Origin of the sequence: Streptomyces sp. NPDC002889, assembly GCF_042888425.1 — a bacterium.
In the GTDB taxonomy this organism is placed as follows: Bacteria; Actinomycetota; Actinomycetes; order Streptomycetales; family Streptomycetaceae; genus Streptomyces.
This window is the reverse complement of sequence record NZ_JBIAPT010000009.1, coordinates 227,405-285,075: the sequence shown is the minus strand read 5'-3', so window position 1 is coordinate 285,075 and position 57,671 is coordinate 227,405. Positions and strand designations below refer to the sequence as shown.

The following is a 57,671-nucleotide window of genomic DNA, read 5'->3' as shown; positions in this document are numbered from 1 at the left end:
TGCAGGCCGGGCCGGGAGAAGCCCCCCGCGCCAGCGGGAGCGCGCTGCCGGGCATCGCCGTCAGCGACGCTCCGGATCCGCTGCTCGACGCCGTGGTCCGGCTGCTGCGCCTGCTCGATGAGCCCCGCGACCGGACGGTGCTCGCCCCGCTGGTCAAACGCGAGATCCTGTGGCGGCTGATCACCGGCGAGCAGGGCGGCATCGTGCGCCAGCTCGGCCTCGCCGACAGCAGCCTCAGCCACATCGCGCGGGCGGTGCGGTGGATCCGCGAGCACTACGCGCAGCCGTTCCGGGTCGAGGACGTGGCGCAGCTGTCCGGCATGAGCGTCTCCGCCTTCTACCGCAACTTCCAGGCGGTGACCGCGATGAGCCCCATCCAGTTCCAGAAGCAGATCCGGCTGCAGGAGGCCCGACTGCTGCTGGCCACCCATCTCAACGACATCACCGGTGTCGGTCAGCGTGTCGGCTACGACAGCCCCTCCCAGTTCAGCCGGGAATACCGCCGCCAGTTCGGCGCGCCACCCAGCCAGGACGCCGCCCGCCTGCACCGCTCGGTGCGCACCGCCGCGGCCGTCCTGCCCTAGCAGGTCGCAACAGCCCGCCGGCGAGGCAGTGCCCGGCACGGTACGCGTGCACGCGCTCGCCCAGGACGAGACGCTGGCCCTTCGCGCGATCAGCGCCATGACCCTTGCGGTCCTCGACGCCGACGGAACTCGTCCACGAGCTTGACTTGAACGAGGCACCCGGGGAGCGCGCAAGGCCAGCGCCGCCAATCCTCCATAGAGCAGGATTGTGCAAGACAGAGAGAGGATCATTCTTTTATCTGTGCAGTTCAGAGTGCTTCCATGAATGAGTCACATTCCCTCATGGAGCTTCAGATCTCCACTAATGCACAGGAGGCACATCATGAAGGTCGCCATCGTCACCGGCGCCAGCTCCGGTATCGGGCAGAGCGCAGCCGTACAGATCGCACAGCGGGGCGTGGGAGTCATCCTGACCTACAGTGCCAATCGGCAAGGCGCCCTGGACACGGTCGCGGCGATCGAGAAAGAGGGGGGCACGGCCGTCGCGCTGCCACTGGACGTCGGCCGGAGCGGCGACTTCCCGGCCTTTCGCGATTCCGTCGTCGACGCGCTTCGTGACACCTGGCAGCGCGACACCTTCGACTACCTGGTCAACAACGCCGGTTTCGGACAGATGTCGATGTTCGAGGACACGACCGAGGAACTGTTCGACAAGCTCATGCGGGTCCTGCTCAAGGGGCCGTACTTCCTGACGCAGAAGCTGCTGCCCCTGATGGCGGATGGTGGGGCCATCGTCAACACGACCAGCAACTCCGCGCTGGTTTCCGGTATGGAGGAGGGCTACTCGGCCTACGCGTCGATGAAGGGCGGTCTGATCGTGCTGACCCGCTACATGGCCAAGGAGTTCAGCAAGCGGGGCATCCGCGTCAACGCCGTCGCACCGGGTGCGACCCGCACCCGGATCTCCGACAACGCATTCGAGCGGTTCCCCGAGGTCATCCCGGCGATCGCGGCGAAGACCGCGCTCGGCCGGGTCGGGGAACCCGACGACATCGGCATGGTGATCGCCACGCTCCTGTCCGAAGAGAGCCGCTGGATCACCGCGCAGAACATCGAGGCAGCCGGCGGCTACGGCCTCTAGCACCGGAAGACCCGTCACCCCACCCCAGCGCCGGGGCGCCCCCGCCGCGCGGGTACACCGACGCGCGGGCGGGGCGCGTCAGCGCAGTCGTAACGACCGTTCCACACCCGCGCCCGCACCCACTCCCGCGCGGGCCGGGATGGGCTGGATCTCCAGCTCGGACGCGGACTCCAGCATCGCGCGCTGCAGATGCTGCAGCCGCGGCGAGGGGTCGAGACCCAGTTCCTGCGAGAGCACGCTGCGCAGCCGCTGGTACACCTCGAGGGCGTTGCCCCGGCGCCCGGACCGGTACAGCGCCAGCATCAGCTGGCCCTGAGTGTCCTCGTGCATCGGGTGCTGCGCGGCGAGTCCGGACAGTTCGCCCACCAGCTCGTGGTGGCGGCCGAGCCGCAGATCGGCCTCGATGCGCTGGTTGAGGATGCTGAGGCGGGACTCCTCGAGCCGGGTCGCCTCGATCTCCAGCAGGGGTCCGCACTGGACGTCGACGAGCGCGGGCCCCCGCCACAGTGCGAGGGCTCTGCGGAAGGAGTCCGATGCGAGGGTGCAGTTGCCGCTCTCCAGGGCGCGGTGTCCGGAGCCGGCGAGGCGTTCGTACTCGCAGACGTCGACCACCCCGCCCTGGGTGTCGAGGAGGTACCCGCCGGACTCGGTGACCAGGATGCTCTTGGCCCCGTTGGGCAACTCGGGCCTGCGGTCGGCGCCGAGAGCCGTGGCGATGAGGTTGCGCAGCTGAAGTATGTAGGTCTGCAGGGTGGTCTGGACGCTGCGCGGCGGTGCTTCGCCCCACAGCTCCTCCACCAGTGAGCCCACCGAGACCACTTGGTCCGGGTGCATGGCGAGCAGGGCGAGGACCTTGCGTGGTTTGACTGCAGTGGGGACGACAGAAACCCCCGACTGGACGACCCGGCAGGGCCCCAGCACGCTGATGTCCATATCCGCTACTCCCTTCGAGACGTTCAGGCTCTGGCGATGGGACGGGGTGTGGCGACGCGCCGCAGTTGTGCCGCGAGCAGGGTGGGCAGTTCCGCGTCACGGACGAAGAAGTGACCGCCGGGGACAGTGCGCAACTCGAAGCCGGCACTGGTGTACCGGCTCCAGCCGCCGACGGCCTGGACGGTTGCGACCTTGTCCTCGGTTCCGGCGAAGGCCTGCAGCGGGACGGGCATCGGATCGCCCGGCTGTGCGCGCAGGCTCCGCGCCAGCCGCAGGTCGTCACGCATGGTGGAGAGCAGGATTCCCAGCCACTTGGGCCGCTCGAAGAGATACGACGGCAGGGTGCCGTACTTGGCGAGCGCTGTGAGCAGTTGGTCGTCGGGCAGGTCGGCCTGCTCGACGAGCGGGGCGGGCAGATGGGGCGGTGCGCAGGCGCCGACGCCGACGAATCGGGGCGGCCGGTGCCCGGCGCGTGCGCGGTGCAGGGCGAACCGGTAGGCGACCAGCGCGCCGAGGCTGTGCCCGTAGAAGGCGTGCGGGATGTCGAGCAACGGGCCCAGATGAGCGTCGAGTTCGGCGATGAGCTCGACCGCGTCGGTGATCCGCGGCTCGCGCAGTCGCGTCTCCCGCCCCGGCAGCCGTACCGGAAGCACCTGTATCTCCGACGGGAAGCGGGGTCTCCAGCGCGCGAACGTGAGGGCGCCGGCGCCCGCGTGATGGAAGCACAACAGCCTGAGCGCGGGCTCGGGCAACCCCGGAACGCCGGGCGACACCGCGAGATACTGGTTCACGCCCCCTCCTCACACCGCACGGTTCTGGACTACGCGGGCCCCGATCCTCACGACCACCGCTGGAAGGCCGCTCGACCGGAGCTGGAGCGAGATGGAGCGGATGAGCTGGGACGACGTCAGCCCGTGAGTACGCCGTCCACGCCGTCCGGTCGCCCGCTGCCGCTCCACGCGTCAATGGCTTCCTCGCCCCGGAGGATGGCCCGGTGAAGCCGCTGGGTCCGGGGAGAGGGTTCAAGTCCCAGCTCCTCGACCAGGGTTTCGCGAAGTCGCTTGTAGGCGATCAGTGCGTCGGACGACCGCCCGTCGGCGCAGTAGGCGAGCATCTGCAGGGAGCGCAGCCCCTCGTGCAGCGGGTGGCGTTCGCACAGCGCGCACAGTTCCGCGATCACCTCGCGGTGCCGGCCGAGCCGCAGGTCCGCGCAGATGCGCCGCTCCAGTGCGCCGAGCCTGCTCTCCTCGAGGCGCGTCACCTCGATACCGAGGTGACGTCCGTGCGGTACGTCGGCGAGCGCGGGCCCGCGCCACAGCCCGAGGGCCGCGGTGAGGTTCCCCGATGCCTGGGCCATGTCGCCGAGTTCGAACGCGGTGTGTCCGGCAGCCGCGAGGCGGTCGAACTCGAGCGCGTCGACATCGGCCGGCTCCACGTCCAGCAGATAGCCGCCGTGCCGGGTCACCAGCACGTTCTTGTCCCACACTCCGGTGATGCCGGGGATCGCGGAGCGCAGTCTGCGGCGCAGCTGCAGGATGTACGTCTGCAGCGTGGTGGGTGCGCTGCGCGGCGGGCCGGCGCCCCAGAGCTCTTCCATCAGGACCGGGACGGGCACGATGTGCTGCGCGTTGAGCGCCAGCAGCGCCAGGATCTGCCGTGGTTTGGAGGCGCTGGGAAGTACGCCGACTCCCGCGGCCTCGCCGCGCAGAGTTCCCAGGACCTCCACGCGCACTCTGCGCCCCCTGTTCGGCATGTCCTTGATACCTCACCCCGTAGAACCGCTTCTCGTCGGTGAGAAGCCGGTCCAGGCAGGCTGCCATGCAGGACATCCGTGAGAACAGTGAGGAGTTCATGACCCTGATATGGAGATCACCTGGAACGGGCCTATGACATCTTCACATCCAGGGAGGTGATGCCCCCACTGTTCGATTCCAGTCACGCGACACAAACTGCTCTCGTATGCGCAGCCGAACATCCGCACAGGCCACCGCCTTTCCCGGCACCGTTCAGATGACGATGGGAGCACGAAGATGTCTGGTTACGCGTCCAGCGGAACCGCAGTTCAAGAGGTCTGCACGAGCTCTGTGGAGCATGACTGGCGATTCGCGGAACTCGTCGCGCGAAGCTATCTGCAGCCCGAACTCGCCCTGCGTTACGCGCTGGAGCCCCGCAATGTTCTCGCCGAATTCGGCATTCCGGTCGCGCCCGGGAGCGTGATCCCCGCACTGCCGGCGGACACCGACACAGAAGTGACGATCACCAATCTCAGCACGGCGGACGTGGGCGACGGTTTTACCGTTCACGGAGTGCAGCCCTGCTTCTGCACGACCCGCCAGGATCTCGTTCCCGCGCCCGCCGCGCAGGGCGCCGGCGCCGGGCGCGTGTGAGCGACCTGTGGAGTCCCTGGGGCAGCGGATCGGATTCAGACGGCACCTCACCACGGCCGTAGTGCCGGGTGAGGCGACCTATCTGGTGTCCGAGCAGGGTGTGACCGCGATCGAGGGCGAGGCCGTTGCGGTCCTTGCGCCCTTACTGGACGGCAGCAGGGACGTGGCCGCACTCGTGCGGGACACCCGAGGCGTGCTGTCGCCGCGAGAACTCGGCATTCTCCTGGGGAAGCTGAAGCAGGCGAATCTGATCACCGGCAGCTCGTCACCGCCCGAGGCCGACCCGATCGACCGGGACGCCACGGCGTTCTGGGAGGCGGGAGGTCTCGACGCGGCGCGTGCGAGATCGGCGCTGTCCGAGGGCGTGGTCCGTCTCGTGGACCTCAGCGCGCTCGGCGGGCCGGCCGCCCGGGACGCCCTTCACACCGCCGGGGTTGCGATCAGCGACCCCGGCGGTGGTGATCCGACGAGTCTGACGGTCGTCCTGTGCGACGACTATCTTCTGCCTCAGCTCCAGGACATCGACGCACAACAGCGCCGCAGCGGACGGCCCTGGATGCTGGCCAAGGCGCATGGTGTGGAAGCGTGGATCGGTCCGGTGTTCCAGCCGGGCACGGGGCCCTGCTGGCACTGCATGGCCCACCGGCTGAGCCTTCACCGTCAGCCGGAGCAGCATGTCGGTCAGGCACTGGGGTTGTCCGCGCCGCCCGCGCCGCCGCGCGCCTCGATCACCGCGAGCCGCTCGCTGGCGTTCCAGATGATCGCCATCGAGGCGGCAAAGTGGATCGCCGGATACCGCGGGGCGCACCAATCGGCCGTACGTGTGCTGGACACTCTGGAGCTCGGCATCCGTTCGCATCGGGTCGCCAGGCGACCGCAGTGCCCGCAGTGCGGAGACCCCTGGCTTGTCGGCACCCAGGTGGAGCAGCCGATCACACTCACCTCCCGACCCAAGAAGTCACTGAGCGGCAGCGGCCATCGTGCGCTGACGTCGGAGCAGGTGCTGGAACGCTACGAGCATCTGGTGGGCCGGGTCACCGGTGTGGTCACGGGGCTGCAGCGGGCGCCCGGCGGTCCCGAGTTCCTCAACTCGTTCCACTCGGGGCCGAATCCGGCGCTGGACAACGGTTCGCTGGCCGCGTTCCGTACGGGGCTGCGGTGCCAGAGCGGCGGCAAGGGTGTCACCGCGCTGGATGCCAAGGTCGGCGCGCTGTGTGAGGCGGTGGAGCGTTACTCCGCAACCCTGCACGGCGACGAACCGCGGATCCGGGCGAGCCTCGCCGAGCTGGGCGACCGGGCGATCCACCCCAACGCGTGCCAGCTCTACCACGAGCGCCAGTACACGGACCGCATGCGGTGGAACGCCGTTCAGCCCCCGTTCCAGTACGTCTGCGACCCGTTCGACGAACACCGCGCGATCGACTGGACGCCCGTCTGGTCGATCACCTGGGGCAGGCACCGGCTGCTGCCGACGCGGATGCTGTACTTCTCCGCCCCGCCGGCGAAGGGACCGTGCTTCGCCCTCGCCGACTCCAACGGCAACGCCGCGGGAAGCAGTCTCGAGGACGCCATCCTGCAGGGCTTCTTCGAGCTCGTCGAACGCGACGCGGTGGCGCTGTGGTGGTACAACCGGACCGCTCAGCCCGCGGTCGACGTCGACTCGTTCCCCGATCCGTGGATCGACGAGATGCGGGCCCAGTACGCCGCGCTCAAACGCGAGTTCTGGGTCGTGGACCTCACCTCCGACCTCGGCATTCCGGCGATGGTGGCGCTCTCCCGGCGGACCGACAAGCCGCAGGAGGACATCATGTTCGGCTTCGGCTGCCACTTCGATCCCGCGATCGCCCTGCGCAGGTCGCTCACCGAGATGAACCAGCTGCTGCCCGCGGTGTTGGAGAGCGCACCCGCGGGCGATCCCGTCCTCACCGACTGGTGCGAGCGCCGTACTGTCGCCAACCAGCCCTATCTGATGCCCGATCCGACCGTCCCCGCCAAACACCGCAACGACTACCGCTACACCCTGCGACCCGACCTGCTCGACGACATCCACGCCGCTGAACGGCTTTTGCGTGCGCGCGGTATGGAGCTGCTGGTCCTCGACCAGACCAGACCGGATCTCGGATTGCCCGCAGTGAAGGTGATCGTGCCCGGGATGCGGCACTTCTGGGCCAGGTTCGGCGAAGGACGGCTCTATGACGTACCGGTGAGTCTCGGCCGCCGCAGTGTCCCTGTCCCCTACGAGGAACTCAACCCGATACCACTGTTCGTCTAGTGTTTGTCCACTAATGACAGTGGCGTCCCCGAGGTGCTGCCCTAGGATCGAGCCACGCTTAGCAGCAGTGCATCGGGGGGTCACATGGCTGATGTGGAACGCTTCCAGGAAACACCGCACTTGCTCGGCCCGGACCACCGTGAACCACTGATCGCCCAGGGGGGCACGGGCGATGCCGGGCTCGCACCCCGGATCGCCCTCGCCATTCTGCTCGTGGCACTGGGCAGTGTGCTCGCCGCCGCGGCGCTCCATCTCATGGCAGTGCAGCAGAACTTGCTGCAGCTCGCCGTCGGCGCGGCGGCCCTCGTGGGTATGTTCACCTCACAGATCATGCTGTCCGCGCCCCGGCGGGTGCCGCTGGAGCGCGGACGGCAGTACGCGATCCTGGCCGTCCAGGTGGGGCTGACCTACCCGCCGATCCTGCTGCTGGGGACCGCGTGGGTGGGACTGACCGGCTTTCTGGCCGGATCGCTGCTCCTGACGCTGCGCACGCCCTGGTCGTGGATATCGGCGGCACTGGCGGCACTCAGCACCATGGCCCTGACCACGGCCTGGACCGGCAAGGCCCTGCTCGACGTCGCCTATGTCGGCGTCTCCACCGTGATGATCGCCAGTGTGGTCTACGGCCTGACGGCGCTCACCGACATGGTCCTGCGGCTGCGCAGCGCCCAGCAGGAGATCGCCCGGCTCGCCGTGGAGCAGGAACGGCTGCGCTTCGCCCGTGATCTGCACGATCTGCTCGGATACAGCCTCTCGGCGATCACCCTGCGCAGCGAGCTGACCCTGCGGCTGGTCGACCAGCACCCCGCCCGGGCGCGCGAGGAGCTCTCGACGGTGCTCGACATCTCGCGCCAGGCGCTCGCCGACACCCGGCAGGTGGCCCGCAGCTACCGGCACATGTCGTTCGCCACCGAAATGGCCTCGGCCTGCTCGGTGTTCGGCGCCGTGGGTATCGACGCCGAGGTCGACTGCGCGCTGAGCGAAGTGCCCGACGCGGTCGGCACCGTACTGGCGACCGTGCTGCGGGAGGGGATCACCAATGTGCTCCGGCACAGCAGCGTGCAGCGCTGCAGTATCTCCGCCCGGGAGAGCAACGAGGGCACGGTGGTTCTCACGGTCGTCAATGACGGGGTGGGCGACGGCGTCGATGCCGACGGGCCTTCCTCCCATGACGGCAGCGGCATCGGGAATCTGTCCACCCGGGTCTGTGCGATCGGCGGCAGACTCACCGCGGGTGTGCACGAGGACGGCTGCTTCCATCTGAGGGCGGAGGTCCCGCTGGACTGCCGCGACAGCCGGTGGATGCTCAGGCCGCCGCGCGTCACGGTGGATGCGCAGGGGGTGGATGCGCCGCGCAGCGTCGTGTGATCCGGCCGGGGAAACGTCACGGCAGCGCGGTCACAGCCAGCCCTGCTCCCGGGCGATCCGGATGGCGTCCACCCGGTTGCGTGCGCCGAGTTTGGTGACGACCGTCGTCAGATAGTTCCGTACGGTACCCACCGTCAGATACAGCCGTCCCGCGATGTCGGGGGCCTCGGCGCCGTCCGCGGCCATCCGCAGCACTTCCGTCTCCCTGGCGGTGAGCGGATTGTCCCGTGCCGCCCAGGCATCCAGGGCGAGTTGGGGGTCGATGACCCGCTCCCCCGCGGACACCCGTCTTATCGCGTCGGCGAGCTGGTTCGGCGGCGCGTCCTTGAGGATGAAACCCGAGACCTGTGCCTCCAGCGCCCGGCGCAGATTGCCGGGGCGGCCGAGACCGGTGAGAATCAGGGTGCGGCAGGACGGCTTCTTGGCATGTACCTCCGCCGCGGCGGCCAGTCCGTCGATACCCGGAAGGTCGATGTCGAGCACGGCCACATGCGGCTCGAACTGCAGCACTGCGGGCAGGATGTCCCGTCCGCGGCCGACCTCGGCGACTATCCGGATGTCCGGTTCGAGGTTGAGCAGGGCCACTAACGCACCCCGCACCATGTGCATGTCCTCGGCAAGAACGACCTTGATCACGTTCAAGGGCTCACACAGCACTCGGCCTCCCCCAACCCCGCCGTCAGCGATGCCCGACAATACATCTCCGAGTCGCTCTGAACACCCGCTCGAGCACATCCCGAGCAGCGGGTATGACCGTGTGGTCATGCCTCACCACTCCTCCGTGCGCAGTTATCCGCCCGTTCGCCGTTCGGCGACCGATCTGCCCGAGGAGTACGCGCGGTTGCGCGCCGATGCTCCGGTGGCGGAGGTCGTGATGCCCAGTGGCGACCGCGCGTACCTCATGAGCCGGTACGACGATGTGCGTACGGTGCTCTCCGACGCCCGGTGCAGCCGCGCGGCGACGGTGCTGCCCGAGTCCCCGAAGCTGACGGCCGTGCCGTTCGACGCGGGCGGCCTGTTCACGATGGACCCGCCGGAACACACCCGGCTGCGCTCGCTCGTCGCGGGCGCGTTCACCGCCCGCCGGGTGGAGCTGATGCGCCCGCGGATCCAGGAGCTGGCCGAGGAACTGCTCGGGCGGATGGCTGAGCGCGGCGGACCGGCCGACTTCAACGAGGCCTTCGCCTTTCCGTTTCCGGTCGCCGTGATCTGCGAGCTGCTGGGGGTGCCGTTCGCCGACCGGGAGATGTTCCGCGGCTGGTCGGACGTGATCCTCTCGCTCACCGCGCACACGCCGCAGGAGATGCTGGAGCACAAGCTGGCACTCGGCGGCTATCTGCAGGGGCTGGTGGCCGAGAAACGGCGGGCGCCGGGCGACGATCTGCTGAGCGAGCTCGTAGAGGTTCGTGACGAGAAGGGCCCACTGACCGAGCACGAGCTGATCACCATGGCGATGACGCTGCTGATCGCCGGCCATGAGACGACGGTGGGCGTGCTGGGCACCTCGGTGTTCACGCTGCTGCGGCACGACGGCGGGCTGGGCCTGGTGCCCTCCGACCAGGAGGCCCTGACCGCTGTCGTCGAGGAGCTGCTGCGGGTCAATCCGATCGGGGACGGCGGCCCTCTGCGGGTCACGACGGCCGACATCGAGCTGGCGGGCACGAAGGTCCCGGCGGGCAGCGCGGTGATCGGCGCGATCTGCTCGGCCAACCGGGACGCGTCCCGCTTCCCGGAGCCGGACCGCTTCACCCCGTCGCGGCGCGGCACGCCGCATCTGGCGTTCGGTCACGGGCCGCACTACTGCCTGGGCGCCCCGCTGGCCCGTGCGGAGCTGCAGATCGCCCTCGCGGCACTGGCCCGCCGCTTCCCGTCGCTGCGACTCGAGGTACCGGTGGAGGACGTGAAGATGCACACGGGGCTGCTGGTCAACAGGCTGGAGTCGCTGCCGGTGGGATGGGACTGAGATCCGGACCCTTGGAATCGGACCCTCTCCCGATCGGTACCGGCCGCCGTTACACCGCCACAATCCCCCTCATTCCCTGGCCAGTTCCCTGAACGGTGTCCTAGGGTGCTGGCGCGGGCTGTGCAGTCGCAACGGGGAGGGGTTCCGGCATGGACACTGGCACGGGGGCCGCGCTCGAGGAGCGAATTGCCCTGCAACGGGCGGGAGTCGGTGACCCACGGTCACTGGTAGGGGAGTTGAGACGCGCCCTGGTGCTTGTGCCTATCGATGCCGGTGGGTTGTGGACCGCTGAACTCGGCGGGGTGCGCTGGATCTGCGGGTTCACAAGCGAGGATGCGCTGGTCCGGTTCGCGCGGGCGCGGGACACCGGCGACGGGTCGTCCACCGGCCGGTCGTGGGAATACGCCGCGCTGCGCGGGGCACGGCTGCTCGACGAGATCGTCCCGGCGATGGACGAGCCCGCAGGGGTCGCCATCAATGTCGCCGATCCGGACGGGGCGATGCTGTTCCCGCCGGTGGTGGGCATCGTGCCCGAAGCGGTCGCCGTCGATGCCGGCGAACCGCGAGGGAGGCGGGACTGATGGGGGGCGGCGCGGAGGACCTGGGGGTCGACAGGGACAGCGTCCGGCGGATCACCGCAGGCTTGCGGGCCGCGGTGTCCGAGTTGCGGGATGTCGGCACCGGCACCGGTTCGGTGCTGGGCAAGGGGTTCTCGGACATGTCGATGACCGGCATGGAGGCCGGGCATCACGGTCTGTCGGTGGACTTCGAGGACTACTGCGAGCGCTGGGAGTGGGGGGTGCGGGCCCTGATAAAGGACGCCAACACCATCGCCGCGAAGCTGGGCCTGGCCGCCGGACTGATCTGGGAGGAGGACCAGTACGTCCAGGGCACGTTCAAGATCGCCGTGAACGCCGCCGTCGGCAATCCGCACGCTTCCGAGGACGAGATCGTCCAGCAGAACTGGGGAGATGTGTTCACCCCGGACTACCTGAACCCCGACTACAGCCCGGAGTCGTTCCAGCGGGCCGGGGACGAGGCAGCGCAGACCTGGAAGGACACCGGGCGGGCCCTGCTCACGGAAGGCAACGGCGGCCGCCAGACGAGCATGCTGAACGATCTCGTCGGCGTCGACCAGGACGACTTCGACCGGGCGGTGGACGACACATTCGGTCCGTCTCCCGAGGAGAGGGCCAGGCAACAGCACCAGGACGACGGGGGCAACTGATCCATGGGCATCGGGGATTTCGTCAGTGACATCACTCCGGATGTGGTCGAGGACGCGGTCGAGGACGCCACCGAATGGGCCGGCAACCGCGTCGAGGACGCCGGGAACTGGACCGCGGACCGGATGGAGGACGTCGGCTGGGACTCCGGCGCGGACTGGGTGCGCGAGCAGTCCCGTTCGCTGGCCACCCGGATGGGCGCCGAGGTCGACGAGATGGACCTCGGGCAGACCGAGGACAAGACCAAGCTGGTCTACGGCAGCCCCTCGAAGATCCGCTCGACGGCCTCCCATCTCAAGGACTTCCAGAAGGCGTTCAACAATGTCGGCCTGGGGCTCGAGGGCCTGGACTCCGACACGCTCAAGGGACAGGCGGCCGACGCGTTCCGGGCGACGGTGAAGATCGAGCCGCCGAAGTGGTTCAAGGGCGCCGACGCCTGCGAGAAGGCGGCGGGGGCGCTGGAGGCGTTCGCCGGGACCGTGGAGTGGGCTCAAGGCCAGGCGCAGACCGCGATCGAGAAGTGGAAGGCGGGCACCAAGGCGTCCGAGGAGGCGTGGGACGCGTACAAGTCGCGGGTCGACACCTACGACGAGGCTGCGAAGCGGTACAACGCGCAGCCACCCGACCAGCGCGACCCGTCCACCCTGCCGGCGAAGCCGGGCGAATTCTCCGACCCGGGCAAGGCCCGCATGGAGGAGGCCCAGCAGATCCTGGCCGAGGCCCGCAAGCAGCGCAACGCGGCTGCCGAGACGGCTCGCAGCGCGGTGACGGCGGCCCGGGACGCGGCCCCGCCCAAGCCGTCGTACGCGGAGCAGGCCCTGGACGGCCTGAACGAACTGCAGGTCATGAACACCCACTTCGGCGCGGGCATCGTCAAGGGCACCGCCGGACTGCTGACGTTCGTACGCAGCGTCAACCCCACCGACCTGTACAACATCACCCACCCCGCGGAGTACGGCCTCGCCCTGAACAACATGGCCGCCGGACTGGTCCAGGTCGCCAACGACCCGTGGGGCGCGGGCAAGCAGATGCTCGACGACTTCATGAAGGACCCGGCCGAGGGCTTCGGCCGGCTCGTCCCCGACGCGCTGCTGACCGCCGCCACCGGAGGCGCCGGAGCGGGCGTCAAGGGTGTCCGCCTTGCCGACGAACTCTCCGACGCGGCCAACGCGGCCCGGAGGGCGGACAACGTCGCGGACGCCAGCCGTAAGCTCCCGGACAAGTGCTGCGGCCGGGAGCCGGTGGACTTCGCGACGGGGCGCATGCTGCTTGCGGAGACCGATGTGTTCCTGCCGGGCTCGCTCCCGCTGGAGTTCCGACGGGACTACGAATCGTCGTACCGCGCGGGCCGCTGGTTCGGCCCCACGTGGTCCTCCACGATCGACCAGCGGCTGACGGTCGATCCGCTGGGCGTTGTCTTCCACGGCGAGGACAATCTCCTGCTGGCCTTCCCCCACCCCGCGCCCGGCTTGCCGGTGCTCGCGGAGGCAGGCCCACGCTGGCCGCTTGAGCGGCACGCGGACGGCACCTACACGCTCACCGACCCGGACACGGGGCACATCCGGCATTTCCTGGCCCCGCCCGGGGCCGAGCCGGGTGGCAACGGCATCGCCCCGCTGGCGGAGCTCGCGGACCGGGGCGGCCACACGATCACCGCCGACTACGACGAAGGGGGAGCACCGCTCGCGCTCACCCACTCCGGCGGATACCGGTTGACGTTCACCACCGAGGACGGCCGGATCACCTCCCTGCGGCTGAGCGACATCGAGTCCGGTCCCACCGGGAGCCCCCGCAGCGACCCGGGCGGCACCGAGCTGGTCCGCTACGGATACCAGGACGGCCATCTCACCGAGGTCACCCGGTCCTCCGGGATGCCCCTGCGGTTCGAGTACGACCCCGAGGGCCGGATCACGGCCTGGACCGACACCAACGCCTCCCGCTTCACCTTCGTCTACGACGAGCAGGACCGCTGTGTCACCCAGTCGGGCACGGAGGGCCATCTGCGGTCGGAGTTCCGCTACTCGGATCCGGACCCCGAGACGGGCCTGCGCACCACCTCCGTCACCGACTCCCTCGGTCGGGTCTGGCGCTACACAGTCAACGGCCGCCTCCAAGTGATCGCGGAGACGGATCCCACCGGAGCGACCGTCCGCACCACTCACGACCGCTGCAACCGAATCCTGACCCGCACGGATCCGCTGGGTGCTGTCACGGTGTTCGACTACGACGACGCCGGCCGGCTCACTGCCGTCACCCGCGCCGACGGCAGCGGGATGCGTGCCGCGTACAGCGACCTGGGGCTGCCCGTCGAGCTGACACGGGAGGGCGGGGCGCGCTGGCAGCAGGAGTTCGACGAGCGGGGCAACCGCCTCTCCGTCACCGATCCGGCCGGTCGCACCACCCGCTACACCCACGACTCCCTCGGCCACCTCGCCTCGGTCACCGACGCCCTGGGGGCGGTCACGCGACTGCGCCACAACGCGGCCGGTCTGCTCGTCGAGCGCGAGGATCCGGCCGGCGGGATCACCCGGTACCGCAGGGACGCCTTCGGCCGTATCACCGAACTCGTCCTGCCGGACGGTGCCGTGACCGGCTTCGGGTGGACCCTCGAAGGCAGGCTCGCGTGCCGTACGGGACCCGACGGCGCGAGGGAGACCTGGACGCACGACGGCGAGGGCAACTGCACCAGCCACACCGACCCCATGGGCCGCGTCACGCATTTCGAGTACACGCATTTCGATCTGCTCACGGCCCGCACCGACCCGGACGGCGCCCGCTACGAGTTCGTCCACGACACCGAGTTGCGGCTGGCGCGGGTGACCAATCCACAGGGCCTGAGCTGGTCGTACGCATACGACGGTGCCGGCAGGCTGATCGGCGAGACCGACTTCGACGAGCGCACCACCGGCTACGAGGTCGACCCCGTCGGGCGCGTGTCCGCCCGGATCACCCCGCTCGGCGAGACCGTCCGCTACGAGCGCGATGTCCTCGGGCGGGTGACCAGCAAGGACGCCGCCGGTCACCTCACGACGTACGCCTACGATCCGGCCGGACGGCTGGTCCAGGCCGCGGGTCCGGACAGCGAACTGATCTACCAGTACGACCGTGAGGGCCGGGTCAAGACCGAACTCGTCGACGGCCGGGCCATCACCTACGCGTACGACGGGGCCGGCCGCCGCGCCCGGCGGATGACGCCTGGCGGGCAGGTGACCTCATACGCGTACGACACCGCGGGCCGCCCCGCACGGCTGACAGCCGACGGCCGCGAAGTGGACTTCACGCGCGACGAGTCGGGCCGTGAACTGGCCCGACGGTTCGGCGGGACGCTCACCCTCACGTCTGTACGGGACGGGTCGGGACGCGTCACCGAGCAGGAGATCACGGCCGGCGGGCGCAGCCTCAACCGCCGGAGCTACACCTATCGCGAGGACGGCCACCTCATCGGCGTCGACGATGCGATGAGCGGGCGGCGCCGCTTCGATCTCGACCCCGTCGGCCGGGTCACCGCCGTCACGGCCGCCGGCTGGACCGAATCGTACGCCTACGACCGGAGCGGCAACCAGACCACGGCGGCCTGGCCCGATCGGCATGCCGGCTCCGAAGCCCGGGGCGATCGCGCGTACACGGGCACCCGCGTCGTGCGGGCCGGTGCCTACCGCTACGAACACGACGCCGCCGGGCGTCTGATCCGGCGTACCAAGGCCAGACTCTCCAAGAAGCCCGACACCTGGCGCTACTCCTACGACGCGGAGGACCGGCTCACCGAGGTCATCACGCCCGACGGCACCCTCTGGCGCTACCGCTACGACCCGCTGGGCCGCCGTACGCGCAAGGAGCGTATGGCTCCCGACGGCGAAAGCGTCCTGGAGCGGACCGACTTCACATGGGACGGGACGATCCTGGCGGAGCAGACCACCGCCCCCGCCGGGGCCCCGCATCTGGTCACACTGACCTGGGACCACCAGGGCCTCACCCCCATCGCCCAGACGGAACGGCTCACGGACTGTGCGACGCAGCGCGAGATCGACACGCGGTTCTTCGCCATCGCCACCGATCTCATCGGCACCCCCACCGAACTCGTCGACGACCGGGGCGACATAGCGTGGCGCAGCCGCACCACGCTGTGGGGCACCACCACGTGGAACGCCGACGCCTCCGCGTACACACCCCTGCGATTCCCGGGCCAGTACTACGACCCCGAGACGGGTCTCCACTACAACCACCACCGCTACTACGACCCTCAGACCGCCCGCTACACGACTCCCGACCCCTTGGGCCTGGCCCCGGCCCCCAATCCGTCCGCCTATGTCCACAACCCCCACACCTGGAGCGACCCCCTCGGCCTCGCGCCGTACGAGAACAACGGCGGGCTCGGACAACTGGTCAAGGTGAACAAGCCGGACCCCGCCGCCGACGCCCTGGCCGAGCGCCTCGGCGGCGAGTCCCGGGTCAAGTTCGAGAACGACCCGAAGGGGCGGGAGATCGACGCGATCAGCGATGAGTACGTCGCGCAGTCGAAGCCGGAGGGGATGCAGATGGGAAGTGCCCTTCGAAACCAGGCCAAGGCGACATTCGAGTACGCGATACAATCCGGTCGCACCCCGTACTTCCATTTCGACGGCGAACCCGGTCCCGGCGTCATCGACAAACTGAAGGAATACGGCCGGCGTTACGGGATCGAGCCTGTGATCGACACGACTCCGCTGGAATGAGGGCGATGTACGAATTCCATGGCTGGTTCGGAATCGCCGAATCGCCCGAAGAGGCGGACGCCGGGAGCCTGGACGCGGGCATCGCCGAGCTGCGGGCGCGGATCGCGGAGATCGACTGGGCGACCGGCGACGTCGTACTGAACGTCCACAACGGCGAGTTCTTCGTCCTGGCCAACGGCCTGATGAACCGCCGCCGCGACGAGGCCGAGGACCTGGACGCCCTCCTGCACCACATCGCCGCCCGGTTCCCCGGCTCCTGGGGCCTGCTCTACGAACGCTCCCCCGACATGGACGAGCCCCCGGGGCAGGGCGCGTTCCGCGTCCGTGTGATGGCCCGGGGCGAGATCCATGTGCGCCTGGACCCGTTCCTCTCCCCCGTGCGGCCGGTCATCGAGGACTGACCCGGCGCCGGCCGCCGGCCGGCCGTCCCACCGCACTCGACGAGGGACAGAACTGCCTTGCGTACATCTGCCTCTGCCCTCGCGCAGCCGGCGATGAGTTCGGCGACCGCGAGGTGAAGGCGTATCTCTCGCCGTCCCTCGGCGGACTCGACGAAGACCTGACCTCCCTGTATGACTGCTCGCTCCGGTCCTGAGCCCGGACGAGCCGGAGGTCACGAACACCCGCTTCGGCGCGGAGAACGCTGTCCCTCCGACGGCCACCGCCAAGCACTACCACAACTGACGGGCCCGCAGGGCGGAAACCGCACCATGACGGCTTGATCCGGGGTCCATGACCTGCTTTCGGTCAATGATCCGCGATCCGCGAGCTCACGGACAACCCAGGGTGGGTGCCTCCCCCTCTCACAAGGTGGAAGACCGTTTCGCGCCCAGAGCCCGTCGCGCCGCATCCGGCCCGAGCGGCGTTCCGTGCGCCGCTGGCCGTCCACCGTCCCATCAGGCACTCGCAGAACCGAGGAATGATGACCAGATCCCTCCTGGCCCGGCCATGGCGTCCGGCGATAGCCGTCGCCGCGGCAATCGCTGTGACCGCAGGCGTCGTCGCAGCCGCCCCCGACGCCAAGAAGGCGCAGCCCACGCCGAAGCTCAGCCTGATCGCTGCCTCCAACTCGGTGACTCTGGACTCATGGAAGGAATCACCTGGCGTCTACCTGGACCTCGGTACGTACGTCACCGCCGAGAACGGGCCCCTCGAACTCAAGGTGACCCGCAAGTCCTACAAGGACCCGGTCGTCGCCACGCAGATCATCCGTGAGGGGAAGAAGGTCCGGACGAAGACCCTTCCCAAGGGTCTGGTGAAGGACTTCTCAGGGCTTCCGAACTTCGCCGAGATCACCATCACCGACGCGGCCGGCAAGAAGGTGCTGACCAAGTCGGAGGCGTTCTGTCCGAACAACGCGTCCGGTCGGGTGCGCCCCGACGCCCCGGCCAAGTCGAAGTACCCCCAGAGCTGTCCCGTGAACCCCTTCACGCTCGGCTCGGTGTGGGGCGTCGAGAACGGCTGGGCATCCAACACGTACTCGGGCTACTACTCGGCGCCGGTCGTCCTTCCGGCCGGGAAGTACACCGCCAAGGTGTCCGTGGCCAAGCGCTACCGCGACCTGTTCGACATCGCGGACAAGCCTCAGACGGTCAAGGTGACCGTACGCGAGCTCAGCGATGAGGGACCCGCGGGCAGGTCGGCGGCCGGCAGGAGCCACGGATCCCACGGGGCCGGGCACTCCGGTCACGCCGCGGCCCCCATGCCCGCGCCCGCTCCCGCGACGAGCGGGGCGGGGCCGTCGTACAACGTGGGCCACGGGCCTCACACCCCGGCGCCGCCCGCCCTGCCGTGGGCACTGAAGAAGGCCGGTTTCAGGTCGGCACAGGTGGGTGACAGGTCCGGACAGACGGACGGCTCCCGGAAGGCGCCCGCGGCGGCGCCCAACACGAAGCGGCCGACCGGCAGGGCGACGGTGCCGGACGTGCCCAAGCCCGACCTCCGTTCGCTGCCGGCCTACGGCATCCAGATCAGTGACGGCGGTGTCGACGTCCCCGGGAAGGACTACCTCGCCTTCAGCGCCAATGTGTGGAACGCGGGGCCCGCGAAGCTGGTGGTGGACGGATTCCGCTCGCCCGGCAAGAAGCTCATGGACGCCTACCAGTACTTCTACGACGCCAACGGCAAGCAGGTCGGCTACACGCCGACCGGCACCATGGAGTGGGACCCGCGCCCGGGGCACGAGCACTGGCACTTCACGGACTTCGCCAGCTACCGGCTGCTGAAGGCCGACCAGAAGGAAGCGGTGCGCAGTGGCAAGGAGGCCTTCTGCCTGGCCAACACCGATGCCGTGGACTACACGGTGAAGAACGCCAACTGGGACCCGGACAACACGGACCTGTCCACCGCGTGCGGCCAGGAGAACTCGATCTCTGTCCGCGAGGTGCTCGACGTCGGCTCGGGCGACACCTACAGCCAGGACCTCCCCGGCCAGTCCTTCGACATCACGAACCTGCCGAACGGCACCTACTACATCCAGGTTCTGGCCAACCCCGAGAAGCGGCTGAAGGAGACCAACCTCACCAACAACAGCGCGCTGCGCAAGGTTGTTCTGGGCGGCCGGCCGGGCGCGCGTACGGTCACCGTGCCCGCTCACGGCCTGGTCGACGCCAACTGACCTCCGCTGAAGGGAACCTCTTGAAGCCGGGGCGGCCGCTGTCTGCCGGACGCGGTTGAAGCATCCGGCCACGGACCGCGACGTCGCCCCCCGGGACGTGTTCCCGGGGGCGACGCAGCGAAAGGGTGCGCGGCGCGTCGGTGCGCACCCCGGCTCAGTACCGCAGGCCGTCCGGTCGGCGCGGGCCGTAGCCGAATGCGCGGTCGACGGCGATATGGGCCAGCCAGCCGAGGCCCGCAACCGCCGGGGGGCGGTTGCGGGTCGCGGCCGCGAACGCCAGCAGCGTGGCCGGAATCGCGGGCGAGTGCAGCACGTTGTACGGGCGCACCGCGTACGGCGGAAGGCGTTCGAAGTCGGGCGCGGCGGTAATCCCGTAGAGCAACGCGATGTCCGGGAGCACCGCGGTGGTCCACAGCAGCTTGCTGCGCCGACCGCCGAGCCGGGCGCCCGTGGCCAGCGCGGCGACACCGACGGCTGCGCTCAACGCCCGTCCGGCGGGGGCGTGGTAGGTCCAGCGGAGACCTCCGGCGCTCGGAGGCCGTGCCGCGGTCGCCGCTCCCGTCCCGGCGGCGGTGGCACGCTCCGTCCGGCCCCGGGTCATACCCACAGCCGTCCTCTGCGCCCGAAGCTCAGCCGCCCCGCTCCGTCCGCCGCGGCCAGGGCCGCGCGGCGCAGTGGAGGGGTGCCGGATGTGCGCAGCGCCGCGCGGAGCAACGCGCCACGAACCCGGGCCAGTTCGGCGGGGGCTCCGTGTTCGTCGTCCAGGAGCAGGACCTCGTGGGGTGCCTGCGGGTCTTTCAGCAGCGCGCCCGTCTCCGTCAGGGGCACGATGTCGTCCCGCAGCGCCGCGGCGTACGTCACCGGAATGCGCAGCCTGGCGAGTTCGTCCTCGCTCAGCGCCCAGGGGCGCACCGCGTCGAACACGCCGGACGGAGGACAGCCGATGAGATGGGCCAGGGTGCGCCGCGTGAGGGCCGGGACGCCCGCCTGCCAGTCGCGGTCGAGGAAGAAGTGGCGCAGGGGGGCGCCGACCGTGGCGACACCGCGGACACGGTCGTCCGTGAGGGCTGCGCGCAGCGCCAGATGGCCGCCGAAACTGAGGGCGATCGCGCTGGTCCGCCGGACGTCCGCGCGGTCGGCCAGTGCGTCGAGTACGGCACCGATCATGCGGTGGCTGTCGGCCCGGTAGGGCATCGTGTTCTCGCCGACGCCGGGCAGTTCGGTGACGGCGAGCGCCACACCGAGGGCGTCGGCGTGCGCCAGGATCGGCGCCCACTGCTCCTTGACGCTGACGATGCCGCCCATGACGAGGACGAGCGGTCGCGGACCTCGAGCCGCCGTACCAGCCGTCCAACAGGCGAACTCGCCTTCAGTGAGCCTGAGTTCGAGGCGCTGGATGCCGCGCCGGGTACGGCGCCACCGGTCGAATGCGGCGACGCAGCGCTGCTGGGCGCGGCGGCGTGCCGCGTCGTCCACGGCCGCGTAGGGAAACCGCGCGAGCCCGTAGTGGCGGACGGCGTCCAGATACCGGCCGTGGCCCGCGAGCACGTCGCCTGCGCGGGTGAACACCACAGGCCACGCCCCGGGTCCTTCGCCGCCCGCGCTCGACACCTGGGCGAGCAGGCGTCTGCAGTGTTCGGGGGCGAGGCCCTGGGCCCGGGCGTGCAGACGTGCATACCGGCGCAGCTCGTCGAGCGGCGCCCCGGCGGCGGCGTCGCTCATGTCCGCTGCTCCGTCCGCAGTGGCCGGTCCGCGGGTGCGGGCCGCTGCCCGGGGAAGTAGGCGGGGGCGAACACGCGGCGCTGCAGCGCCGGGCTCGCGTTCACCGTGCGGTACACGGCCCGGCGCAGTGCGGCCGCGATCGGTGCTTCGATGCCGAACATCCGTTCCTGGCGCAGCTGCAGCGCGCGGGAGCGCCGTACCGCGCCCTGTCTGGCCTGCTGGAAGGTGAGTGCGGCGGCGGCGAGCGCGGCCGGGCGGGCGCTGCGTGGCTCGGCGAGCGCTTCGGCGAGCAGCGGGGCGAGGGCGACGGCGTCGGCGAGCGCGTGGTTGACGCCCTGGCCGAGGATGGGCGAGAGCGTGTGCGCGGCGTCGCCGATCAGTACGACACCGGGTGCGGACCAGCGGCGCACCTCGGTGGTGAAGATGTCGAGCAGGGTGGTGTCGGACCAGCTGCGCAGAGCGGCGACCGCCTCCTGTTCGAGCTCGGGGGCGAGCTCGGCGAGGCGCGCGTGCAGCAGACCGAGCCCGCCGGAACGCAGCTCCCGCAGCCCGCCCTTGGGGATGTTGAGGCCGACGCGCAGGGTGCCGTCGGTGCTGGGCAGGAACAGCCCGTGCCGGCCGGAGCTGATGCGCACCCGGTAGGCGCACCGGTCCCAGGCTGCCGGGAAGGGCAGCTTCATCCACACGACGTCGCGGTCCAGGTCGGTGCGCCGTGCGCCGCGTTCGATGCCGCAGAGCCGGCGCACCGTGCTGTAGCGGCCGTCGGCTCCCACCGTCACATCGGCGCGTATCTCCACCGGTCCGTCGGGGGTTGTGGCGCGTACGCCGCGCACCGTCCCACCGTCCCGCAGCAGTTCGACGGCGGACGCCGGTTCGAGCACGGTGCAGCGGCCCTGTTCGGCGGTGGCCCGGGCGAGCGCGGAAAGCAGCACGGGCTGGGCGAGTTCGACGGGGTGGCGGTAGGCGTACGGGAAGGTCTCGAAGCGGATGTCGAGCACCCGGGCGCCGCCGTCCGTGATCTCCAGCCGGCGCACCTCGTGAGCGTGTTCGCGCACCCGTTCCAGGACACCGAGGCCGGCGAGCAGGCGTACGCCGTCGGGCGAGATCGACTCGCCGCGGAAGATGCGTGCCGCGCCGGCGCGCTGCTCCAGCAGGACGACCCGGCGTCCGAGCCTGCCCAGGGCGAGGGCGAGTGCCCGGCCACCCGGGCCGCCGCCCACGACGCACACCTCGGTCGCGATCGTCACGGTGTGTCCTCCTCGGCCGCCCGCTCGTCCGCGGTCTGCTCCCCGGCTGTCTGCTCCCCCAGTGCCGCCACGAGTCCGGCGTCGAGCATGGTGGCGGCCGCGGTGTCGCTGGTGTCCCCGAACCCGGCGTCGAACAGCGCCACGCTCACCGTGTACTTGCGGTCCACCAGGCAGGTGTGGAAAGTCCATTCGTCGCCGGTGCCGCGCGAACCGTCGGGCCTGAGTACCTGCACCCGGCGCTCCTGCGGCCCGAAGCCGAACTCGGTGAACCGGAACCGCATGCCCTGTCCGATCGCCTTGCTGTACGCCTCCTTCAGCGTCCACAGCCGCACCAGCGCGCCGTTGCGGTGCTCCTCGGCGATCTGCGCGAGCGCGGTGCGTTCGTGCGGTGTACAGACCTGGTTCTCGGTGCCGAGTCCGAGCATGGGCCGGTCGCGCAGTTCGGCGTCCACGCCGATCCAGCCGCGTCTGGTGAGCCCGACGAGCAGCAGCGTCTCGGTGTGGCTGAGGCTGATGTCGATCTGGTCGAGGCCGCGCAGGTAGGGCCGTCCGCCCGGTTTGTAGGCGAGTTCGACCGTGTGCGGGGCCGCCTCGATGACGGCGCAGGCGACATGCTTGAGCAGCAGCCGGGACGCCACGAACCGGGACCGTATCTGATAGTGCGTCATGGCGGCGAAGCGCACGTAGTCGCGGCCCAGCAGCGGGCGCAGTCCGGGCGCGTCCAGGTCGCCGGGCAGCCAGTCGTCGAGCTGGGCGTGGACGACCACGCTGCCGTATGTGTGCACCGCGTCACGGACCTGTTCCCAGGGGCCCTCTGGGCCGCTCACGCGTACGGGCCGGGCGAATCCCTGCTCCGTGGCGGGGTTCGCCACGGGTCCCGGAAAGATCACCATGCCAGTCCTCCAGCCGCTTCACCACTGCGTCCAGTACGTCCGCCGCGGCAGCTCCGTCGAGCACTCTGTGGTCGAAGGTCAGTCCGAGACGCATGACCGGTGCCGTCACGACCCGTCCGCCGCGCACCACGGCACGGTCGCTCACCCGTCCCGCGCAGAAGGTGACCGCCGTGCCGCCGTAGGAGTGGAACACGTCGACGGCGCGGTGGCCGAGCGAACTCACCGCGAAGGTCCCGAGCCGCCGCTCACGGGCTGCTGGGGAAACAACCCCGAGCCGGAACGCCAACTGGCCGAGTGGCGGCGGTAGTTGGTTGAGAAGTCGCACGGCAGCCGCGCCGGGCAGTTCCTGGGGGTCGCACTCGCGGCACCGGTCAACCGCTTCCTGGATCTCGGTCAGGGTGGCCGTGTCCATGCGCGGCAGTACGGCGGTGAGCACCACGCGCCCGCCGCCGGGGCGGGCCCGGTCGAGGGCGAGTTTGGCCGCCACGCCGGGCAGCGGCACAGTACGCGGCCACAGGCCGCCGCGGGCGAGTCCCCTGGCCTCCGGGTGCCGCGCGAGCACGCGCCCTGCCGCGTGGAGCAGAAAGCTGACCACCGACAGGCGCCGGCCCTCGTCGCGCCCGGCGGCCCGCTGCTCCTCGACACGGGTCATGTCGACGTCGGCGCCCAGGTGCACAGGGGCGGCCGACCGCGCCCAGTTCAGGAAGTAGCGCGTGTGCCGCCTGGACCGGTCACCGGCGGCGGAAGCGTTCATGTGCCCACCGCCGCGGTCCAGATGTCGCCGAGGCTGCGCGCCTCGAGCATCTCGGCCACGGGGACCGCTCTGCCCAGTTCCCGTTCCAGCAGGGCGACCAGGCGCAACAGGAAGACCGAGTCCCAGCAGGCCACCTCGGCCAGGTCACGGTCCGCGTCCGCGGGCTCCAGGTCGGTTCCCAGGTGTTCGTTGGCGAGCGTGATCAGATCGACGACGGTGTGCATCGCGCCACCTCCTCGGGCTCGGTCGGCGACAGCCTCAGACGCAGCCGCACATGGGCAGGGAGGGGCCGCAGGTCCGCCAGCATGTGGCGGTAGAGGACGCCCCCGCCGTCCTCGTCGGGTCCGGCGACGGGTTCGAAGCCGTGTGCCGGGCAAAAGCCCCGCAAGGCCGCGTTCGCCGCGGTAGGCCGCCACCGGGCGTGTACGGCGGGCAGCGCGGCCGCCTGGGCGGCGTACAGCAGTCCGCCGATCACCGCGTCCTCGATCCCGCGGCCGAGGACCCGGCAGCTCATGACCATGTTGTCCAGATGCAGCCCGGCCGCGTCCCGGCGGGCGAACAGGGCGCCGACGACCCCGTCGTCGCCGAACCTGTCCGCGGCTCGCACCGCCAGCACCAGCGCGTCCGGGTCGGCCGCGAGGCGCTCGACCTGGGCGGCGCTCAGCCGCCGACCGGTGAGGTTGAACCGGTTGGTCCGCAGGCTCAACTGGGCGATCCTGGCGCTGTCGTGGTCCTGCGCGGGTGCGACGACGACGTCGATGCCGAGGCCGCGCAGAAAGCTCTCGTAGTCCTTGGCACCCTCCTGCCGGTGCTCGCGCCGCTGCCGCTCCCGGTAGCGTTCCGCCCGGCCGCGGTCCTCCTCGGTGACGGAGGGGACGTCGAACCAGCCGTCGGCCAGCAGGTGTTCGGTGTGCAGGGCCGGTTCGTCGTCGAGCGCGACGACGGCCGTGCCGGGTGTCCGGGCCCGTACGGACTCGCACTCGAAGGCGCTGTCGTCGGCGAAGACGACGGCGGAGGGTGCGATGCCGAGCTCGGCCGCGATCCGTGTGATGCCTTCGGCCTTGGGGCCCCAGTCGACGACGATGCCGACGAAGTCGTCCACGTCCAGCGGCCAGTCGGGGTGGGCGGCCAGCGCGCGGGCGACAGGCCCCAGATCGTTCTTGCTGCAGACGGCGAGCAGCACACCCTGCGAGGCGAGCTGCTCGACGGTGCGGCGGAAGGCGGCGAACGCACCGGCGCGCAGCGAGTTCGCGGCCCGGATCCTCTCGGGTCCGTCCTCGGCGAGTATGCCGTCCCACAGGGTGCCGTCCAGGTCGAGGACCAGGCACTTCTTGGTGTCTCCGCGCAGGGCTCGGGCGAGGTGTGCGGCCTCGCGGGCATAGGCGGCGAGCAGTGCGGCGGTGCAGTGGGCATCGGCGTAGGCACCCAGGCGCGGATCGTCGGCGCGTACCCCGGCCGAAGTCAGCGGTTCCAGGTCGAGTACGGCAATGCCCGTGGCCGGGTCGGCCATCCGCAGCAGGTCCGCATTGAACTCGCGCCACACGGCGCCGAGTTCGCACCGCTGCAGCAGTCCGGTCTGCTGGTGGGTGAAGCGGCGCAGCAGCGGCACGGTGTTCAGTACGAGGGCGGCGCCGGGCGGGGCGTGCGCGGCATGTGCGGCGGCCAGTTCGGCGAGCAGCAGCCGCTGCCGTTCGGCTTCCAGGGCCACGTCGTACGGCTGCCAGGGTGCTCGCACCCGGTCCCACACGGTCAGCGGGTCGAGGACGCACAGGGTCGCCTCCGGCCGGTGCGCGTACAGCTTCGATGCCGGATCGGCGAGATCCTGGACGTAACTGCCGCTGCCGCCCGTATGTCCGATCAGCAGCAGTCCGTGCCGCGCCAGCTGGGCGGTGAGGGCGGGCAGCAGCCCGGCGGTGGTGGATCGTCCGGTCACCGCGATGCGCACGGCGGGCGTGCCCGGGTGTGCGGCGAGCACATCGGCGGGGTCCAGGCGGGCGAGCAGTCGCCCCGCGCTGTCGAGGCCGTCGTCGTCGAGCCGGGCGAGGAGCGCGGGGAGTTCGGGGTAGGCGTCGGCGAGCCGGCCCGTGTCGTACAGGGCCCGCAGCTCCTGCCGTGCCTGGCGCGGGCCATGTCGCTGGCTCATGGTGTCGCCTCCACTGCGAAGCCGGCCTTGATCCATTTGCTGGACTCGATCGCGATGCCGACGGCCCGTCCCCGCGCCGACAGCCGCGGCAGCAGCCGTTCGAGCTGGAGGAAGGCCAGCGCGTTGCCGTTGTTCCCGGTCTCCGCGACACAGGAGACCTCCTCCCACTCGAGTCCTTGCCGCAGGCCTCTCGTGATGCGCTCGGTCATCCGGCCGCTGAGCTGTGGCGGGAGGACCTGGCCGAGGGTGTGTGCGGGCCAGCCGAGCGTGTCGCACAGCGCATTCAGCGTCTCCTGGGCCATGAGGGGCACCTGGGTCTCGACGGCCTTGTAGTCCTCGCTCACCGCGGGCCGGTCGCTGTGCCGGTCGGCCCGGCCGAACCATTCGAGGCGCTGGCCGGGCGCGCGGCCCAGGCCGCTGATCCGGTGTTCGGCACGCTTCAGCAAGGCTCGGGCGGCGCCGGGTGCCCGGCTGAGAACGACGGCTCCGGCTCCGTCGCCGAAGAGCACATAGTTCACGAGTTCGGCGGGGGGAAGTTCCCGGAAGTCCTGACGCAGGTCGAGGTGTTTGCTGCACACGTCCCCACCGACGACGAGGCCCACCGGCCTGCTGCCGCGGTCCGCTGCGGCGAGCAGGGACGACGCGAGAGCCATCGCCTGGACCGCTCCTGAGCAGCCGGACTGGAGCTGGTAGACGGGCACACCGTCGATGCCGAGCCGGTCAGCGACCAGCGCTGCCGTGGTGGGCATGAGCGCGTCGGGGGTGGCGGTGGCGAGGACGATGAACGCCACGTCGTCGGCGTTGGCTCCGGCGTCGGCGAGCGCCCGGTCGGCGGCGTCGGCGCACAGGTCCTCCAGGGACCAGCGGGGTGTGCCGTCGCCGAGGTCGAGGCAGAAGTAGCGGGTGCGGGTGCCGATGAACGCCTCGATCCACTCCGGTGCGATACCGAGCCGCTTCCCCAGGGCGGTGTTGTCGACCGGATCACCGGGCAGGGCGCTGCCGACACCGGCCAGTCCGACATCGGCGACGGCTCCGCGGGCCGCGGGGTTCGTCACCGCGCCACCGCCGTGGTCAGCTGCTCGCCCAGATACCCGATCAGCGACTCGACGCTGACCAGACTCGCGAGCATCTCCGGCATGGACAGCTCGCCGACCTCCGGGAACCGCACCTCGAGCCGGTACTTGAGCTCCATCAGCATCACCGAGTCGAAGCCCAGGTCGTCGTAGAGGCGCAGGGCGTCGTCGAACTCGTCCAGCCGGCCGCCCTTCACGATCGCCACGGCCTCGCGCACTCCTTGGCGCACCCGGTCCGTCGACGCGGGCACGACGGCGCCGGACCGGCTGCCGGCCGCTCGCGGCACTTCGGTGGTGGCGGGCGCGGCCTGCCAGGACCGCCACTCGGTGGAGAACTCATGGGCGGGCATCCGTACGGCCCGCTTGGCGGCGTCCGGGTAGAAGGTGTCCCAGGCAGGGTCGAGGCCGTCCTGGTGGAGCCGGGCGAGCAGTTCGCCGACCCCTCTCGGCCCGGAGTCCTCGCCTCGGCAGACCGTCAGCGTGGGGATGTCGCGGGCCGCGGAGATGCGGCGGACCAGGCCGCTCAGCACCGGCTTGGGGCCGATCTCGACGATATGCGTGGGCGCCGCGGCACACAGCGAGGTGATTGCGTCCTCGAAGCGCACGGTTGCCGAGATGTGCTCGGTCCAGTAGGCGGCGTCCAGTTCCTCGCCCCCGGCCAGTTGCCTGCCGCGTACGGTCGAGTGGAACGGCAGCCGGGGCGGACCCGTGGGGATGCGGGCCGCGACGCGCTCGAAGCGGCCGAGCATGGGTTCCATCAGCGGGGAGTGGAAGGCGTGCGAGACGCGCAGCGGGGTGCAGACCAGGCCGCGTTCCTCCAGGCGGGCCCGGATACGGCCGAGGGCGTCGAGAGCGCCGGAGAGCACGGTCGCTCCGGGACCGTTCAGCGCGCCGATGCCGACCGACGGCTCGCCCTCGACGAGGGCGGCGGCCTCGGCCGGCCGGGCCCGGGTGGCGAGCATGCCGCCGCCTTCGGGCAGTTGCTGCATCAACGCGCCGCGCACGGCGACCAGCCGGGCGGCGTCCGCGAGGTCCAGTGCCTCGGCGACGACGGCGGCGGCGAACTCGCCGATGCTGTGTCCGACGACGGCGGCCGGGCGCACTCCGAGCTCCATGAGCGTGCGGGAGAGGGCGTACTGGACGGCGAAGAGTGCGGGCTGTGTGGTGCCGGTGCGGTGGATCGCCGCGTCCCCGGCGAGGATCGTCTCGTGGACGGGGGTGACGGTGTACGGCTGGAGGGCCTTGGACGCCTCCTCCAGGAAGGTCCGGTAGACGGCGGACCGCTCGTACAGCCCTGCGGTCATGCGCGGGTACTGCGAGCCCTGCCCGGTGAACGCGAAGGCCAGTACGGGCTCTTCGGCCGCCCGCGGGTACTCGGTCTCCAGCTCCGCCCCGGCGAACAGCCGGGAGGCAAGCTCCTCGGGGCTGTCCGCGGCGGCGGCGAAACGGTAGGGCAGGGCGGCACGGGAGCGGTTGCTGGTCCAGCACAGCCGGGCAACCTCGCCGGCGTCGCGCCGGGCGACGTCGTCGGCCTGGATGCGCAGATTGCGGCGCAGCGCCGTAGGGGAGTCGGCGGACAGGGTGAACACCCCCGCACGGGGCACCTGTTCGCCGCACGGAGCATCCTGGGGCGCGGTGGCCAGCACCAGATGGGCGTTGGTGCCGCCCATGCCGAAGCTGGAGACTCCCGCCCGGCAGCCTTCGGCGGGCAGCGCGAGCGGCCGTGGGATCAGCTCCATGGAACGACGCGCCAGGGCGAGGCGCGGGTTCTCGCTGCCGTAGGGGGCACTGGGCGGTACGACGCCGTGCCGCAGCGCGAGCACCGTCTTGATCAGCCCGGCCATGCCGGCCGCGCCTTCGGTGTGTCCGATCGTTCCCTTGACCGCGCCGATGGCCAGGGGCCAGGCGCGTTCACCCGCGTCGTCGCGGAACACGTCGCCGAGCGCCAGCACTTCGATCTGGTCACCGAGCGGCGTGCCGGTGCCGTGGGCCTCGATGAACCGGATGTCATGTGGACCGACCCCGGCCCGGCGGCAGGCGGTGGCGATCACCTCGCGCTGGGAGGCGCGGTGCGGGGCCATGATGCCGTTGCTGCGGCCGTCCTGATTGACGGCGCCGGCGAGGATCACCGCCTGGACGGGGTCGCCGTCGCGCACCGCGTCGTCGAGCAGCCGCAGCGCCACCACGCCCACGCCTTCGCCGCGGCCGATACCGTCCGCGGCGGCGGAGAACGGTTTGCAGCGGCCGTCGGGGGCGGCGAGCCCGGCCTGGGCGTAGATCTCGTCGAGCAGGGAGCCGGCCACGATGTTGACGCCCCCGGCGAGCGCGAGGTCGCATTCTCCGGCCCGCAGGGCGGTGCAGGCCAGGTGCAGGGCGACCAGGGACGAGGAGCAGGCGGTGTCCACGGTGAGGCTCGGGCCGCGCAGATCGAGCTGGTAGGCGATGCGGTTGGCGAGCATGGAGCGGCCGCTGCCGGTACCGGTGCGCGGGGTCACCTCGGTGGCGGCGGTGAGGCGCAGCCAGTCGTCGGACATGGAGCCGATATAGGTGCCGACGGGGCTGCCGGCCAGCCGGGGCGGTGCCATGCCGGCGTCCTCGACGGCCCGCCAGGAGCACTCCAGCAGCAGCCGCTGCTGCGGGTCCATCGCACTCGCGTCGGCGACGGGCACCTGGAAGAAGGAGCGGTCGAAGGCGTCGGCGTCGGCGAGGAAGCCGCCGGGCACGGCCGAGGGGCCGCGGGAGGCGGGGCGTTCGCCGGTCGCGTGCGCTCCGCTCATCAGCAGTTCCCAGTAGGCCCGAGGGTCGGGTGCGCCGGGGAATCTGCAGTCCATGCCCACTACCGCGACCGGGCGCGGGGCCGGGCCTGGTGCACGGCCCATGGTCACACCTCCCGATGCTCGCCGGCCTTGGTGAACTCCTCGGCGAGATGCCGGGCCAGCTCGCCGGCCGTGGGGTGGTCCCAGGCGATGGTGGGTTCCAGGAAGAGCCCGAACTCCTCCTCGATGTCGCCGCAGAGGCTGAGCGCCGCGACCGAGTCCATCCCGCACTCGGCAAACGGTGTGCTCGCCCCGATCTCCTCGGCGGGGCGCTGCAGATACTCGCCCAGCCGGTTGATCAGCCAGGCGCGGAAGTCGCCTTCGCCGAACTCGCCCACAGGCTTGGTCGCACGGGGACCTGGGGTGTCCGGTCCGGTGGAACGCACCATCTGATGCTCCTCAACAGCGTGTCTGCGGATCGCCGGCGATCGGGGTGTCGTACAGGTCGTAGCTGCGGGCCTCGTGGTAGCGGTTCAGGACCTCGTCCAGCAGCCGGTCGTTCCAGCCGTCCGGGAGTTCGGGCAGCGGATGGCCGAGCCGCTTGACCAGCCGGGTCAGCGCGGCGGCGAGCCAGGCCGGCGAGGAGAGGAACACGTCGTCCTCGGGCTCCTGGTGGCGCCACACGCCGAGACAGGCCGCGCCCGCCAGCAGCAGCGTGTAGCGGTCGGCGATGGCGTACGCCTTGGGGCTGGCGAGGACCGTGCGGTCCTTGGGCGGCATGGCGCGGCAGTCGGCCTTCAGGCTGCGCAGCTCCTCCTCGAGGGCCGTGGCCAGGGCGGTGAGGGCTTCGGTGTAGGCACCGGCCCTGCCCCGGCCGTCGCCGGCGATGTGAGCGGCGGCGCCCTCGAGCGAGCCCGCCAGTTCGTCGCCGGAGGCGACCAGTACCAGCCGGTCGGTGTCCAGCGGCGGCAGGGTGTCGCGGACCCGGAACAGCCCGGCGGGCGCCGCCCTGCCGGTGAGCCAGGCGGTGCGGGCGAGCCGCGGCAGTTGCGGGATGATGGTGGCCTGGCAGGCGGCGGTGCCCGCGTGGCCGAGGCTGATCATCGGCAGATCCCGGACGTGTTTCTGGAAGGCACCGTAAGCCCCGTCGCGTACGTAGAAGTTGGCGCCGAGCACGATGGACAGGTCGTAGGCGGTCTCGGTGAGCAGCTTGGGCAGCAGGTACTTCACCGCGGCCGCGTACACGCTGGTGGCCTCCGGCAGCAGATGCACCGCCCGGGTCGCGGCCAGGGCGAGGCAGTCGCTGATCAGCAGATCGGTGAAAGCGCCGACGATGGTGGCGCGGGCGTGCGGGATCTCCAGTACGGAGCGGTGGTAGAGCTTGCGGTCGAGCGCGAAGCCTACGGCGGTGCGCAGGGCGGTGTCGCCGCCACCGAGGATCATGGAGGGCAGCACGCTGCGGGTGATCTGGAAGGAGCGCAGGGCCAGTTCGACGCCGTCGCCGAGCTTGCCCACCAGCGCGTCGCCGGGCAGCGGGCAGTCCGTGAACCGGATGCCTGCGTTCTGGCAGCCACGGACGCCGACGGTCTCGTAACGCGGCAGGTAGCTGTAACGATCGGCGGACAGCTGGGACTTGTCGACCAGGAGGACGGAGTGGCTGCGGCTGCCGGCGGCCTGATCGGTGCGGCTGAACAGCACCAGTGCCTCGGCCCGTTCGATGTTGTTGATGACGTGCTTCTCGCCGTTCATCACAAAGCCGTCGTCGGTGGGCGTGGCGCCGAACTCGTTGCGTACGAAGTCGTTGCCGTGGGCCAGTTCGTGGTACGCGATGGCCAGGCGGGCGCCGCCGAGGAGCAGTTCGGCAACGCGCCGCTGCTGCTCGAGGGTGCCGCCCGCCCATACGGCGACGGCGGCGAGGAAACTGGTGGCGCCGTAGCCGAGTCCGAGGCTGGCGTCCCGGCGAAAGACGCCCCGCAGCACCCGGCCGAGGGTGTCGATCCGGTCCAGCCGTCCGCCGAGGCGCCGCGGTACGAATTCGGCGTTGAGGCCGTAGGCGGTCAGTTCCTCCTCGGCGACGGCGAGCAGTTCGCCGCGTTCGTCGGCGGCGAGCAGCGCGTCCAGGCCCAGCGGGTTGTCCGGGTCCGCGGGGTCGCCGAAGCGCCGCTCCAGCTCCGCGACGCGCTGCTGGACGGTGACTTCTTCCTGGCTCGGGGTCAGCATGGCGGTCCTTCTGCGATGAGGCCGGGCAGCAGCGAGAACAGCTCTCCGGCCTCGTACTGGGCGGTCAGGCGGCCGAGCAGCGCCTCGTACAGGCTCTGCAGGTCGGGGTCGTAGGCGCTGGGCGGACGGGGCCGCGGTCCGGTGGAGCCCGGCACGGCCTGCTCCAGCCGGTCCACCAGCCGGGCGAGCGTGGCTTCCAGCCACAGGCCCGAGGCCCACAGCCCGGCGGTGGGGGCGTCGTGGGGGGCGGTGCGCCGGTTGTGCTGCCATACGCCGAGGCAGCAGGCGGCGGCAAAGCAGACGCTGTAGCCGCGTGCGAGGTCGAAGCTCTCCACCGGGGCGCCGCCCGGGACGGGCCGGACGGCCAGCATCGCGGTGTGGAGCTGCTCGGCGGCGCGCGCCAGCGTGCGGGCCAGGGCAGCGGCCCGCGCGAGCGCGGGGTCCCTGGATGCCTGCGCGCCGAGCACTTCGGCGGCGGCGGGCAGGGTGCCGAGGACGGTGCTGCCGCGGCGGGCGACCAGGCTGAGCCGCTGCGGCCTCAGCCGGGGCAGGTCGTGGGTGTGGCAGAAGGTTTCGGCAGGCGTGCCGGCGTCGTGGTCGCGGGCCGGGTGGCAGCGGGCCAGGGTGCGGAACTGTGCGGTGAGAGCGTAGAGGTTGACCATGGTGTTGCCGTCGAAGATGCCGACGATGCGGTGGTCGCGCTCGAGTTTCTGGAAGCGGCCGTGCTCGTAGTGGTCGGTGAGGACGGAGCGCGCTCCGAGCACTCCGCGCAGCCGGGTCAGGATGTCGTCGACGACGGTCGGTACAAGAAATTTGGCGACGGCCGAGGTGACGCTGAGTTCGCCCGGCAGGGTGTGGATGGAGCGTGCGGCGACGGTACCGAGGGCTTCCATGGCGAGCAGGTCGGCGTAGGCTTCGGCGAGCGTGCGGCGTACGACGGGCAGCTCGATGAGCCGGCGTCCGTACAGCTCGCGTCCGGCGGCGAAGCCGTGGGCGAGGCGCAGTCCGTGGTCGGCGGCGCCGAGCGAGAGCGCGGTGCACAGCGACCGGGTGATCTGCAGGGCCTTGAGCACGGTCTCGGGGCCCTCGCCCTCCTTGCCGACCAGGCAGTGGCCGGGGACGGGCGCCCGGTCGAAGGCGATGCCGCTGATGTCGGCGCCGCGGATGCCGAGGGTGCGCACCTTGGGCAGAGTGCGGAAGGTGCCGTCGGGCAGGGCGTGCTTGTCGACGAGGAGCAGGCTGAAGCCGCGCGGGCCGCCGTCGGCGGCGGTGCGGGCGAGCAGACAGACGAGCCGGCCGCGGGTGGCGTTGTTGATGAGCCATTTCTCACCGCTGATGAGGTAGCCGTCGCCGGTGGGCTCGGCGACGACCTCCCCGGCCATCAGATCGCTGCCGTGGGTGCGTTCGGTCAGGCCGAGGGAGACCGGTTCACCGGCGCGGACGAGCGAGGCCAGGTGATGTGCTCCGGCGCGGTCCTCGGCGACCCAGACGCACACCGCGCCGAGGAAGGTCTTGCCGTGGGCGACGGCGCAGGTCACATCGCGACGGGCGATGGTGCGCACGATCTCCAGGAGTTGGGGGAAGCAGGTCAGTGCGCCGCCGTACTCGGCCGGGACGTAGTAGTGGTGGATGCCGAGTTCGCCCAGCAGTGCGCAGGCGGCGGCCGGGAACTGTTCGGCGGCGTCCTCGGCGGCGGTGCGGGCGTAGGACAGCGGGCCGAGGCCGCCCGGGTCGCCGAGCCGCGCGTCCAGCTGTTCGGCGAACCGCCAGCGCGGGCCCGGCCCTCCGGTCGGACGATCGGCGGCGGGTGTTCCGGCCCGTTCGGTGAGTGCGGTCATCCGCTCGCTCCGTCGCGAACGCACGGAACGGCTCCGGCACCGACCAGCTGCCGTACCTCCGGGTGCAGCACCTCGTGCAGTGGCTGGATCCGCCCGTCGAGGAAGAGCTTGCGCATGGCGGTGCGCTGAAGCTTGCCGCTGGTGGTGCGGCGAACGGTTCCGGGGCGGACCAGCAGGACGTTCTCGGCGGCCACCTCGAACTCCATGGCGACGCAGGTCCGCACGGCGGCCGACAGGGAGGCCAGTTCGGCCTCGAAACCCGAGCCGGTGCGCACCTCCTGGACGACGACGACATGGTCGCGGTCGGATTCGACGGCGAAGGCGGCGCTGGAGCCGAAGAGCGCGCTGAGGCGCTGGACACTGCGCTCGATGTCCTGCGGGTACAGATTGCGGCCGGCGACGATCATGACGTCCTTCATCCGACCGGTGATGTAGAGCTCGCCGCCGTCCAGCGCGCCGAGGTCTCCCGTGCGCAGATAGCCCTCGTCGCCGTCGGAGGTGACGGCCTTGAAGGCGTGGGCGTTCTCCAGCGGACGGTTCCAGTAGCCGCGGGTGACGCTCTCGCCGCGTATCCACACCTCGCCCACCGCACCGGGGGGAAGCTTGTCGCGGGTGGCGGGGTCGACGATGGCCACGTCGCAGTTCCGCGGGCGGCCCGAACTGACCAGCGTGCGCACCGGCCCGGCGCCTACGGGACTGCTCATCAGATGCCGTTCGAGGCCGGCGGCGTCCACCTGCCGTGTGCGGGCCTCGACGCCGGGCTCGCCGCCGCTGACGAGCAGCGTGGACTCGGCCAGTCCGTAGCACGGGTAGAAGGCCTCCCGGCGGAAACCGGCGGGCGCGAACCGCTTGGCGAAGGCGTCCATGGTCTCGGCGCGCACCGGCTCGGCGCCGTTGACCGCGGTCTCCCAGCGGGAGAGGTCGAGCTGCTCGATCTCGTCGTCCTTGATGCGGCGCAGACACAGGTCGTAGGCGAGGTTGGGGCCGCCGCCGGTGGTGATGCCGTACCGGTCGACCATCTGCAGCCAGCGCAGCGGGCGCTTCACAAAGGTCATCGGCGGCATGAGCACTCCGGCGCCGCCGAGCCACAGCGGGTGCAGCAGATGGCCGACGAGCCCCATGTCGTGGTGGAACGGCAGCCAGCCGCCCACGCGCGAGTCCGCACAGGTGCGCATCGCCTTCTGGATGGCGCACTGGTTGGCGAGGAGATTGCGGTGGGTCACCATGACGCCCTTGGGTTCGCTCACCGAGCCCGAGGTGTACTGCAGGAAGGCGACGTCGTCGGGGAACAGGCCGGGCTCCTGCCAGGCGTCCGGGTCTCCGGCCCCGGTGCGGTCGGTGGCGAGGCAGGCGATCTCGGGGTGGCCGATGGTGGCCAGCAGTTGGGAGACCGTCGAGGCGGTGGCCGCGTCGGTCAGGATGTAGCTGACCGAGGCGTCCTTGACGATGCCCGCGACCCGCTCGATGTTCTGGCGGGATCCGACGGGGGCCGGCGCGGGCACGGCCACCGCGCCGGCGTACAGACACCCGAGGAAACTGCTCATGAACTCGCGTACGTCGCTCTGGAGGATGAGCACCCGGTGGCCGTGCGAGCCGTGGTCCTGGAGCCAGGAGGCCAGGCGCTTGGCCCGTTCGCCGAGTTCGCCGTAGCTGAGCACATCGGATTCCAGCTCACCGTGCTGATCCGCGCCGACGCAGAAGTACGCCTCCCGCTCGGCGAGCTCCGCCGTTCTGTCCCATGCGAGTTCGGTGAAATTCCGGTGTGCAGCCATCTTCGCCCCCAGCGCCGCGTACTAATGGCCAGAGCTTGGGAAATCCGTCTCAAGACCGCCTTGAAGCCGACTGGACCTCTGTGGAAGGAAGTGAGGAATTCACTTGTTCCCGGCTCGCTGGAACAGGTCGCTGTTCATGATTTCCTCAAGTCGGACGCCCGGGATCCAGACCCAGTACAGCCCGTAGGCGATCAGTCCACGTCCGAGCGGACGCAGCACTTTGCGGACCACGAACTTTCTCGGTGACGCCATGAATTGCTCCTTCGCGCGAAATGCGCACCTTTCCGGTGCCGCACGAGAATGCGCCGTACCTCTCGACTCTCACTCCAGCCGCAGGCCCCGGGCCTGCGCTCACGACAGCCGTAAAGCGGTGTCGATCAGCGGCACATGACTGAATGCCTGCGGGAAGTTGCCCACGAGCCGGCCGCGCCGGGTGTCCCATTCCTCGGCCAGCAGCCCGAGGTCGGTCCGCAGCTCCAGCAGCCGCTCGAACAGCCGCCGGGCCTCGGCCTCACGGCCGATCAGCGCCAGATCGTGCGCCAGCCAGAACGAGCAGGCCAGGAAGACGCCCTCGCCGCCGGGCAGCCCGTCACCGCCCACCGCGTCGGATCCGGCGTGGGGCACGGGATAGCGCCGTACGAAGCCGTCGTCGCACAGCTCGCGCTGCACGGCCTCGATGGTGCCGACCACCCGTGGGTCCCCGGGCGGCAGAAAGCCCGTCTGCGGGATGAGCAGCAGCGAGGCATCCAGTTCCCGGGAGCCGTAGAACTGGGTGAAGGTGTTGCGTCCGGCGTCGTAGCCGTGCGCGCAGACGTCCCGGTGGATCTCGTCGCGCAGCGCGCGCCAGCGGTCGACGGGGCTCTGCAGGGGCAGTCGCTCAAGTCTGCGTACGGTGCGGTCGGCGGCGACCCAGGCCATCACCTTGGAGTGCACGAAGTGGCGGCGCGGGCCGCGCACTTCCCAGATGCCCTCGTCCGGCTCGCTCCAGTTGGACTCCAGATGGTTCATCAGCTTCATCTGCAGGATGTGGGTGCTGTCGTCGCGGGCGAGCCCCGAGGTCTGGCCGAGCCACAGCGCGTCCACGACCTCGCCGTAGACATCGAGCTGGAGCTGGCCGGCCGCGCCGTTGCCGATACGGACGGGGCCGGACTTCTCGTAGCCGGGCAGCCAGGGCAGCTCCGCCTCCTGCAGCTCCCGCTCGCCGGCGACGCCGTACATGATCTGGAGGTTCTGGGCGTCTCCGGCAACGGCCCGCAGCAGCCACTCGCGCCACCGCCCGGCCTCCTCGCGGTAGCCGGTGCGCAGCAGGGCGGTCAGGGTCATGGCGGCGTCGCGCAGCCAGGCGTAGCGGTAGTCCCAGTTGCGTACGCCGCCGATCTCCTCGGGCAGGGAGGTGGTGGGTGCGGCGACGATGCCGCCGGTGGGGGCGTAGGTGAGCGCCTTGAGGGTGATCAGGGAGCGGACGACGGCCTCGCGCCAGGGGCCGGAGTAGCTGCACTGGCCGGTCCAGCCGGACCAGAACCGTTCGGTGCCGGTGAGCAGCCCCGCCGCGTCGGGGCGCGGCGGGGCGCCCGCGTGGGAGGGCTGCCAGCTGAGGGTGAACGCGACCCGCTCACCAGGGCCGACGCGGAAGGTGGAGTGGGTGGTCAGATCGCTGCCGTACGTGTCCACATCGGCATCCAGCCACAGGGCGTCGGGCCCGGCTACGGCGACGAGCCGGTCCCGTCCGCCGGGCCCGTGCTCACGCTGCACCCAGGGCACGATGCGGCCGTAGCTGAAGCGCATCCGCAGTGCGGAGTTCATGCGCACGCGGCCGCGGACACCCTCCACCATCCGTACGAGAACGGGTGCGGCATCCGGTCTACCGCGCCCTGCGCCTCTGGGCGGCATGAAGTCAATCAGGCGGACCGTCCCCTCGGAGGTGTCCCATTCGGACTCCAGCACGAGCGAGTCCCCGCGGTAGCGGCGGCGGGTGGCAGGGACCGGGGCGGGGCCGGCGTGCGCGGGCCCGAGCCGCCAGAAACCGTGGTCCTCGGTGCCCAGCAGTCCGGCGAAGACCGCGGGTGAGTCGAAGCGGGGCAGGCAGAACCAGTCGACACTGCCGTCCCTGGCCACGAGGGCGGCCGTCTGCATGTCGCCGATCAGTGCGTAGTCCTCGATGAGCGCAGCCACACGAACTCCCGGAACACCGTCGCAGCCGTCTTCCGGAGGCGGACCCCCGTTTCCCCCGCACGGCGCGGGCGATTGCGGCACGTTACGCGTGGCAGCTCGAGTTTCACCGGGCCCGGCCTGCCGCCGTGCCCGGCATATGTGTAGGGCCCGGCAGGCCGGCTCTGCGGTGGCGTGGGGGAAGGCCGGCGGGCCGTGCGGCCCGGCCCGGTGCACGGCGCGTACCACCCCTCGGAAGACGTTGTCCCACGACGGCCGCGATGTCACTCGTGGCCGGCACCCGCAGGCGTGGGCCGGGGCTGCTCGGTGACGACGAAGGAGCGTCGCCGGACCGTGCGGGACAGAAGGACCAGGCGGTCCGGGTCGACGGTGTACGCGAGTTCGGGGAGCGCCGGCACGCTTGCCGACGCGGGTGCCCCCGGGTCCGTTGCCGCGTGCACCCGGCACGCCGAGGCGATCATGGCGGCCTCGGCCATCACCTCGGCCGTTCTCCGGGGGTGCCCCTGGGAGATCGCTGTGGCCCTCACGTGGTCCCTCACGGCCTCACTGAGGAACGGGGCGATGCTGAGCAGACCATCGTGTATCGCCGCCTCCCGGTGCGTCAGGCGAAGTCCGATGGGCGACCACCACGCGATCTTCATCGTGGCGGACGTCGACTGCACGGAACCCTGCAACTCCAGCCACAGCGGCCTCAGATGCCGGTACCGCAGGAAGGCGCGCCAGACCGAGGAGGCCCGCTGTCCCACGAGCGGCAGGATGAACCCGAGACCGACCATCAGGGCGGCCGCGGACGCCAGCGGAGGGGCGACGTACGTGCTCAGGTAGTCCCAGTCGCGGCCGGTCCACCGTGCGAAGACGGCGATGAACTTGGTCCCCAGGTAGCCGACGTCCAGCGAGCCGCCGAGGACGATCAGCCCCAGCCCCGTCCGCAGCGATCCGTCGACCTGACGGAGCCACCGCCAGCACAAGGAGGTGAGAACCACGCCGCCGACCGCGTGTGCGACGAGATACATCATGATCATCTCGCGAATGAACGGGGTGTTGGCGTAGTACGTGTCCAGGTCACGAAGACGCTCGACCGGGGCCTCGCCCAGGGCGAAGAGCACCACGATGGCCACGCTCACGCACGCGTACGCGCCCATGCACGCCCTGGAGGAGCGGCGCACCTGCTCCGGGGGGCCGCCACGCCAGTTGATGATCAGCACGATGCAGGAGCCGCTGAAGGCGGTCAGGACGCAGTACACCAGCGGCGCGGAGAAGTTCGTGACCCCGGTCAGGTCGTTTACCGCGGCGATCGTCGGCGGCGCCGCCAGGAACAGAACCGCGCACCCCACGAGGAGCAGCGCACACACCGACCGCATCAGGGGCTCGTGCCAGGTGCGCCGGAGCGAGGGCAGCTTGATGGCCAGAGCGGCGATCAGCACCACGGCCGGGATGTAGAGGATGAGGCCGTCATTCACCGGCCGCACCTCCCTGGGCGGGCGAGGGGGTGCGGTGGGTGTTCTCGCTGACTCCGGGCGCTGCAGCGGACATGGCTCCGACCCCCGTATCGGTTGGTCAGCGCGTGGAACTGGGCTGTGGCTCGGGCGCCTGGCCGTGGCGGCCGGCAGCGACGCTCCGCTCGGCGTGCGTGAGGGGCGGCCCGGGCAGCAGCCCTCGGCCCGGACCGCGCACAACAGCCGCCACGACGTCCGGGTGCAGCCACGACGTCACGGGTGCGGACATGGTGATGACGCCGAGGAAGGCACGGGTGACCTGGGCGCGACCGGTTGCCGTGCGGACCAGCCGGTCGACGTAGCGGTTGGCCACCGCGGTCCCGGGCCGCGGCTGCTGTCCCTGAGCGCCGGGGTAGAGGATGTCCTGGGAGGTCGCCAGCTCCCAGGCGACGGTTGCGGGACGTGCGATGGCGCGCTGGATGCGGCGTGCGAGACCGGGGACACCCAGATCATGACGGCGAAGGATGCCGTCGAGTGCGACAAGGCCTTGCGCGGCCACCGTCATGCCCTGGCCGTAGAGGGGGTTGTACGTGGCCACCGCGTCGCCGATCACGATGAGTCCCTCCGGCCAGGTGAGGGCCTTCTCGAAGTAGTGGCGGCGGTTGACCGTGCTGCGCGTGACGGTGACCTCGGGCGACAGCGGTTCGGTCCTGGCGATCAGTTCGCCGACGACGGGGTGGCGTACGGAGCGGGCGAAGGTTTCGAACTGGTCGGGGTCACGGGAGGGTTCGCCTCCCCGGGTGCCGGAGAGCGTGACCAGCCAGCGGCCGCCTTCGACGGGGACGATCGTCGCGGTCCGGCCCGGTACCGGCTCATTGGGGTCCGACTGCACGTTGACGATGGGGAATTCCTCGCTGCCGACGGGGGCCCGGTAGAGGCGGCTGGCGTACACGAGACCGGAGTCCACCTCGGCCTCCTTGATCCCGTGCACGCCCAGGGACCGCAGCCATTCGGTGGCCCGCGACCCGCGGCCGCCGGCGTCGACGACGAGGTCGGCGTCGAGGGTCATGTCGCTGCCGTCGGGCGTGCGCAGACGCACCCCCGTCACCCGGCCGGCACTGCCCTCGAAGCCCTGCATCTCGTGCCGCTGCAGCACCGTGACCGAGGGAAGCGCGAGGACGTGCTCGCGGACCACCCAGTCCAGCAGGTCACGGGTGCACGCGATCATGTACTGCATTTCCGGCCAGCGTCTGAGCCAGCCCTGCGCGGTCAGCGAGACCAGGCCGGTGGGAAGGGGTATGCGTCGTGCCCCCGCGGCCAGCCAGCGGCCGGTGATGCCGGGGATGATCTGTTCGAACGCGCGGGCGCCGCCGGACCAGAGCACATGGACGTGGCGGGCCTGGGGCAGGGATTTGCGCGGTTCGGGCCTCGTGGGCAGGGCATCCCGCTCGATGACCGTCACTTCGTCGGCGTGGCCGGCGAGAACTGCCGCAGCGAGCATGCCGGCCATGCCGCCGCCGATGATGACGGCCCGGCGGGGCTTGGCGGATCCGGCAGGCTGGGAGTGGCGTGTCATCGCGGACTGCTTCCTGTTGGGGCCGCTTCCTTGCGTGCGGCGGCGACGAAGGGGGATCGGAGGGCGCGCGACAGCTTCACGAGCAGATCGGGGCTTTCGACCCGGGCCGCCGCGAGAGCCCGTGCTCCGGGTGAGGTTTCCTCATGTGTGTCCAGATCGGGCATGGTCGACTTCGCGTCCACAGCGGCAGCGACCATGGCCGCGAGCGACACGATCTCCGCGGACTCGGCCGAGGTCTTGTCACGCATCGCCTCGAGTGCGGCGAGCCGCACATCCTCGTCGAAATACGACTGGAGCCTGAGCAGTTCGTCGTGGATCGCGGTCTCCCGCGCCATGTCGGGAGCCGACCACCAAGGGATGCCTCGCAGCGCCGTATGGTCTCCGGGAGTGGACTTCAGCTGCCGCCACAGGGTGCCCAGGCGCAGATACATGATCCACGCGTGAAGGAAACCACTGACCTTCGGGCCGATCAGGGGCAGCAGGAAGCCGACGGTGACGATCAGGCCTCCTGTTGCGGCGACCGGTGGAGCCAGGTCGGTGCTGAGCGTGTCCCAGTCCTTGCCGGACCACCGGGCGAAGACCGCGGTGAGCTTGGCGGCGCCGAAGAGCAGGTTGAGGACGAACCCCACCACGAGCACGATCAGTCCGACGCGCAGCCACCCGTGCACGGCCTGCGCCCAGCGCAGGCACAGGGTGGTCGTCACGACGGCCGCAACCATGTGTGCGCACAGATAGGTGACGATCATCTCGCGGATGAACGGAGTGGTCGCGTAGTGCGTGTCCAGGTCGCGCAGCCGCTCCACCGGAGCGTCCCCGAGCGCGAAGAAGGTGGCGAGCGCAATGATGGCCACGGCGTAGAAGGAGAGCCACCTGCGTGAACTGCGCCGGATCGTCTCCGGGGGGCCGCCCCGCCAGTTCACGATGAGCACGAGGCACGCGCAGGAGAAGGCGCACATGACGCAGTAGACCAGCGGCGCCGAGAAGTTCGGGATGCCGGTGATCCGGTTGACCGCCCGGATGGTGGGCGGCGCCGCGAAGAAGAAGCAGATCGCGGCGGCGAAGACCAGGAAGCACACCGAGCGCACCAGAGGGTCGCGCCATCCGCGGAAGAGGCCGGGCAGCTTGGCTGTGAAGGCGATGCCGAGAGCGACGGCGGGAAAGTAGTAATCGTTGTTGCGCACGTGTCAGCCTTGCCGGTGGACGGGCGCCGCGTGTACGCGTCGTACCGGCGCGTTGCGCGGCGCCGGGGCGGCCGTTCCCTCCGGCCACCGGAGCAGTGCGGCCCCCGGCTCCAGACCAAACGTTTCAGCTGTGGCTCCCCCGGTGCGGCGGAAGTTGGGCCGCAGGGCAATGCCTGTGCCGTGGGAAAGCCTGGCGATGTCGAGCACGTCGCCCCGAGGCCGGCCTGCGTCCCGGGCGAGTGAGGCGATCCGCCTCACTGTCTCGGCGAGGGGAGCTCCTGCTTCGCTCACCGGCGAGTCTCCTATGCGTCAGGTGGGGGTGGCTGTCAGCGACTGGACCGGAGCCTAGCCGCCGGAGACCGCCCGCAGGTGCGACTTGCCCCGGCGCGAACCCGGCACCACGGCCGCGCCGCTCTCGCGCAGCACCAGCGTCATCCTGGTGAATCCTTTGTCCTGAAGGGTCCTTGGCGTCTCGTCGACGATGCGACAGTCCGTGCGTCCCCACCGCGGATCGGGGTGGTTCACCCGTCGTACGGCCCCGTCGTGATGGATGGCGGCCGCGCCGACCAGGCGCACCCAGTGCGGCAGCCCCCACGTGTAGGCCGCGTCCATGATCGGATCCTGTGCGATGTCGTCACGAATGGCCTGAAGCGAACGGTCGTCGTCCTGGCTCTCGAGAGCGGACGCCAGTTGCGCCATCAGCGGCAGGCACCAGCCCGTCTCGTGCTCGGCGAGCACCGCGGGCGCGTCCGGGTGGAACAGTGCGAATCGCAGGAAGTTCTGCTGCGGCATCGCCGTGGGGTGCGGCCCGATACCCCGGAACAGGGCGTCGAACGCGGGGTTGGCGTGCGCCACGTCCCAGTGCCGGTCGAACAGCAGGGAGGGCAGCGGCATGGCGTCCATCAGCACCGCGTAGTCGCGCAGATAGGCCTGCGTCTCGGGATCGGCCGGGTCTGCCGGAGCCGTCGACGGGGCGGCCACCGGCGGGCGCACGGGCACCGGGGGGTGGGCCGGGCCGGACGGACGCGAGGGCACGGGGCGGCGCGCGGGCGTCGAGGGCGGCACGGGCCCGGAGGGCCGGACGGGGGTGCTCCAGTCGCCGGGCGTGTCCCGGTCCGTGGCGAGGCGGTGGAGCCGGCCACCCTGCTGCTCGTCCATCTCCAGCGCCACGACCAGGGCGCGGAGCGTCTCGCCCGACCACGCAGGGGCGGGGTTGCGTTCCCACGTGCCGTACGTGTAGGCGCTGATGTCGAGGCGGGCCGCCACATCCTCCAGGCTCAGCCCCAGTTCCTCCCTGCGCCGTCTGAGGACGTCGCCGAGCCGCCTTGTACGGGCCGTGCCGCGTGTGGTTCCGGCACATGCCAGACGTCCGTGGACACCTGGCCGTTCGACGCCCGCCTCATATGTCATCGAGAACGCCACCCTTCTCAAAGGCTCTCGAAGTCCCGCCGCGGCAGCCCCGTTTGGATCTTCACACCGCTTGGCGATCCTGCTACCGCGAACAAGTCCATGTCAACTATCGTGGCATTCCGCGCCGCTGAGCGCTCAATTCGCGCCACAGCTGTGGCAAGAGCTGGTTGCGTTCCCCCGAAACGGTTAATCTCCCGGCAGCCCCTTGTGTGCGGGCTACCTCGTGTGATCTAGGAGACCTACTGGTGACAGACGGCTTCTCGGTTCCGGGTGCGACGGCCGCAGGCCCGCTGGCGGCATCGGTCGCCCGGGTCGCCGAACTCGCGGACAAGCTCGGGCTGCGCCATGGCGAGGTCTTCGACGTCCATCAGCTCTCCGAGGCCTCGGGAGTCCCCGCCGACGTGGTCGGCTCCCTGCTCGCTGGGCGTCCCGCAGGCGAACCCGACCTCCAGGCACGGTTCCTGCAGCGCTTCGACCTGCTGCGCACCACACGGCTCAAGCCCAACGGCCGCCGCTACACGCAGCAGGAGATCGCCGACGGCACCGACATGTCCCGCCAGCAGGCCGGGGCTCTGATCAACGGCGACCGCCGCCCGACCATGGAGCACTGCGACGCGATCCAGCGCTTCTTCAAGGTCCACGCGGGCTTCTTGACCGCGGAGGACGCCGACGCGCTCAACGGTGCGCTGCAGCGTACCGAGCAACGACTGCTGCACGACTACGCGGGTGGCGACAGCGACCCGTTGGAGCGGCTGCTCCAGGACCATGGTGTGCGGGGCATCGCGTGGCGCGCGGCCCAGCTGCCCAGCGACAAACACCGCGACAAGGTGACCGAGTGGCTCGACATGCTCCTGGAGAGCGTCAAGCCGACGGAGCCCTGATTTCGGACAGGCTTGGATTCGTACGTGTCTCAACAGCTGCTGACGGGGAGAGGAGAGCGGTGAGCATAGGCAAAGACATGCGCCGGCTGTGCGGCGAACTGGTTGCCGGAATCGATCTGCCCGCCCCGGCCGAACCCGCCGCTCTCTACACCGCGCTGTGCGCGGGCATGAGCAAATACCGTGGTCGTCCGGTCCGTTACCGCACGGCCTCGTTCCCTACGGGCACGGCCAGCGGTCTGTGGCTCGACATGGCGGACCAGGATCTGATCGTGATCGAGGAGCGCACCGCCCCCGACCACCAACTGGTGATTCTCGGCCATGAGTTGTGGCACATGAAGGCCGGGCACTGCAGCCACCATGTGGAGGGCGCGGCCGTCGCCGCCCGTCTGTTGTCGGACGAGGCCGATCTGCAGGCAGCCGTACTCAGGGTCGCCGCCCGGACCCGCTTCGATCAGGCCGAGGAGAACGAGGCCGAGACCTTCGGTCTGCTGCTCGGCAGCAAGTGCCGTTCATGGCTGGCCGGTTCGACCGGTCGCGGTCCTGTGCGGCGCGACGGACTCGCCGGCCGTATCGAAGCCTCCCTGGGATACCGGGGGCCCCAGGGCTGAGGCAGGGACGGTCCGGACCGGCTTCCCGGGATGCGCGGGGGCCGGGCGGAACGATGGTCACCACTGCCGCGATCGCGCGATCGCTGCTCGTACGGCGGCCGCGCCCGCGGCAGGCGCACCCTGCGGTCGCCGACCGGCTGACGCCGACGGCGACGGCGGCCCGGCTGTTCGAGCGTGCCGCAGACCGACGAGGAACCGGGAACGGCCGGGGGCCCCGCCCCGGGCCGGCACCCGCTTCCGCTTCCCGCTTCCCGCTTCCCGCTTCCCGCTTCCCGCTTCCCGCTTCAGCATGCGCATGATGGAGGAACGCACGATGTGGGGTACCGGCGGTATCGCTTAGGCTCGCCCCGATATGAACGGCAATCACACGGGCCACGCGGGGCGGAGATCCCCGCTGGAACCGAAGGCCGACCGGGAGACGGTACGGCGGCACAACCTGAGCCTCGTTCTGCGAGCGGTCCGCGACGAGGTCGAGATGACCCGCGCCGGGGTCGCGGCCCGGGTCGGGCTGACCCGGGCCGCCGTCTCCTCGCTGGTCGAACAGCTGCTGGACAGCCGCTTTCTGTCCGAGTCCGGCAAGACCTTCAGCGGCCAGGCCGGACGGCCGGGCACCGTGCTGAAGGTGGCCCGCACCGGCGTCGCGGGCGTCGGCGTCGAGATCAACGTCGACTATGTGGCGGTATGTGTGGTGGACCTGGCCGGCACCGACCGGGTGCGGCTGGTGGAGCATCTCGACAACCGGGGCACGCCGCCCGCCCAGGTGCTGGGCCGTGCCGCCGGGATCGCGGCCCGCGCCCTGGCCTCGGCAGCCGAGCAGGAACTGCGGCCGGTCGGAGCGGCGCTGGCGCTGCCGGGGCTGATCGCGGCAGGCACGGTCCGTCAGGCGCCCAACCTCGGCTGGATCGGAGTCGAGGCGGGGGCACCCTTCGCCGAGGCCCTGCACGCGCTGCGGCCCGCCCTCCCCGCACTGCCGGTGCGTTCGGAGAACGAGGCGAATCTGGCGGCGCTGGCCGAGCTCTGGTTCGGCGGTCTCGGCGACCTGCGCAGCTTCCTGTACCTGACCGGCGAGATCGGAGTCGGTGGCGCGCTGGTGCTGGACGGCGAACTGCTGCGCGGAGCCAACGGGTTCGCCGGCGAGATCGGACATGTACCGGTCGCGGCGGACGGCCCCCGCTGCCGCTGCGGTGCACGCGGCTGCCTGGAGCAGTACGCGGGCCAGTCGGCGCTTCTGCGGGCAGCGGGCATCGACGAACGCGCGGGCGCGGCGGGCGTCGCGGAACTGGAACTCCGCGCCCGCGAGGGCGACAGGCCCGCGGTCTCGGCCCTGACCCAGGCGGGCCTGACGCTCGGCCGCGTCCTGTCGGGCGCGGTGAACCTCTTCGACCCGGACGCGGTGATCCTGGGCGGCATCTACCGCCCCCTCTTCCCCTGGCTCGCCCCACCGGTCGGCGCCGAACTCGCGGACCGGGTGGTGTCGGGCCTGTGGCCGGGAGACAGCGGCCGCGTGCGCGCCTCTTCCCCGGCGGCGGACGCGGCGCGCGGCGCCGCGGCCCTGGTGGTCCAGGACGTCCTGGCGGACCCGGTGGCGTACGCCCACCGCGAGTCGCACTGACGCGACAGCACCGCGCCGCCCCGGTGACCGGCCGGGTCAAGGTGCGGAGCCCCGGTTCGGGGTGGGGAGGTACCTCCCCACCCCGCCAGGCCGCGGGGGAGGGCGGGGCGGGGGAACCGAACCCGTTGGCGCACAGCCTCCCGGCCGACCCGCCCCGGCTGCCGGAGCGCCCGCGGCAGCCGCGCACCGCACGGACCGCGCCGACAGCTCGGCACAGCCCGGATGGGGCGCGCGGGCCCGGATGAGGGGCGGCGCGGCGCGCAGGGTCAGCGGACGCCCAGCAGGTGGTCCATCGCCAGCTGGTCCAGCCGCTCGAACCCCATGCCCCGCTCCCCCGCCGCCCCCGCGTCGAAGTCCTCGAACGCCGCGCGGTCGCCGAGCAGACCCGCCAGGCCGTCCTGGGCCGTGGGGCGCGCCAGCTCGTCGAGGCGGGCCGCCCGCAAGGCCTCCTGGACCTCCGGGTCGGCGCGGAAGGCCGCCGCCCGCTCCCGCAGGATCAGGTAGTTCCGCATGCATCCGGCCGCCGACGCCCACACGCCGCCGGAGTCCTCCGTGCGCGGCGGCTTGAAGTCGAAGTGCCGCGGGCCGTCGTAGCCCGCCGTCTCCAGCAGGTCGACCAGCCAGAACGCCGAGCGCAGATCGCCCGCGCCGAAGCGCAGGTCCTGGTCGTACTTGATACCGCTCTGGCCGTTGAGGTCGATGTGGAAGAGCTTGCCCGCCCACAGCGCCTGCGCGATGGAGTGGGTGCAGTTCAACCCGGCCATCTGCTCGTGGCCGACCTCCGGGTTCACGCCGTACAGCTCGGGCCGTTCGAGGCGCTCGATGAAGGCGAGGGCGTGGCCGACCGTGGGAAGCAGGATGTCGCCGCGCGGCTCGTTGGGCTTGGGTTCGATGGCAAAGCGAAGCGCGTAGCCCTGTTCGGTGACGTACTCGCCCAGGAGGTCGAAGGCCTCCTTCATACGCTCGAGCGCGGCGCGCACGTCCTTGGCCGCGCCGGATTCGGCGCCCTCGCGCCCGCCCCATGCGACGTATGTCTGCGCCCCGAGCTCGGCGGCGAGGTCGATGTTGCGGATCGTCTTGCGCAGCGCGTACCGGCGCACGTCGCGGTCGTTGGCGGTGAAGCCGCCGTCCTTGAAGACGGGGTGCGTGAAGAGGTTGGTGGTGGCCATCGGCACGGTCAGTCCGGTGGCGTCCAGCGCCTGCCGGAAGCGCTTGATGTGCGCCTCGCGCTCGGCCTCGCCCGCTCCGAAGGGGATCAGGTCGTCGTCGTGGAAGGTCACCCCGTAGGCGCCGAGGGCGGCGAGGCGCTGGATGGACTCGACGGGGTCGAGGGCGGGCCGGGTCGCGTCCCCGAACGGGTCCCTGCCCTGCCAGCCGACGGTCCACAGCCCGAAGCTGAACTTGTCGTCCGAGGTGGGGGTGAAGCGTTCCGTCATCGCCATGACCGCCTTGGATCAGTCGTTTTGTTTCGATGCCTTACTAATAATGCACGCCCCGAACTCGCGACAGAAGCACTCCACACCTGTTCCTCGGAGGCAGGGTGACGTAATTTGTTTCCTGTTCCGCCAAATACGTGGGGCCAGCCGGAGGGAGAGATGCGGCAATGCCGTCGAACGCGGTGGTCATCGGAGTGGACAGCTCGACCCAGTCCACCAAGGCGGCGTTCACCGACGTCGCCACGGGCGAGCTCCTCGCCGTCGGCAGGGCGCCGCACCACGTCAGCGGCGCGGACGGCGCGCGGGAGACCGACCCCGAGGTGTGGTGGCGCGCCCTGCGCCAGGCCGTGGCCGCCGGGCTGAAGCAGTCGGGGCTGAGGCCGTCGGACGTCACCGGCATCGCGGTCGCCGGACAGCAGCACGGCCTGGTCGTGCTCGACCGGGCCGGGACCCCGCTGCGCCCCGCGCTGCTGTGGAACGACACCCGCTCCGCCCCGCAGTCCGCCACGCTGACCGAGGCGCTCGGCGGCCCGGATGCCTGGACGGCCCGTACGGGCTCGGTGCCGGTCGCCTCCATGACGGCCGCGAAGTGGCAGTGGCTGCGGGAGAACGAACCGGCCGCGGCCAAGGCGGCGGCCGCGGTACGGCTGCCCCACGATTTCCTGACCGAACGACTCGCGGGCGTCGCGGCCACCGATCCCGGGGATGCCTCGGGCACCTGCTGGTATTCCACCGCGACCGGCGCGTACGACCCCGAGCTCCTCCACCTGGTCGGGCTGGACGCCGCGCTGCTGCCCCCGGTCGCGGCGACGGGCGGCACCCGCATCGGATCGCTGACCACCGGGGCCGCGGCCGGACTCGGGCTGCCCGCCGGTATCGCGGTCGCCGCCGGCACGGGCGACAACATGGCCGCCGCGGTCGGGCTCGGACTCGGCGGGGCGGGGCTGCTCGGCCACCCCGTCCTCAGCCTCGGCACGTCCGGCACGGTCTTCGCCGCGACCCGCACCCGCCCCGCGTCCACGGCGCTCGCCGGGTTCGCGGCGGCGGACGGCACCTACCTGCCGCTGGCCTGCACCCTGAACTGCACGCTCGCCGTGGACAAGGTCGCCACCCTGCTCGGCCTGGACCGTGAGGCCGCCGAGGCGGGCGGGGACGTCGTCCTGCTGCCGTACCTCGACGGGGAGCGCACACCGGATCTTCCGGGCGCCTCCGGCCTGCTCACGGGCCTGCGGCACACGACGACCCGCCAACAGATCCTCGGCGCGGCCTACGAGGGCGCGGTCGTTACGGTGCTGCGGGCCCTCGACGAGGTCCTGCGCGCCTGCGGCCTGGATCCTGCCGCCCCCGAGACGGCAGGCCGGGCGCTGCGCCTGGTCGGTGGCGGCGCCAAGGGCCGCCATTGGGTGGAGACGGTCCGCCGCCTGTCGGGCCGCTCTGTGGTGATCCCTCGGAACAGCGAACCGGTCGCGATCGGCGCGGCGGCACTGGCGGCGGCCGCTGCGACGGACACGGACCCGGTGGCACTTGCCGCCGGGTGGCAGAGGAACGGGTCGACGGAACTGCCGGCGGTGCAACGGGACACGCAGACGTGGGAGCGGGTCTCGGCGGCCATGGACCGCGCGGCGCCGACGCTGCTGAGCTGAGGAGGGCCAGGAGATCGACGGGCCTGCGCCGCAGGCCCGGCCATGCAGCGGGAGCCGCCCGCCCGTACCGGACGTCGGCCCCCGGCGGGCGCTGCCGCCGCGGGGCGTACCGAGGGCACCCCCGCCGGGTGCCTCGGCACGAGCGCCGTGTCTAACAGCGCCACACGTCCAGCACCGGCGCGGTCCCGGCCGCCCCCCGGCGGCCGAGGTCCACTCCGGCGCCCTGCAGGGCGATCTCCGCGCGCACGATGCTGCCCGCCTCCATCTGGCGTGTCACCGTGTGTGTCGCGTAGGCGTGGACCAGGCGCAGCCCCCTGCCGCAGATCACATCCGCGTCCAAGGGTTCCTTGCGCCGGCCCACCCGGTGCTTCCAGCAGCCGCCGTCCATGACCTCGACCGTCAGGGCGTCACCGCGGACGCTGATCAGCGTGGACACCCAGGGGCTACCGCTGTGCAGGACCACATTGGTCACCAGCTCGGTGACGATCACCGACAGTGCCTCGTCGAAGTGGTCGGCCAACCGCCATCGACGGGCGACGGCCCGGGCGAAGCGCCGTAGTTTGCGCGCGGCCTCCGGCGAAGCGGGCATGGCGCAATGGGCCAGGCTTCGCAGGGCAAACGGCCCGGCCCGTTGGGGCGCCGGGTAAGAGGCACGTTCTATGGCGATCACTTGGGCTCCTGTTCGCTTGGGCGCGTGTCGCCCTTACGTAGGTCCAGCGGCCGGGAGTTGCTCCGGGCCGTCGACAGCCATGCAGGTCTGCTGCGGCAGCTCAACATTCGTGGCCCTGCACGTCCGGAGCAATCAGGGACACTGAAACACGGATACGTAAACAATCGAAATGCCCCGGAAACGCCGAGGAGAGTGAGTGGTGGACACGCGGAGTGACGCAGCAGGCGAACGATGGCTGACGCGTGTCCTCGCCGCCGACGCCGACGACGCCACCGACCCCGCGCTACTGCTGATCGAGGGAGCGGCCGGTACCGGAAAATCCCGGCTGGTGACGCGGCTGCTGGACGCGGCCCTGCACACACCGAGCGCCGCGGGCACGCCCGCACACAGCGTGATGGTGTCGTTCTCCTCCAGCGGTACGACGGTGAAGCGGCGTCCCTTCCCCTCGACCGTCACCGCCTCCCCCGCCGTGTCCTCTCCCACCGGTTCCTCCCCCGCCGCCCGCACCGCCCCTCCCCCGCCCCGCAACCCCGATCGGCCCAGGCCCGCGCCGGACACCGAGGCGCACGAGCTGCCGGAACTCCCCGCGACCCTGGCATCGCTGCAAGCGCGCGGGGACCGCGTCCTCCTGGTCGCCGAGGACGTCCACCGTGCCGACCGGAACTCCGTCGGCCTGCTGCGCCGACTGCTGGAGCGGCCGCCCGCCGGGCTCGCCGTGGCCCTGACCTACCGGCCGGAGGAGCTGCGCGAGCCCGGACTCGTACTGGGCCGCGGCGCCCATTTCCCCGCCGCGATGTCCGTGCTGCGGCTGCGGCTCGACCCGCTCGGCACGGAGCAGGTGCGCGAGGTGGTCGAGGAGGGGCTCGGTGGCGAGCGCTGCCCCTCGGAGCTGGTCGCGCGGATCCATGAGCGTTCCGGGGGTGTGGCCCAGGTGGTCACCGACCTGGTGCGGCTGCTGCGCGAGTCGGGCGAGGACCGGGAGCGGTACTCGGTCCGCGACCTGGACGCCGTCGGTGTGCCGCCCCGCCTGGCCGACCTTGCACTGGGTCGTAGCGCCGCGCTGAAGGAGCGGCTGCGGCCCGTCGTGTGGGCGGCGGCCGTTCTCGACGAACCGGTGGAGGCATCCGAGCTCATCTCCGTGGCGGGCCTGAAAAGCGACGAGGGCACCCGCGCCCTGATAGCCGCCCTGCGCGCAGGCGTGCTGACGGAGGACGACCAGGGCATGTACGGCTTCTTCGTCCCGATGGCCGCCCGGGCCGTGTACAGGGAGGCCCCCGGGCCGCTGCGCGGTCAGATGCACCTGAGGGCCGCCGCCGTGCTCGCCCACCGCCAGCCCGTGCCCTGGGTGCGGCTGGCCCGTCACCGCAGACACGGCGGCCAGGTACGCGGCTGGCTGCGGGCGGTGGAACAGGCCGCGCTCCAATGCCAGGCGGCGGGCGACCACCAGGCGGCGATCGATCTGCTGGAGGACACCCTCTCCCGTACGACCGTCCCGCTCGGGGCGCGCGCCCGCCTCGCCCCCCTGCTGGCACACAGCGCCGTACTCGGGCTGCGTTCCGACCAGACGGTGACCGTGCTGCGGCAGATCCTGGACGAGCAGTCGCTGCCGGCCGCCGTGCGCGGTGAGATCCGCCTCGACCTGGGGCTGGTGCTGTGCAACCAGGCCGTCGCGGGGCTGCAGGGCTGGCTGGAACTCCAGCAGGCGGTGGAGGAACTCGAGGAGCGCCCCGTACTGGCCGCGCGCGCCATGTCGGCCCTGGCGATGCCCCTGCTGCCGGCGGTCCCGCTGGAGCGGAACCTGTACTGGCTGCACCGGGCCGAGAAGGCGGCCGCCGACAGCGGCGACGCCGAGGCTGTGACGGCGGTGACCGCCAACCGGGCCGGGGCACTGATGTACGTCGGGGATCCGGCGGCCTGGCAGGTACTGGAACGGCTGCCGAAGGACACGGGCGAACCGGTCCAGCAGCAGCATGTCGCGCGCGGTCTGTGCAACGCCGCGGACGGTGCGCTGTGGCTCGGACATCTCGGCCGCTCCCGCGAACTGCTCAGGGAGGGCCTGGAGCTCGCCACACGGGGCGGCGCCTCCTATGTGGAGCAGGGCGCCCGGGGCACGGCGCTGCTCCTGGACTGGGCCGAGGGCAACTGGTCGGATCTGTCCGCCCGGGCCCGGTCGTTCCTGGCCGAGGCGGACACCATGCCGGGGCCCGCCGCCGATGCCCGCATCGTGCTCGGTCTGCTGACGCTGGCCCGCGGCGAATGGCAGCAGACGACGGCCTGGCTGGCGGAAAAGGGGCCCACCGGCCCCGAGGGCTCCGCGGTGCCGCACGCGGCGGCTGCCTCGGGCGCCCTGATCCGCCTGGCCCTGAACCGCGACGACGTGGAGACGGCGGTGTCGGAGGCGTCGCTGGCCTGGGACCGTCTGCGGGACAAGGGCGTATGGGTGTGGGCGGCGGAGCTGGCGCCCTGGGCGGTGGAGGCGACGCTGCGCGCGGGCAGACGCGAGACGGCGCAGAAGATGGTCGCCGAGTTCGCCGCCGGTCTCGAGGGCCGCCAGGCTCCTTCGTCGTCCGCGGCCCTGCACTGGTGCCGGGCGCTGCTGGCCGAGGAGGACGGCGAGTGGGACACGGCAGGTCCCCTGTTCCGCCGGGCCGCGACGGTGTACGCGGGGCTGCCCCGTCCGTACTCCTCGATCATGACCACGGAGGGCGCCGCCCGCTGCACCCTCGCCTCCGATCCGGGCGCTGCCTCCGCTGTCGAGGAACTCGCTTCCTGCGTGCAGCAGTTGAGCGACATGGGCGCGGTGTGGGACGCGGCCCGGATCCGCGCCGTACTGCGCTCCCACCAGCCCGTCGAGGAGCAGCGCCCGCGCGGCCGCCCCAGCTACGGGGACCAGCTCTCTCCGCGCGAGCAGGAGGTCGCCGATCTGGCGGCGACCGGGCTCACCAACCGGGAGATCGCGGCCACGCTGCATCTGTCGCCGCGTACGGTGGAACAGCATGTCTCGCGGGCCCGGCGCAAGCTGGAGTCGCAGTCCCGGCAGAACCTGGCGCGGGCGCGCGCCCAGCGTCCTGAGTGAGTCCTCAGCCCGTCACCAGGAGCACTCCGCCGTACGACACCCCCGCCACGACCGCCCAGGCGCACAGGCCGAGCGCGGCGACGCGGCCGCCGGTGCGGACCAGGGAGGGCAGGTCCACCGCGCTGCCGAGTCCGAACAGCGCGGCGGCCAGCAGGAGTTCCTGCGCCGTGTGCGCCGCGTCGAGGGCAACGGCCGGCAACAGGCCGGTGCTGCGTAGCGCCACCATGGCGAGGAAGCCGACGACGAACAGCGGGACGAGCGGAACCCGTGCCCGTCCGGGGGCGGTTGCCGTCCTCGCCGCCTGCCGCCGGTGCCGAACCGACAGCGCCACCGCGGCGACGAGCGGGGCGAGCAGCGCCACCCGCATCAGCTTGACCAGGACCGCCTCGCCGAGCGCCGTGGGACCGGCTGTCTGTGCGGTGGCCACCACCTGCCCGACGTCGTGCACGCTCGCCCCGGCCCAGCGCCCGAACTGTGCGTCGTCGAGCCCCAATGGCCCCTGCAGCAGCGGAAGTACGGCGATGGCGAGCGTGCCGCACAGCGTCACCAGCGCAACGGAGGTGGCCACATCACGCTCGTCGCTGTCCGTCGCCTCGCTCACCGCGCCGATCGCGGACGCCCCGCAGATCGCGTATCCGGTGGCGATCAACAGCGGCTGGTCGCCGGGCAGTCCCATCCGCCGGCCCAGCCACCACGTACCGAGAAGGGTGGCGATGACGACGCCGAGCACCATGGTGACGCTCGCCCACCCGAGTCCGCGTATGTCGTCCAGGCCCAGTTTCAGTCCGAGCAGGACGATCCCGAGACGCATCAGCCGCTTGCCGGCGTACGACAGGCCCGGCCGGCCCGCTCCCCGTACCGCGCCGCGTACACGGGGCAGATGAGCGGCGACGATGCCGAGCACCACGGCCACGGTGAGCATCGGGACGCCGGGCAGGAGCCGGTGCACCGACCAGGCGGCGGCTACACCGAGCGTGGCGAGCGCGAGCCCGGGCAGGGTGAGGGGCCGCGCCGTCCGGGTGGTGCGGGCGGGGCGCTCCTTGAGAAGCGCCATTACCGGTCGGCCGGCAGTTCGTAGACGCGGCGGACGCTGGTGCCGAGCCGGGAGATGTCGGCGCCGTAGACATGGAGGGATATCGCGGTACCGTCACCGGCGTTCCAGACCCGGTGGATGTCTCCGGGCGGCGCGAATCCGCAGACGTCGCCAGGGGCGTTGACCACGTCCTGGGTGGCGACGAGCCGGGCCGGCGCACCCGCTGCGGTGGCCGGGAGGAGACGGTAGCGCCTTTCGTGCTCGGTTCCCTGGTGGACCCCTGTGGTGCACCAGGACACGTGGTCGTGCACGGAGGTCCCCTGGCCGGGCAGCCAGACCAGCGCGACGACGGAGAAGCTGCCGTCGGGCTCGGCGTGCAGCAGATGCTGTCGGTAGCGCGCCGGGTCGCTCTCGCACTGCTCCACGGTGAGCAGATCCCGCGCGCCCAGGTGGGGCGCCAGGCATTCACCGACCAGATACGCCGTGGGATCGGGCGGCAGTCCGCGTCCTACGGCATCGCGCACATCCGAGATCAGCGCATCGAGGCGGTGAGTGGTCCGGGGGGCGGCGGCGGTGTTCATACGGGCAGCGTCGAGCGGTGCGGCCCGTGGCGTCCAACGACGTTCTCTTCGCCCTCCCCAAGCGCCGCTTATGGACGTTCGCGCCAGTCAGCAGCCGCTCTTGTTGGCGGCAACGGTCTTGAGCTCCTCCAGGACGAGCGCGGTCGCGGGTATGCGCAGATGCTCGCGCAGAACGTATGCGAAGACCTTGCGCCGCGAGGCCGGCTGCAACGGCCGCCCGGTGACGCGGGGGTGGCACAGGAAGTTCAGTACGAGGGCTGGGACCATGGCCACACCCAGCCCCTCCGCGACCATGGCCTGCAGAGCGAGACCGTCGTCGGTGGTGAAGGCGATCTCCGGTGCGAAGCCCTGTTCGGCGCACTCGTGCAGGAGGTTGGCGCGGCAGCGCAGGCATCCGGCGATCCAGCGCTCCTGCGCCACATCCGTCAGCTGCACCGTGCGGCGGCGCGCCAGGGGATGCCCGGCCGGCAGCAGCACGGTCAACTGGTCCTCGAGGAGCGGGATCTCCACCAGCTCGTCCGGCACATACTCGTGCAGGCCGGGATAGGTGAAGGCGAGCGTGATGTCGCACTCCCCCCGTACGAGGCGCTGCAGCGACTCGGGCGGCTCGTCGTCCAGCAGGTCGACGCGGACCCCCGGGTGGCGCGCGGCGAGCCGGGCCATGGTCTCGGGGACGATCGTGGTGTGGGCGCTGGGGAACGCGCAGACACGTACGCGTCCGGCGCGCAGCCGGGTCAGCGCGTGGATCTGCTCCTGGGCCGCGGACATGCTGCCGAGGATTGCCGCGGCGTGCCGGGACAGCGCCTCGCCCGCCTCGCTGAGGCGCAGCCCGCGTCCGGCCCTGATGAACAGGGGGCTGCCGACCTCCCGTTCGAGGGCTTTCATCTGCTGGGTGATCGCGGGCTGGGTGTAGCCGAGCGCGCGGGCGGCCGCCGAGTACGAGCCCGTTCTGACGACTTCATGGAACGTCTTGATGTGCCGGGAATCGAACACGAGCGGATCATAAGCAGAATTTGGGGGGCGCGTCCCCCGCACCCCGTTTTCCCGCCACCTGCTTCATCCCGCGCGGTTCATCCCACCCGCTTCATCCCACCCTCTGTACCCACGCGGCCATGCCACGCGATGCCGCCCCGCTACGGTTTGCGGCCCACTGCGCCGTACAGCGAGACCACCGCATCCTCGTTCTCGACCTCGTCGACGCCGAGCTCGGGGTGCCAGTCGGTCAACTGGACGATGCCGGGCTCCACGATCTCGAGCCCGTCGAAGAAGCGGGCGACCTCGGCGCGGCTGCGCGCGGCGAGAGTGACGCCGGACGCCGCGTACATCTGCACGCCGCGCCGGACGGCGGTCGGGTCGAAGTCGGCGGTGAGCTGCGACAGGACCAGATAGCTGCCGGCCGGCAGGGCGTCCACGAGCCGCTTCACCAGGTCGTGGGGCGCGTCGTCGTCGCCGATGAAGTGCAGAAGCGCCACCAGCGACAGCGCGACGGGCCGGTCGAAGTCGAGGCTCTTGCAGGCCTGTTCGAGGATGCGGTCCGGCTCACGCACATCCGCCTGGATGTAGTCGGTCACGCCCTCCGGGGTGCTGCGCAGCAACGCCTCCGCGTGCGTCAGCACGATCGGGTCGTTGTCGGTGTAGAGGATGCGGGACTCGGGGGCGACAGCCTGGGCTATCTGGTGCAGATTGGGCTCGGTCGGGATGCCCGTACCGATGTCGAGGTACTGCCGGACCCCGGCCTGCCCCGCCAACCAGCGGATGACCCGCTGCATGAACCAGCGGTTGGTCTGGGCCACGTACTTGGCCGTCTCGTCGATCCCCATGATGTGCCGGCCGAGCTCCTCGTCGACCGGGTAGTTGTCCTTGCCGCCGAGGAACCAGTCGTACACGCGGGCCGGATGCGGCCTGCTGGTGTCGATGCGCGTGGCGGCCGGCTCGATCCCGGTCATGGAGGCTCCCCTGGGTGGTCGGTTCCCGGCTTCTTCGATCATGTGATCCTCGCAGCCGAACGCGGAGGCGGCAAGTAACGGCCTTGCCGCTGCGGGCAGTTCACCGGCGTGGGGACGGCGCCCGCCATCACTGGCACATGCACAGCGAACAGCGGGTTCTTGCACCCGTCCCGCTCCACCGGCAATCGCTGTCCCCACCTGCGGGCCGTCCGGCGACGCGGTCATCGACAGCCGGGTAGCACCGCCCACCCCGACCCGCGCCGACCCGACGGAGTCCTGCTACTTGGTTCGCAACATGAGGGCGTGGCGCGTGTTGTCGCCGTACACACCCGTCTCGTCACCGCTGACGCCGTACCGCTGCTGGAACCTCGCCACGGCCGCTCGGACCTCCGTGTCGTAGCGACCGTCGATGGCGCCGCGGTCGTACACGTTCGGGAGTTGGAGCAGGCGGACCTGCAACTCGTATACCCCATGGCCGCTGTCGCCCTGGCGCAGCACGCCCGTGCCCGGGATCTCGGGGAGCGCGGGAGCGGGGTCTTCGGGAAGCGGCGGCCGGCCCGTGCCCGGGATCTCGGGGAGCGCGGGAGCGGGGTCTTCGGACAGCGGCGGCCGGCCCAGTTGTTCGGAGGGGGCGGAGGGGGCCGCCGGTGCGGGGTTGTTGTCGCCGACGAGCAGCGAAGAGGCGAGGATCAGTCCGCTCACGGCGCCCAGTCCGAAGATTCCGGCAAGGCGAGTGTCCCGCCGCTCGGTGAAGCGGCGCCATCCTCGGCTTCTGTTCCTCGCGTGCGCGCGCGCGTGGACGGGTGGCGGTGGCGGTGGATCCTCCGAGGCCGGGGCCGGGAGCCCGGGGAC

Annotated in this window: 46 protein-coding genes (2 of these 46 running past the window's edge); 16 read left to right on the top strand and 30 right to left on the bottom strand. The window is 71.3% G+C overall.

What is annotated here, in order from left to right:
* Together ACFYWI_RS16185 and ACFYWI_RS16180 are read left to right on the top strand one after the other, a co-directional pair.
* Nucleotides 1-584 carry the 3' portion of an AraC family transcriptional regulator N-terminal domain-containing protein gene (locus tag ACFYWI_RS16185; protein WP_389231641.1) on the top strand. Its footprint begins 322 nt before the window's first position, so the window shows 584 of its 906 coding nt (coding positions 323-906); its start codon lies off the left edge, out of view; its stop codon occupies nt 582-584.
* A 322-nt stretch (nt 585-906) separates the two neighbouring features.
* Entirely contained in the window at nt 907-1,665 is a 759-nt protein-coding gene (locus tag ACFYWI_RS16180; protein WP_389231638.1) for an SDR family NAD(P)-dependent oxidoreductase, read from the top strand.
* Nucleotides 1,666-1,743: 78 nt separating this feature from the next.
* On the opposite strand, the gene ACFYWI_RS16175 is transcribed toward ACFYWI_RS16180, so the two are convergent.
* From ACFYWI_RS16175 to ACFYWI_RS16165, 3 genes are all read right to left on the bottom strand, one after another.
* Nucleotides 1,744-2,598: a BTAD domain-containing putative transcriptional regulator gene (locus ACFYWI_RS16175; RefSeq protein ID WP_389231635.1), complete on the bottom strand. Its 855-nt coding sequence runs from the start codon at nt 2,596-2,598 to the stop codon at nt 1,744-1,746.
* A 23-nt stretch (nt 2,599-2,621) separates the two neighbouring features.
* The gene (locus ACFYWI_RS16170; RefSeq protein WP_389231632.1) at nt 2,622-3,389 is read right to left on the bottom strand and encodes a thioesterase II family protein; all 768 of its coding nucleotides are present in this window, start codon (nt 3,387-3,389) and stop codon (nt 2,622-2,624) included.
* Nucleotides 3,390-3,505: 116 nt separating this feature from the next.
* The gene (locus ACFYWI_RS16165; protein WP_389231800.1) at nt 3,506-4,330 is read right to left on the bottom strand and encodes a BTAD domain-containing putative transcriptional regulator; all 825 of its coding nucleotides are present in this window, start codon (nt 4,328-4,330) and stop codon (nt 3,506-3,508) included.
* Nucleotides 4,331-4,628: 298 nt separating this feature from the next.
* Between ACFYWI_RS16165 and ACFYWI_RS16160 the strand changes: the two genes are divergently transcribed.
* The 3 genes from ACFYWI_RS16160 (at nt 4,629) to ACFYWI_RS16150 (ending at nt 8,625) form a co-directional block, all read left to right on the top strand.
* Nucleotides 4,629-4,985, top strand: a complete 357-nt coding sequence (locus ACFYWI_RS16160; protein ID WP_389231629.1) for a hypothetical protein — start codon at nt 4,629-4,631, stop codon at nt 4,983-4,985.
* 7 nt (nt 4,986-4,992) lie between these two features.
* Complete coding sequence (locus ACFYWI_RS16155; protein ID WP_389231626.1) at nt 4,993-7,257, top strand: TOMM precursor leader peptide-binding protein; 2,265 nt, start codon at nt 4,993-4,995, stop codon at nt 7,255-7,257.
* An 84-nt stretch (nt 7,258-7,341) separates the two neighbouring features.
* Nucleotides 7,342-8,625, top strand: coding sequence for a sensor histidine kinase (locus ACFYWI_RS16150; protein WP_389231623.1), 1,284 nt, complete (start codon nt 7,342-7,344; stop codon nt 8,623-8,625).
* A gap of 30 nt (nt 8,626-8,655) precedes the next feature.
* On the opposite strand, the gene ACFYWI_RS16145 is transcribed toward ACFYWI_RS16150, so the two are convergent.
* On the bottom strand, nt 8,656-9,261 hold the full coding sequence (locus tag ACFYWI_RS16145; RefSeq protein WP_389231797.1) for a DNA-binding response regulator: 606 nt from the start codon (nt 9,259-9,261) through the stop codon (nt 8,656-8,658).
* Nucleotides 9,262-9,388: 127 nt separating this feature from the next.
* On the opposite strand from ACFYWI_RS16145, the gene ACFYWI_RS16140 reads away from it, so the two are divergent.
* From ACFYWI_RS16140 to ACFYWI_RS16115, 6 genes are all read left to right on the top strand, one after another.
* Nucleotides 9,389-10,588, top strand: coding sequence for a cytochrome P450 (locus ACFYWI_RS16140; RefSeq protein ID WP_389231620.1), 1,200 nt, complete (start codon nt 9,389-9,391; stop codon nt 10,586-10,588).
* A 149-nt stretch (nt 10,589-10,737) separates the two neighbouring features.
* Complete coding sequence (locus ACFYWI_RS16135) at nt 10,738-11,169, top strand: SseB family protein (RefSeq protein ID WP_389231617.1); 432 nt, start codon at nt 10,738-10,740, stop codon at nt 11,167-11,169.
* On the top strand, nt 11,166-11,816 hold the full coding sequence (locus ACFYWI_RS16130) for a hypothetical protein (RefSeq protein ID WP_389231794.1): 651 nt from the start codon (nt 11,166-11,168) through the stop codon (nt 11,814-11,816). The genes ACFYWI_RS16135 and ACFYWI_RS16130 overlap by 4 nt, the downstream gene beginning before the upstream one ends.
* A gap of 3 nt (nt 11,817-11,819) precedes the next feature.
* Nucleotides 11,820-16,526 (top strand): putative T7SS-secreted protein, encoded by a 4,707-nt coding sequence (locus tag ACFYWI_RS16125; protein WP_389231614.1) that lies wholly within the window; start codon nt 11,820-11,822, stop codon nt 16,524-16,526.
* 5 nt (nt 16,527-16,531) lie between these two features.
* The gene (locus ACFYWI_RS16120; RefSeq protein ID WP_389231611.1) at nt 16,532-16,927 is read left to right on the top strand and encodes an Imm7 family immunity protein; all 396 of its coding nucleotides are present in this window, start codon (nt 16,532-16,534) and stop codon (nt 16,925-16,927) included.
* Nucleotides 16,928-17,445: 518 nt separating this feature from the next.
* Entirely contained in the window at nt 17,446-19,143 is a 1,698-nt protein-coding gene (locus ACFYWI_RS16115) for a lysyl oxidase family protein (protein WP_389231608.1), read from the top strand.
* A 154-nt stretch (nt 19,144-19,297) separates the two neighbouring features.
* Here ACFYWI_RS16115 and ACFYWI_RS16110 read toward each other — a convergent pair whose 3' ends face one another.
* The 19 genes from ACFYWI_RS16110 to ACFYWI_RS16020 all read right to left on the bottom strand — a co-directional run bounded on the left by ACFYWI_RS16110 (nt 19,298) and on the right by ACFYWI_RS16020 (nt 43,333).
* Nucleotides 19,298-19,744, bottom strand: coding sequence for a DUF4260 family protein (locus tag ACFYWI_RS16110; protein WP_389231605.1), 447 nt, complete (start codon nt 19,742-19,744; stop codon nt 19,298-19,300).
* Nucleotides 19,741-20,865, bottom strand: coding sequence for an alpha/beta fold hydrolase (locus tag ACFYWI_RS16105; protein WP_389231602.1), 1,125 nt, complete (start codon nt 20,863-20,865; stop codon nt 19,741-19,743). The genes ACFYWI_RS16110 and ACFYWI_RS16105 overlap by 4 nt, the downstream gene beginning before the upstream one ends.
* Nucleotides 20,862-22,112 carry an FAD-dependent monooxygenase gene (locus ACFYWI_RS16100; protein WP_389231599.1) on the bottom strand — a complete coding sequence of 417 codons (1,251 nt, stop codon included), beginning with the start codon at nt 22,110-22,112 and terminating at the stop codon, nt 20,862-20,864. Before ACFYWI_RS16100 ends, ACFYWI_RS16105 begins: the two co-directional genes overlap by 4 nt.
* Entirely contained in the window at nt 22,109-23,005 is an 897-nt protein-coding gene (locus ACFYWI_RS16095; protein WP_389231596.1) for a 4'-phosphopantetheinyl transferase family protein, read from the bottom strand. Before ACFYWI_RS16095 ends, ACFYWI_RS16100 begins: the two co-directional genes overlap by 4 nt.
* Nucleotides 22,902-23,759 carry a 2-oxo acid dehydrogenase subunit E2 gene (locus ACFYWI_RS16090; RefSeq protein ID WP_389231593.1) on the bottom strand — a complete coding sequence of 286 codons (858 nt, stop codon included), beginning with the start codon at nt 23,757-23,759 and terminating at the stop codon, nt 22,902-22,904. Before ACFYWI_RS16090 ends, ACFYWI_RS16095 begins: the two co-directional genes overlap by 104 nt.
* Nucleotides 23,756-23,983: an acyl carrier protein gene (locus tag ACFYWI_RS16085; protein WP_389231590.1), complete on the bottom strand. Its 228-nt coding sequence runs from the start codon at nt 23,981-23,983 to the stop codon at nt 23,756-23,758. Before ACFYWI_RS16085 ends, ACFYWI_RS16090 begins: the two co-directional genes overlap by 4 nt.
* Complete coding sequence (locus ACFYWI_RS16080) at nt 23,962-25,902, bottom strand: HAD-IIIC family phosphatase (RefSeq protein WP_389231587.1); 1,941 nt, start codon at nt 25,900-25,902, stop codon at nt 23,962-23,964. The genes ACFYWI_RS16085 and ACFYWI_RS16080 overlap by 22 nt, the downstream gene beginning before the upstream one ends.
* A complete protein-coding gene (locus ACFYWI_RS16075) occupies nt 25,899-26,957 on the bottom strand; it encodes a 3-oxoacyl-ACP synthase (RefSeq protein ID WP_389231584.1) in 1,059 nt (352 codons plus the stop codon). The genes ACFYWI_RS16080 and ACFYWI_RS16075 overlap by 4 nt, the downstream gene beginning before the upstream one ends.
* Entirely contained in the window at nt 26,954-29,854 is a 2,901-nt protein-coding gene (locus ACFYWI_RS16070) for a beta-ketoacyl synthase N-terminal-like domain-containing protein (protein ID WP_389231581.1), read from the bottom strand. The genes ACFYWI_RS16075 and ACFYWI_RS16070 overlap by 4 nt, the downstream gene beginning before the upstream one ends.
* Before the next feature lie 2 nt (nt 29,855-29,856).
* Complete coding sequence (locus tag ACFYWI_RS16065) at nt 29,857-30,180, bottom strand: acyl carrier protein (RefSeq protein WP_389231578.1); 324 nt, start codon at nt 30,178-30,180, stop codon at nt 29,857-29,859.
* A 10-nt stretch (nt 30,181-30,190) separates the two neighbouring features.
* On the bottom strand, nt 30,191-31,951 hold the full coding sequence (locus ACFYWI_RS16060; RefSeq protein ID WP_389231575.1) for an acyl-CoA dehydrogenase: 1,761 nt from the start codon (nt 31,949-31,951) through the stop codon (nt 30,191-30,193).
* Entirely contained in the window at nt 31,945-33,789 is a 1,845-nt protein-coding gene (locus ACFYWI_RS16055) for an acyl-CoA dehydrogenase family protein (protein ID WP_389231572.1), read from the bottom strand. Before ACFYWI_RS16055 ends, ACFYWI_RS16060 begins: the two co-directional genes overlap by 7 nt.
* Nucleotides 33,786-35,561, bottom strand: coding sequence for a fatty acyl-AMP ligase (locus ACFYWI_RS16050; RefSeq protein WP_389231569.1), 1,776 nt, complete (start codon nt 35,559-35,561; stop codon nt 33,786-33,788). Before ACFYWI_RS16050 ends, ACFYWI_RS16055 begins: the two co-directional genes overlap by 4 nt.
* A gap of 99 nt (nt 35,562-35,660) precedes the next feature.
* Complete coding sequence (locus ACFYWI_RS16045) at nt 35,661-35,813, bottom strand: hypothetical protein (protein WP_389231566.1); 153 nt, start codon at nt 35,811-35,813, stop codon at nt 35,661-35,663.
* A gap of 99 nt (nt 35,814-35,912) precedes the next feature.
* Nucleotides 35,913-37,733 carry a glycoside hydrolase family 15 protein gene (locus tag ACFYWI_RS16040; RefSeq protein WP_389231563.1) on the bottom strand — a complete coding sequence of 607 codons (1,821 nt, stop codon included), beginning with the start codon at nt 37,731-37,733 and terminating at the stop codon, nt 35,913-35,915.
* 260 nt (nt 37,734-37,993) lie between these two features.
* Nucleotides 37,994-39,190 carry an MAB_1171c family putative transporter gene (locus ACFYWI_RS16035; protein WP_389231560.1) on the bottom strand — a complete coding sequence of 399 codons (1,197 nt, stop codon included), beginning with the start codon at nt 39,188-39,190 and terminating at the stop codon, nt 37,994-37,996.
* 97 nt (nt 39,191-39,287) lie between these two features.
* Complete coding sequence (locus ACFYWI_RS16030; RefSeq protein ID WP_389231557.1) at nt 39,288-40,742, bottom strand: FAD-dependent oxidoreductase; 1,455 nt, start codon at nt 40,740-40,742, stop codon at nt 39,288-39,290.
* Nucleotides 40,739-41,923, bottom strand: a complete 1,185-nt coding sequence (locus ACFYWI_RS16025) for an MAB_1171c family putative transporter (protein ID WP_389231554.1) — start codon at nt 41,921-41,923, stop codon at nt 40,739-40,741. The genes ACFYWI_RS16030 and ACFYWI_RS16025 overlap by 4 nt, the downstream gene beginning before the upstream one ends.
* 345 nt (nt 41,924-42,268) lie before the next feature.
* Nucleotides 42,269-43,333, bottom strand: coding sequence for a helix-turn-helix domain-containing protein (locus ACFYWI_RS16020; RefSeq protein ID WP_389231551.1), 1,065 nt, complete (start codon nt 43,331-43,333; stop codon nt 42,269-42,271).
* Nucleotides 43,334-43,578: 245 nt separating this feature from the next.
* On the opposite strand from ACFYWI_RS16020, the gene ACFYWI_RS16015 reads away from it, so the two are divergent.
* From ACFYWI_RS16015 to ACFYWI_RS16005, 3 genes are all read left to right on the top strand, one after another.
* Nucleotides 43,579-44,214, top strand: coding sequence for a helix-turn-helix domain-containing protein (locus tag ACFYWI_RS16015; RefSeq protein WP_389231548.1), 636 nt, complete (start codon nt 43,579-43,581; stop codon nt 44,212-44,214).
* A 77-nt stretch (nt 44,215-44,291) separates the two neighbouring features.
* A complete protein-coding gene (locus tag ACFYWI_RS16010; RefSeq protein ID WP_389231791.1) occupies nt 44,292-44,822 on the top strand; it encodes a toxin-antitoxin system, toxin component in 531 nt (176 codons plus the stop codon).
* Between the two features lie 352 nt (nt 44,823-45,174).
* Nucleotides 45,175-46,434, top strand: a complete 1,260-nt coding sequence (locus tag ACFYWI_RS16005; protein WP_389231544.1) for an ROK family protein — start codon at nt 45,175-45,177, stop codon at nt 46,432-46,434.
* Nucleotides 46,435-46,700: 266 nt separating this feature from the next.
* Here ACFYWI_RS16005 and xylA read toward each other — a convergent pair whose 3' ends face one another.
* A complete protein-coding gene (xylA, locus tag ACFYWI_RS16000; RefSeq protein ID WP_389231541.1) occupies nt 46,701-47,870 on the bottom strand; it encodes a xylose isomerase in 1,170 nt (389 codons plus the stop codon).
* Between the two features lie 167 nt (nt 47,871-48,037).
* Between xylA and xylB the strand changes: the two genes are divergently transcribed.
* Nucleotides 48,038-49,513 carry a xylulokinase gene (xylB, locus tag ACFYWI_RS15995; protein WP_389231538.1) on the top strand — a complete coding sequence of 492 codons (1,476 nt, stop codon included), beginning with the start codon at nt 48,038-48,040 and terminating at the stop codon, nt 49,511-49,513.
* A 151-nt stretch (nt 49,514-49,664) separates the two neighbouring features.
* Here the strand turns inward: xylB and ACFYWI_RS15990 are convergent, their stop codons facing one another.
* The gene (locus ACFYWI_RS15990) at nt 49,665-50,102 is read right to left on the bottom strand and encodes an ATP-binding protein (protein ID WP_389231535.1); all 438 of its coding nucleotides are present in this window, start codon (nt 50,100-50,102) and stop codon (nt 49,665-49,667) included.
* A 280-nt stretch (nt 50,103-50,382) separates the two neighbouring features.
* On the opposite strand from ACFYWI_RS15990, the gene ACFYWI_RS15985 reads away from it, so the two are divergent.
* Nucleotides 50,383-53,259 carry a LuxR C-terminal-related transcriptional regulator gene (locus tag ACFYWI_RS15985; protein ID WP_389231532.1) on the top strand — a complete coding sequence of 959 codons (2,877 nt, stop codon included), beginning with the start codon at nt 50,383-50,385 and terminating at the stop codon, nt 53,257-53,259.
* A gap of 4 nt (nt 53,260-53,263) precedes the next feature.
* On the opposite strand, the gene ACFYWI_RS15980 is transcribed toward ACFYWI_RS15985, so the two are convergent.
* From ACFYWI_RS15980 to ACFYWI_RS15960, 5 genes are all read right to left on the bottom strand, one after another.
* Nucleotides 53,264-54,313 carry a YeiH family protein gene (locus ACFYWI_RS15980; RefSeq protein ID WP_389231529.1) on the bottom strand — a complete coding sequence of 350 codons (1,050 nt, stop codon included), beginning with the start codon at nt 54,311-54,313 and terminating at the stop codon, nt 53,264-53,266.
* Nucleotides 54,313-54,873 (bottom strand): cysteine dioxygenase, encoded by a 561-nt coding sequence (locus ACFYWI_RS15975; protein ID WP_389231526.1) that lies wholly within the window; start codon nt 54,871-54,873, stop codon nt 54,313-54,315. Before ACFYWI_RS15975 ends, ACFYWI_RS15980 begins: the two co-directional genes overlap by 1 nt.
* 87 nt (nt 54,874-54,960) lie before the next feature.
* Entirely contained in the window at nt 54,961-55,866 is a 906-nt protein-coding gene (locus ACFYWI_RS15970) for a LysR family transcriptional regulator (protein WP_389231523.1), read from the bottom strand.
* Between the two features lie 140 nt (nt 55,867-56,006).
* Entirely contained in the window at nt 56,007-56,819 is an 813-nt protein-coding gene (locus ACFYWI_RS15965; RefSeq protein WP_389231520.1) for an SAM-dependent methyltransferase, read from the bottom strand.
* Between the two features lie 279 nt (nt 56,820-57,098).
* Nucleotides 57,099-57,671 carry the end of a peptidoglycan-binding protein gene (locus tag ACFYWI_RS15960; RefSeq protein WP_389231517.1) on the bottom strand. It continues 585 nt past the right edge of the window, so the window shows 573 of its 1,158 coding nt (coding positions 586-1,158); the start codon falls outside the window, past its right edge; it ends in the stop codon at nt 57,099-57,101.

Bases quoted from the DNA above. Each gene is read 5' to 3' on its own strand.
- ACFYWI_RS16180 (WP_389231638.1), top strand. From the start codon at position 907: ATGAAGGTCGCCATCGTCACCGGCGCCAGCTCCGGTATCGGGCAGAGC.
- ACFYWI_RS16175 (WP_389231635.1), bottom strand. From the start codon at position 2,598: ATGGACATCAGCGTGCTGGGGCCCTGCCGGGTCGTCCAGTCGGGGGTT.
- ACFYWI_RS16160 (WP_389231629.1), top strand. From the start codon at position 4,629: ATGTCTGGTTACGCGTCCAGCGGAACCGCAGTTCAAGAGGTCTGCACG.
- ACFYWI_RS16150 (WP_389231623.1), top strand. From the start codon at position 7,342: ATGGCTGATGTGGAACGCTTCCAGGAAACACCGCACTTGCTCGGCCCG.
- ACFYWI_RS16140 (WP_389231620.1), top strand. From the start codon at position 9,389: ATGCCTCACCACTCCTCCGTGCGCAGTTATCCGCCCGTTCGCCGTTCG.
- ACFYWI_RS16135 (WP_389231617.1), top strand. From the start codon at position 10,738: ATGGACACTGGCACGGGGGCCGCGCTCGAGGAGCGAATTGCCCTGCAA.
- ACFYWI_RS16125 (WP_389231614.1), top strand. From the start codon at position 11,820: ATGGGCATCGGGGATTTCGTCAGTGACATCACTCCGGATGTGGTCGAG.
- ACFYWI_RS16120 (WP_389231611.1), top strand. From the start codon at position 16,532: ATGTACGAATTCCATGGCTGGTTCGGAATCGCCGAATCGCCCGAAGAG.
- ACFYWI_RS16115 (WP_389231608.1), top strand. From the start codon at position 17,446: ATGATGACCAGATCCCTCCTGGCCCGGCCATGGCGTCCGGCGATAGCC.
- ACFYWI_RS16110 (WP_389231605.1), bottom strand. From the start codon at position 19,744: ATGACCCGGGGCCGGACGGAGCGTGCCACCGCCGCCGGGACGGGAGCG.
- ACFYWI_RS16105 (WP_389231602.1), bottom strand. From the start codon at position 20,865: ATGAGCGACGCCGCCGCCGGGGCGCCGCTCGACGAGCTGCGCCGGTAT.
- ACFYWI_RS16095 (WP_389231596.1), bottom strand. From the start codon at position 23,005: ATGGTGATCTTTCCGGGACCCGTGGCGAACCCCGCCACGGAGCAGGGA.
- ACFYWI_RS16090 (WP_389231593.1), bottom strand. From the start codon at position 23,759: ATGAACGCTTCCGCCGCCGGTGACCGGTCCAGGCGGCACACGCGCTAC.
- ACFYWI_RS16085 (WP_389231590.1), bottom strand. From the start codon at position 23,983: ATGCACACCGTCGTCGATCTGATCACGCTCGCCAACGAACACCTGGGA.
- ACFYWI_RS16080 (WP_389231587.1), bottom strand. From the start codon at position 25,902: ATGAGCCAGCGACATGGCCCGCGCCAGGCACGGCAGGAGCTGCGGGCC.
- ACFYWI_RS16070 (WP_389231581.1), bottom strand. From the start codon at position 29,854: ATGGGCCGTGCACCAGGCCCGGCCCCGCGCCCGGTCGCGGTAGTGGGC.
- ACFYWI_RS16065 (WP_389231578.1), bottom strand. From the start codon at position 30,180: ATGGTGCGTTCCACCGGACCGGACACCCCAGGTCCCCGTGCGACCAAG.
- ACFYWI_RS16060 (WP_389231575.1), bottom strand. From the start codon at position 31,951: ATGCTGACCCCGAGCCAGGAAGAAGTCACCGTCCAGCAGCGCGTCGCG.
- ACFYWI_RS16055 (WP_389231572.1), bottom strand. From the start codon at position 33,789: ATGACCGCACTCACCGAACGGGCCGGAACACCCGCCGCCGATCGTCCG.
- ACFYWI_RS16050 (WP_389231569.1), bottom strand. From the start codon at position 35,561: ATGGCTGCACACCGGAATTTCACCGAACTCGCATGGGACAGAACGGCG.
- ACFYWI_RS16045 (WP_389231566.1), bottom strand. From the start codon at position 35,813: ATGGCGTCACCGAGAAAGTTCGTGGTCCGCAAAGTGCTGCGTCCGCTC.
- ACFYWI_RS16030 (WP_389231557.1), bottom strand. From the start codon at position 40,742: ATGACACGCCACTCCCAGCCTGCCGGATCCGCCAAGCCCCGCCGGGCC.
- ACFYWI_RS16020 (WP_389231551.1), bottom strand. From the start codon at position 43,333: ATGACATATGAGGCGGGCGTCGAACGGCCAGGTGTCCACGGACGTCTG.
- ACFYWI_RS16010 (WP_389231791.1), top strand. From the start codon at position 44,292: ATGCGCCGGCTGTGCGGCGAACTGGTTGCCGGAATCGATCTGCCCGCC.
- ACFYWI_RS16005 (WP_389231544.1), top strand. From the start codon at position 45,175: ATGAACGGCAATCACACGGGCCACGCGGGGCGGAGATCCCCGCTGGAA.
- xylA (WP_389231541.1), bottom strand. From the start codon at position 47,870: ATGACGGAACGCTTCACCCCCACCTCGGACGACAAGTTCAGCTTCGGG.
- xylB (WP_389231538.1), top strand. From the start codon at position 48,038: ATGCCGTCGAACGCGGTGGTCATCGGAGTGGACAGCTCGACCCAGTCC.
- ACFYWI_RS15990 (WP_389231535.1), bottom strand. From the start codon at position 50,102: ATGCCCGCTTCGCCGGAGGCCGCGCGCAAACTACGGCGCTTCGCCCGG.
- ACFYWI_RS15980 (WP_389231529.1), bottom strand. From the start codon at position 54,313: ATGGCGCTTCTCAAGGAGCGCCCCGCCCGCACCACCCGGACGGCGCGG.
- ACFYWI_RS15975 (WP_389231526.1), bottom strand. From the start codon at position 54,873: ATGAACACCGCCGCCGCCCCCCGGACCACTCACCGCCTCGATGCGCTG.
- ACFYWI_RS15965 (WP_389231520.1), bottom strand. From the start codon at position 56,819: ATGACCGGGATCGAGCCGGCCGCCACGCGCATCGACACCAGCAGGCCG.